The organism is Amycolatopsis sp. NPDC051903, assembly GCF_044452505.1.
Taxonomy (GTDB): Bacteria; Actinomycetota; Actinomycetes; order Mycobacteriales; family Pseudonocardiaceae; genus Amycolatopsis.
Genome location: NZ_JBITBT010000012.1, coordinates 188,845 through 238,581 on the forward strand (window position 1 = coordinate 188,845; position 49,737 = coordinate 238,581).

At 70.9% G+C, this 49,737-nt stretch carries 39 protein-coding genes and 1 pseudogene; 16 read left to right on the forward strand and 24 right to left on the reverse strand.

Annotation, left to right across the window (positions count from 1 at the left end):
* Window positions 1–346: 346 nt before the first annotated feature.
* Window positions 347–865, reverse strand: coding sequence for a hypothetical protein (locus ACIA77_RS25445; RefSeq protein ID WP_395888463.1), 519 nt, complete (start codon window positions 863–865; stop codon window positions 347–349).
* A 165-nt stretch (window positions 866–1,030) separates the two neighbouring features.
* Here ACIA77_RS25445 and ACIA77_RS25450 point away from each other — a divergent pair, with 165 nt between their 5' ends.
* Entirely contained in the window at window positions 1,031–2,533 is a 1,503-nt protein-coding gene (locus ACIA77_RS25450) for a sensor histidine kinase (RefSeq protein WP_395888464.1), read from the forward strand.
* A 115-nt stretch (window positions 2,534–2,648) separates the two neighbouring features.
* Window positions 2,649–3,910: pseudogene (locus tag ACIA77_RS25455) on the forward strand (glycosyltransferase family 39 protein).
* On the opposite strand, the gene ACIA77_RS25460 reads toward ACIA77_RS25455, so the two are convergent.
* Window positions 3,885–4,478, reverse strand: a complete 594-nt coding sequence (locus ACIA77_RS25460; RefSeq protein WP_395888465.1) for a hypothetical protein — start codon at window positions 4,476–4,478, stop codon at window positions 3,885–3,887. The pseudogene ACIA77_RS25455 and the gene ACIA77_RS25460 overlap by 26 nt on opposite strands.
* 371 nt (window positions 4,479–4,849) lie before the next feature.
* Between ACIA77_RS25460 and ACIA77_RS25465 the strand changes: the two genes are divergently transcribed.
* The gene (locus tag ACIA77_RS25465) at window positions 4,850–6,133 is read left to right on the forward strand and encodes a glycosyltransferase (RefSeq protein WP_395888466.1); all 1,284 of its coding nucleotides are present in this window, start codon (window positions 4,850–4,852) and stop codon (window positions 6,131–6,133) included.
* 5 nt (window positions 6,134–6,138) lie between these two features.
* Here the strand turns inward: ACIA77_RS25465 and ACIA77_RS25470 are convergent, their stop codons facing one another.
* Window positions 6,139–7,341: an IS110 family transposase gene (locus tag ACIA77_RS25470; protein WP_395888467.1), complete on the reverse strand. Its 1,203-nt coding sequence runs from the start codon at window positions 7,339–7,341 to the stop codon at window positions 6,139–6,141.
* A gap of 206 nt (window positions 7,342–7,547) precedes the next feature.
* On the opposite strand from ACIA77_RS25470, the gene ACIA77_RS25475 reads away from it, so the two are divergent.
* The gene (locus ACIA77_RS25475; RefSeq protein WP_395888468.1) at window positions 7,548–9,413 is read left to right on the forward strand and encodes a glycosyltransferase family 39 protein; all 1,866 of its coding nucleotides are present in this window, start codon (window positions 7,548–7,550) and stop codon (window positions 9,411–9,413) included.
* A gap of 186 nt (window positions 9,414–9,599) precedes the next feature.
* Window positions 9,600–10,307 carry a PP2C family protein-serine/threonine phosphatase gene (locus ACIA77_RS25480; protein ID WP_395888469.1) on the forward strand — a complete coding sequence of 236 codons (708 nt, stop codon included), beginning with the start codon at window positions 9,600–9,602 and terminating at the stop codon, window positions 10,305–10,307.
* Here ACIA77_RS25480 and ACIA77_RS25485 read toward each other — a convergent pair.
* From ACIA77_RS25485 to ACIA77_RS25495, 3 genes are read right to left on the reverse strand one after another with little or no spacing between them, the layout of a single operon-like run.
* Window positions 10,296–10,847 (reverse strand): DUF2127 domain-containing protein, encoded by a 552-nt coding sequence (locus tag ACIA77_RS25485; protein ID WP_395888470.1) that lies wholly within the window; start codon window positions 10,845–10,847, stop codon window positions 10,296–10,298. The genes ACIA77_RS25480 and ACIA77_RS25485 overlap by 12 nt on opposite strands.
* 48 nt (window positions 10,848–10,895) lie before the next feature.
* Entirely contained in the window at window positions 10,896–11,324 is a 429-nt protein-coding gene (locus ACIA77_RS25490; RefSeq protein WP_395888471.1) for a hypothetical protein, read from the reverse strand.
* On the reverse strand, window positions 11,306–11,500 hold the full coding sequence (locus ACIA77_RS25495) for a zinc finger protein (RefSeq protein ID WP_204094574.1): 195 nt from the start codon (window positions 11,498–11,500) through the stop codon (window positions 11,306–11,308). Before ACIA77_RS25495 ends, ACIA77_RS25490 begins: the two co-directional genes overlap by 19 nt.
* A 104-nt stretch (window positions 11,501–11,604) precedes the next feature.
* Here ACIA77_RS25495 and ACIA77_RS25500 point away from each other — a divergent pair, with 104 nt between their 5' ends.
* Together ACIA77_RS25500 and ACIA77_RS25505 are read left to right on the forward strand one after the other, a co-directional pair.
* Window positions 11,605–12,438, forward strand: coding sequence for a Scr1 family TA system antitoxin-like transcriptional regulator (locus tag ACIA77_RS25500; RefSeq protein ID WP_395888472.1), 834 nt, complete (start codon window positions 11,605–11,607; stop codon window positions 12,436–12,438).
* A 13-nt stretch (window positions 12,439–12,451) separates the two neighbouring features.
* Complete coding sequence (locus ACIA77_RS25505) at window positions 12,452–12,655, forward strand: DUF397 domain-containing protein (RefSeq protein ID WP_395888473.1); 204 nt, start codon at window positions 12,452–12,454, stop codon at window positions 12,653–12,655.
* A 570-nt stretch (window positions 12,656–13,225) separates the two neighbouring features.
* Here the strand turns inward: ACIA77_RS25505 and ACIA77_RS25510 are convergent.
* Together ACIA77_RS25510 and ACIA77_RS25515 are read right to left on the reverse strand one after the other, a co-directional pair.
* The gene (locus tag ACIA77_RS25510; RefSeq protein ID WP_395888474.1) at window positions 13,226–15,592 is read right to left on the reverse strand and encodes a GH92 family glycosyl hydrolase; all 2,367 of its coding nucleotides are present in this window, start codon (window positions 15,590–15,592) and stop codon (window positions 13,226–13,228) included.
* A 159-nt stretch (window positions 15,593–15,751) separates the two neighbouring features.
* Window positions 15,752–16,783: a Gfo/Idh/MocA family oxidoreductase gene (locus tag ACIA77_RS25515; RefSeq protein ID WP_395888475.1), complete on the reverse strand. Its 1,032-nt coding sequence runs from the start codon at window positions 16,781–16,783 to the stop codon at window positions 15,752–15,754.
* A 43-nt stretch (window positions 16,784–16,826) separates the two neighbouring features.
* Here ACIA77_RS25515 and ACIA77_RS25520 point away from each other — a divergent pair, with 43 nt between their 5' ends.
* From ACIA77_RS25520 to ACIA77_RS25530, 3 genes are all read left to right on the forward strand, one after another.
* Window positions 16,827–17,369 carry a phosphoribosyltransferase family protein gene (locus ACIA77_RS25520; protein WP_395888476.1) on the forward strand — a complete coding sequence of 181 codons (543 nt, stop codon included), beginning with the start codon at window positions 16,827–16,829 and terminating at the stop codon, window positions 17,367–17,369.
* A 190-nt stretch (window positions 17,370–17,559) separates the two neighbouring features.
* The gene (locus ACIA77_RS25525; protein WP_395888477.1) at window positions 17,560–18,561 is read left to right on the forward strand and encodes an ornithine cyclodeaminase family protein; all 1,002 of its coding nucleotides are present in this window, start codon (window positions 17,560–17,562) and stop codon (window positions 18,559–18,561) included.
* Window positions 18,562–18,599: 38 nt separating this feature from the next.
* A complete protein-coding gene (locus ACIA77_RS25530; RefSeq protein WP_395888478.1) occupies window positions 18,600–19,952 on the forward strand; it encodes an MFS transporter in 1,353 nt (450 codons plus the stop codon).
* A gap of 34 nt (window positions 19,953–19,986) precedes the next feature.
* Here the strand turns inward: ACIA77_RS25530 and ACIA77_RS25535 are convergent, their stop codons facing one another.
* On the reverse strand, window positions 19,987–20,835 hold the full coding sequence (locus tag ACIA77_RS25535) for a helix-turn-helix domain-containing protein (protein ID WP_395888479.1): 849 nt from the start codon (window positions 20,833–20,835) through the stop codon (window positions 19,987–19,989).
* Between the two features lie 100 nt (window positions 20,836–20,935).
* Between ACIA77_RS25535 and ACIA77_RS25540 the strand changes: the two genes are divergently transcribed.
* A complete protein-coding gene (locus ACIA77_RS25540; protein ID WP_395888480.1) occupies window positions 20,936–21,697 on the forward strand; it encodes an SDR family oxidoreductase in 762 nt (253 codons plus the stop codon).
* A gap of 49 nt (window positions 21,698–21,746) precedes the next feature.
* On the opposite strand, the gene ACIA77_RS25545 is transcribed toward ACIA77_RS25540, so the two are convergent.
* The 3 genes from ACIA77_RS25545 to ACIA77_RS25555 form a co-directional block, all read right to left on the reverse strand.
* Entirely contained in the window at window positions 21,747–22,340 is a 594-nt protein-coding gene (locus ACIA77_RS25545; RefSeq protein ID WP_395888481.1) for a TetR family transcriptional regulator, read from the reverse strand.
* Between the two features lie 42 nt (window positions 22,341–22,382).
* Window positions 22,383–23,138 carry an acetoacetate decarboxylase gene (locus ACIA77_RS25550; protein ID WP_395888482.1) on the reverse strand — a complete coding sequence of 252 codons (756 nt, stop codon included), beginning with the start codon at window positions 23,136–23,138 and terminating at the stop codon, window positions 22,383–22,385.
* 202 nt (window positions 23,139–23,340) lie between these two features.
* A complete protein-coding gene (locus ACIA77_RS25555) occupies window positions 23,341–24,795 on the reverse strand; it encodes an amidohydrolase (protein ID WP_395888483.1) in 1,455 nt (484 codons plus the stop codon).
* A gap of 301 nt (window positions 24,796–25,096) precedes the next feature.
* Between ACIA77_RS25555 and ACIA77_RS25560 the strand changes: the two genes are divergently transcribed.
* Window positions 25,097–28,312, forward strand: a complete 3,216-nt coding sequence (locus ACIA77_RS25560) for a S8 family serine peptidase (RefSeq protein ID WP_395888484.1) — start codon at window positions 25,097–25,099, stop codon at window positions 28,310–28,312.
* A 52-nt stretch (window positions 28,313–28,364) separates the two neighbouring features.
* Here the strand turns inward: ACIA77_RS25560 and ACIA77_RS25565 are convergent, their stop codons facing one another.
* Complete coding sequence (locus ACIA77_RS25565) at window positions 28,365–29,201, reverse strand: MIP/aquaporin family protein (RefSeq protein WP_395888485.1); 837 nt, start codon at window positions 29,199–29,201, stop codon at window positions 28,365–28,367.
* A gap of 72 nt (window positions 29,202–29,273) precedes the next feature.
* A complete protein-coding gene (locus ACIA77_RS25570) occupies window positions 29,274–30,437 on the reverse strand; it encodes an ROK family protein (RefSeq protein WP_395888486.1) in 1,164 nt (387 codons plus the stop codon).
* A gap of 100 nt (window positions 30,438–30,537) precedes the next feature.
* Here ACIA77_RS25570 and xylA point away from each other — a divergent pair, with 100 nt between their 5' ends.
* Complete coding sequence (gene xylA / locus ACIA77_RS25575) at window positions 30,538–31,686, forward strand: xylose isomerase (RefSeq protein ID WP_395888507.1); 1,149 nt, start codon at window positions 30,538–30,540, stop codon at window positions 31,684–31,686.
* Between the two features lie 249 nt (window positions 31,687–31,935).
* Complete coding sequence (locus ACIA77_RS25580) at window positions 31,936–32,526, forward strand: hypothetical protein (protein WP_395888487.1); 591 nt, start codon at window positions 31,936–31,938, stop codon at window positions 32,524–32,526.
* A gap of 45 nt (window positions 32,527–32,571) precedes the next feature.
* Here the strand turns inward: ACIA77_RS25580 and ACIA77_RS25585 are convergent, their stop codons facing one another.
* The 9 genes from ACIA77_RS25585 to ACIA77_RS25625 form a co-directional block, all read right to left on the reverse strand.
* A complete protein-coding gene (locus tag ACIA77_RS25585) occupies window positions 32,572–33,783 on the reverse strand; it encodes a cytochrome P450 (protein WP_395888488.1) in 1,212 nt (403 codons plus the stop codon).
* A 120-nt stretch (window positions 33,784–33,903) separates the two neighbouring features.
* Complete coding sequence (locus ACIA77_RS25590; RefSeq protein WP_395888489.1) at window positions 33,904–34,911, reverse strand: sugar phosphate isomerase/epimerase family protein; 1,008 nt, start codon at window positions 34,909–34,911, stop codon at window positions 33,904–33,906.
* Window positions 34,912–34,931: 20 nt separating this feature from the next.
* Window positions 34,932–36,098, reverse strand: a complete 1,167-nt coding sequence (locus tag ACIA77_RS25595) for a Gfo/Idh/MocA family protein (protein WP_395888490.1) — start codon at window positions 36,096–36,098, stop codon at window positions 34,932–34,934.
* A gap of 13 nt (window positions 36,099–36,111) precedes the next feature.
* Entirely contained in the window at window positions 36,112–37,140 is a 1,029-nt protein-coding gene (locus tag ACIA77_RS25600) for a substrate-binding domain-containing protein (protein ID WP_395888491.1), read from the reverse strand.
* Window positions 37,137–38,147, reverse strand: a complete 1,011-nt coding sequence (locus ACIA77_RS25605; protein ID WP_395888492.1) for an ABC transporter permease — start codon at window positions 38,145–38,147, stop codon at window positions 37,137–37,139. The genes ACIA77_RS25600 and ACIA77_RS25605 overlap by 4 nt, the downstream gene beginning before the upstream one ends.
* Window positions 38,144–39,652, reverse strand: a complete 1,509-nt coding sequence (locus tag ACIA77_RS25610) for a sugar ABC transporter ATP-binding protein (RefSeq protein ID WP_395888493.1) — start codon at window positions 39,650–39,652, stop codon at window positions 38,144–38,146. Before ACIA77_RS25610 ends, ACIA77_RS25605 begins: the two co-directional genes overlap by 4 nt.
* Entirely contained in the window at window positions 39,649–40,914 is a 1,266-nt protein-coding gene (locus ACIA77_RS25615; RefSeq protein WP_395888494.1) for an ROK family protein, read from the reverse strand. The genes ACIA77_RS25610 and ACIA77_RS25615 overlap by 4 nt, the downstream gene beginning before the upstream one ends.
* Window positions 40,915–41,704: 790 nt before the next feature.
* The gene (locus ACIA77_RS25620; RefSeq protein WP_395888495.1) at window positions 41,705–45,286 is read right to left on the reverse strand and encodes a hypothetical protein; all 3,582 of its coding nucleotides are present in this window, start codon (window positions 45,284–45,286) and stop codon (window positions 41,705–41,707) included.
* Window positions 45,283–46,560, reverse strand: a complete 1,278-nt coding sequence (locus ACIA77_RS25625; protein ID WP_395888496.1) for an MFS transporter — start codon at window positions 46,558–46,560, stop codon at window positions 45,283–45,285. Before ACIA77_RS25625 ends, ACIA77_RS25620 begins: the two co-directional genes overlap by 4 nt.
* 454 nt (window positions 46,561–47,014) lie before the next feature.
* Between ACIA77_RS25625 and aspS the strand changes: the two genes are divergently transcribed.
* Entirely contained in the window at window positions 47,015–48,229 is a 1,215-nt protein-coding gene (gene aspS / locus ACIA77_RS25630) for an aspartate--tRNA(Asn) ligase (RefSeq protein WP_395888497.1), read from the forward strand.
* A gap of 51 nt (window positions 48,230–48,280) precedes the next feature.
* On the opposite strand, the gene ACIA77_RS25635 is transcribed toward aspS, so the two are convergent.
* On the reverse strand, window positions 48,281–48,730 hold the full coding sequence (locus ACIA77_RS25635) for a MarR family winged helix-turn-helix transcriptional regulator (RefSeq protein WP_395888498.1): 450 nt from the start codon (window positions 48,728–48,730) through the stop codon (window positions 48,281–48,283).
* A 154-nt stretch (window positions 48,731–48,884) separates the two neighbouring features.
* On the opposite strand from ACIA77_RS25635, the gene ACIA77_RS25640 reads away from it, so the two are divergent.
* A complete protein-coding gene (locus ACIA77_RS25640) occupies window positions 48,885–49,655 on the forward strand; it encodes an SDR family NAD(P)-dependent oxidoreductase (protein WP_395888499.1) in 771 nt (256 codons plus the stop codon).
* The last annotated feature ends 82 nt before the right edge of the window (window positions 49,656–49,737 follow it).

Sequence of the window (49,737 nt, forward strand, 5' to 3'; positions counted from 1 at the left end):
ACGACACCACGGCAGACTGGGTGCACCGGCCCCCGCGACCAACCTCGCGGCCACCATCGTCACGACCCACGCAACCCCATCACCGCCCACGACACCCCCGGACGCGAAACAAGCCCTTGCAGCACGAACCCCTGGTGTGACGACACCACGGCCCGCCGAGCGCACCGGCCCCCGCGGTCAACATAGCGGCGACCGCGCCGTCCGGCACGGTCACGACCGGCCCGGGCGGCCGCCGCTCGCGGCGTCCGCCCGGGCGGCGCAAGCCGTTGCGGCGGCCCGGAACCTGTGGTGACGACGCCGCAGCAGCCCAGGTGCACCGGCAACCGCCGGTGCGGGAGCGCGGACCCTACGGTGACGGTGGCGCGCCGTTCATCCCGCTGCCGGCTTCGGTGACGGACGTGGCGGTGGCCGTGGCGCCCGAAGTGGTGGCGACGATGGTCACCTCTTCGCCGTTCGTGATGCCCGTCGCGGTGGTGGGGTCGATGGTGTAGACCTTCGTGAAACCGTCGTCGCTGCGGGCGGTGATCGAGGTGGCGGACAGGGCGGTGACCTGGCCGGTCTGCCGGAACTTCGCGACGTAGCCGCCGCTGTCGTCGGTGGTCACGAATTCGCCGTGCAGGACCGGGCCGAGCGCGGCGCCGCCGGCGGGGCCAGCGGGGCCAGCGGGGCCGCCCATCGGCCCGGAGCCCGGGACGGCCGCGGAAGCGTCGTCCGACGAGCCGCTCCCGACCCACCCGGCGACGCCGCCGCCGGCGACGATCACCGCGGCGATGCCGCCGGCCAGCCACTTTCGGGCCGGTGCGGGGGAAGGGTTTCCGGGCGCGTGAGTGTCCGGAGTGGACGGCTGAAGCCTGGGCGTGGTCATGGTTTACGCCATCCGAATGGGCCGGTCGGGGGAACCCGCCCCACGGTCTGCGGTGACCCTGGGTGCGCACTGTGGCGAGCATCTGGCCGCGCTGTGATCCACGCCCACAGCGGGCTCACAGGCAGCACACATCTCGCCCACACAGTGCGGTCCCACGCTCGTGTCATGGCCGTCCGCGCGAAGTCCGCCCCGCCCCGCTGGGGGCGGCTGTCGCTGCGCGCGAAGCTGACCGTGTCGATCGTGCTGCTGCTGTCGCTGGTGTGCCTGGTGATCGGAGTGGTGAGCGAATTCGCGCTGCGCGCGTTCCTGGTCGACCAGACCGACGGCCAGCTCTACGCGGCCACCGCCCGCGCCGCGGACTTCGCGACGCACGGCGGGCCGCTCGGCGGCCACAACCCCCTCGACGCGCCCGGCCAGGGCGCCGGCACCGTGAACGCGCACTTCTCCGGCGGCCAGCTCGTCGACGGCGGATCGCTGTCCCAGCACGGCCAGCGCGTGACGCTCACACCCGACCAGCTCGCGGCGCTGCAGAGCCTGCCGGTGGACGGCCGCGCGTACACGCGGACCGTCGGCGACCTCGGCGACTACCGGGTCACGGCGGTGGCCATCCCGGACGGCGTGGTCGTGACCGGGGTGCCGCTGCAACCCGTGCAGCAGACGCTGCTCACGGTCGGCCTGATCCTGTTCGGCGTCGCGGCCGCCGGCGTCACGGGTGCGGCGTTCATCGGCGCGTTCGCGGTGCGGCGCACGCTGCGGCCGCTCGACCGCGTGGCCGCGACCGCCGCGCGCGTCTCCGAGCTGCCGCTCGACCGCGGCTACGTGGACCTGTCGGTGCGCGTGCCCGACGGCGACACCGACCCGCGCACGGAGGTCGGCCAAGTCGGGTCGGCGCTGAACCTCATGCTCGGCCACATCTCGGCCGCCCTCGAAGCAAGGCACGAGAGTGAGCTGCGCGTGCGCCGGTTCGTCGCGGACGCGAGCCACGAGCTGCGCACGCCGCTCGCCGCCATCCGCGGGTACGCCGAGCTCGCGAGCCGCGGCCGCATGCAGGTGCCGCCCGACATCGCGCGGTCCATGACCCGCATCGAGTCCGAGGCCGACCGCATGACGACGCTCGTGGAGGACCTGCTGCTGCTCGCGCGCCTCGACGCGGGCCGGCCGCTCGACGTCGCGGAGGTCGACCTCGCGCGCCTGGTCGCCGACGCCGTCAGCGACGCGCACGTCGCCGGCCCGACCCACCAGTGGCGCCTCGAACTGCCCGATTCCCCGCTGTTCGTCCTCGGCGACGTGCAACGGCTGCACCAGGTGCTGGCGAACCTGCTGACCAACGCCCGCGTGCACACCCCGCCCGGCACGACCGTCGTCACGAGCCTGGCGCGCTCGGCGGACGGCAGCGCGGTCGTGACGGTGACCGACAACGGCCCCGGCATCACCCCGGAACTGCTGCCGGCGGTGTTCGAACGGTTCGCGCGCGGGGATTCGTCGCGCTCCCGCGCCGCCGGCTCGACGGGGCTGGGCATGGCGATCGCGGCGGCCGTGCTGGTGGCGCACCACGGGACGATCGAGGTCCACAGCCGGCCGGGCCGCACGGAGTTCGCGGTGCGGCTGCCGGTGCTCGTGCCCCTGCCGCGGGTACCGCAAGCACCCGTCGCACAGCTCGAAGCCTGACCGGTTCCTCCCGTCGCGGACGGTCGTGTCCGGTGACGCTGTGACGTCGCGTCGCACAGGGCGTACACAGGGTGGGCACATGGGCGGCCCAGGGTGGGCCGACAGGGTGGGGACCATGACCGCAGTCGCGATTCCCGCCGTCTCACCGAAGCGGGCCACCGTGGCCCAGCCGCGCTGGGTGCGGCCCGCGCTGGCCGTCCTCCTGCTGGGGACGGCGGCGCTGTACCTGGTGGACCTGAGCGCTTCGGGGTGGGCCAACGCGTTCTACTCGGCCGCGGCGCAGGCCGGTTCGCAGAGCTGGAAGGCGTGGTTCTTCGGGTCGAGCGACGCGGCCAACGGCATCACCGTGGACAAGACGCCCGCCGCGCTGTGGGTGATGGGGCTTTCGACGCGGCTGTTCGGCGTGAACGCGTGGAGTGTGCTGGTGCCGCAAGCGCTGATGGGCGTCGGGTCGACGTACCTGCTGTACGCGACGGTCCGGCGCACCTCGGGCGCGGCCGCCGGGTTGCTGGCCGGCGCGGTGCTCGCGCTGACGCCGGTCGCGGCGCTGATGTTCCGGTTCAACAACCCCGACGCGTTGCTGGTGCTGCTGCTGATCGCGGCGGCGTACTGCACCGTGCGCGCGGTCGAGAAGACGAGCCCGCGGTGGCTCGCGCTGGCCGGGATGGCGGTCGGGTTCGGGTTCCTGGCGAAGATGCTCCAGGCGTTCCTCGTGCTGCCCGCGCTGGCGCTGGCCTACCTGATCGCCGCGCCGGTGCCGGTGGGCAAACGCTTGCTGCACCTGCTCGGCGGGCTGGCGGCGGTGGTGGTTTCGGCCGGGTGGTACCTCGCCGTGGTGGCGCTGTGGCCGGCCGCGGACCGGCCGTTCATCGGGGGTTCGCAGGACAACAGCCTGCTGGAGCTCACCCTCGGCTACAACGGCTTCGGCCGCATCACCGGCGACGAGACCGGCAGTGTCGGCGGCGGGCGGGGCTGGGGCACGACGGGCCTGTTCCGCTTCTTCGGCAACGAAATGGCGGGCGGGATCGCGTGGCTGCTGCCGGCCGCACTGCTCGCGCTCGTCGCGGGTCTGTGGTTCACGCGGCGGACTCCTGGGCCGCGGCGACGGTCGGTTCCAACAACGCCGCGGGCTACCAGCTCGCGACCGGCCTGCCCGTCCTGGCCGTCGGCGGCTTCAACGGCACCGACCCGTATCCGACGCCGGCTCAGTTCCAGCAGTACGTCCACTCCGGACGCATCCACTACTTCGTCGGCGACGGCCTGATGGTGCGGGGCTCCTTCGGAAGCGACTACGCCCAGCAGATCGCTTCCTGGGTCGCCGAGAACTACCAGGCGACCACAGTGGACGGTGTCACCGTGTACGACCTGACAACCTGAGGTACGCCTCCCCGCGCGGCGAAAGCCGGTACCCGACTTCAAGGGACAACGTGAGGCCCAGGTCCTTGAGCTTGCGGACGGATCGCTTGAACACGAGCAGCTCCTCCCAGCCCAGCTGCTCGGCGAGGGTGCCGGCGCGCAGCCCGGGATTCGCCCGGATGGCTTCCAGGGTCTCCCTCGTCCACGCCCGCTTCGGCCCGGTGGCGTCGAACCGCTGCAACCGCGCGTCGATCGCCGCGACGTCGTCGGCCGTGAGATCGGCGGTGGCCGCCAGCCGGTCCCGCGGATCCCCGTCCGTGACAACGTGGAACCGCACCCGGTACAGCGGCACTTCCTCGCCCCCGCGCAGGTTCGCGATCAGGTCCGCCCGATCCCCGTACCCGGCCGCGACGGCGTCCTCGTCCGTCAGATCCCCCTCGACGATCTCGTCGACCTCCTCCACCTCGATCAGGTCGACGCCCGTCCGGTACCGGTGCCCGGGGATCGCTTTGCTGCGCGCCCACCGGCGCACCATGAGCGTGATGCGCCCTTCGTGGATCCCCTCACGCAACCGCGCTTCGAACAACATCACCCGATCGTACGGTGATAGGCCTGATTACGCCCGAAACGCGCGACAGGAACACCTCCAGTGCCCGTTCCCAGTCCACCGGACGCACCCACCAGCTCCTCCACGCACGAGGTGAACCACCCAAAAGCCCGCCGGACGCCGCCCTGATCAGACAGGCGACGAACGAAACGATCATCACCGACGTGATCAAAACCATGTGCACCAGGTGTTCCCCGTACAACGGATCAGCGGTGCGAACCTCGTAGACCGCCTGTCCGCCGCGCATTTCGCATGAAGTCGCCGAACAAGATCACCCGTTGGGGAAGCGACCCACAGGGCGCGCACAGGAACACCACAAGCTCACCAAAGCCCCACGACCGAACGTGAACCCCATGAACGCCACCGCACCCTCCCGCAGTGAAGCCGGTGCCGTGCCCCGGCCGCGGCCCGGGACCACCCCGGTCGGCCTCAGTGGGCCGCAGCCCGTGCTCGACGTCGTGATTCCGGTGTACAACGAGGAATCCGACCTGGAGCCGTGCATCCGCCGGCTGCACGCGCACCTCGAGGAGCACGCGCGCTACCCGTACCGCATCACCATCGCGGACAACGCGAGCACCGACGAGACCCTGCTCGTCGCCGAGCGGCTGGCCAGAGAGATCAAGCACGTCGAGGTGCGCCACCTCGACGAGAAGGGCCGCGGGCGCGCGCTCAGGCAAGTCTGGTCCACTTCGGACGCCCAGGTCCTCGCCTACATGGACGTCGACCTCTCCACCGACCTCGCCGCGCTCTCGCCGCTCGTCGCGCCGCTGCTGTCGGGTCATTCGGACCTCGCCATCGGCAGCCGGCTCGCCCGGGGCGCGCGGGTCGTGCGCGGGCCCAAACGCGAGTTCATCTCGCGGTGCTACAACCTGATCCTGAAGTCCACCCTGGCCGCCAAGTTCTCCGACGCGCAGTGCGGCTTCAAGGCCATCCGCGCGGACGTCGCGCACCGCCTGCTCCCCCACGTGCAGGACCCGGCCTGGTTCTTCGACACGGAGCTGCTCGTGCTCGCCCAGCGCTCGGGCCTGCGGATCCACGAGGTGCCCGTCGACTGGGTCGACGACCCGGACTCGTCGGTCAACATCGTCGCCACGGCGACGGCCGACCTCAAGGGCATCGTGCGCATCACGCGCGCCACGCTCACCGGCGAGATCCCCGTGCGCCGCCTGCGCGAGCAGCTCGGCCGCGAGCCCATCGGCGTCGACGCGCCCGGCGTGTCGCCCGGCCTCGTGACGCAGCTCGTGCGGTTCGCCGCCGTCGGCGTGGCCAGCACGGCCGCGTACCTGCTGCTGTTCCTGCTCCTGCGCGGCCTCGTCGGTTCGCAGGCGGCGAACTTCACGGCCCTGCTGCTCACGGCCATCGCCAACACGGCAGTCAACCGGCGCGTGACGTTCGGCGTCCGCGGCCGCGGCGGCGCCACCCGCCACCAGTTCGAGGGCTTGCTCGTGTTCGGCCTCGGACTCGCGCTGACGAGCGGCTCGCTGGCCGTGCTGAACCACACGACCCACCCCGGGCTCGTGCTGGAGACCACCGTGCTCGTGCTGGCGAACCTCGCCGCCACGGTGCTCCGCTTCCTGCTGCTGCGCGGCTGGGTGTTCAACCCCCGCCGCCGGCGCCCTGCCGAGGAGTCTCAATGACGTTGTCAAGCGGCTTGTGTGACCGGGATGGCGGGGGTGAAGACCCGGTTGTCACGCAGGAGTGCCCACAGCACGTCGACGCGGCGGCGGGCGAGGGCGATGACGGCCTGGACGTGTTTGAGGCCCTGGCCGCGTTTTTTGAGGTAGAAGTCGCGGTGGGGTCCGTCGCGGATGATGCTGCTCTGCGCGGACAGGTAGAACACGCGGCGCGGGCGTCGGCTGTAGCGTTGGGGGCGGTGCAGGTTGCCGGTGCGGCGGCCGGAATCCCGTGGCACCGGCACCAGTCCGGCGGCCGAGGCCAGATGCCCGGAGTCGGCGTGAGCGGCCAGATCACCGGCAGCGACGACGAGTTCGGCGCCCAGGATCGGTCCGATGCCGGGCAGCGATTCGATGATCTCGGCTTGCGGGTGGCCGCGGAAGGTGTCGCGGATCTGGTCCTCGATCTTCTTGAGCCTCTCGTCCACGCCGAGGAGCTGGCGGGCCGGCTCGGCCACGATGGCGGCGGCCACTCGCTCTGCGGGCAGGGTGGTGTGCTGGGCTTGGGCGGCGTTCAGCGCGGTGGCGGCGACCGCCTCGGCACCACGCACCTTGCGGTTGGCCAGCCAGGCGGTCAGCCGGGTCCGGCCCAGCCGGCGGATCGCGGCCGGGGTCTGGTAGCCGCTCAGCAACACCAGCGCACCCTTGTGGGCGGAGTAGTCGAACGCCTGCTCCAACGCGGGGCTGATGCCCGTGAGCACATCGCGCACCCGGTTGATCATCCGGACCCGGTCAGCGACCAGATCAGCGCGATGCCCGGTGAGCAGGGCCAGGTCCGCGGCCAGCTGGACAGGCACGTCGATGGCACGGAAGTCGTTGCGGACGCGGGAAGTCTCCGCGATGACGTAGGCGTCGCGGGCGCCGGTCTTGGCCTCGCCCCGGTAGGCGCCGGACATCCGGTTGACTGTCCGCCCGGGCACATAGACAGCCTGCTGGCCATGGGCGGCCGGCAGCGCCAGCAGCAACGCCGAGGCGGTGCCGGAGATGTCCACTGCCCACGACACCCGCTCAGCCAGGCCGACGATCTCGCCCAGCGCATCCAAGATCGCCGTCTCGTCATTGGCGATCTTCCTGGACCACACCGTCGCGCCGGTGTCATCGACCACCGCCGCCCAGTGGTGGGCCTTGCCCGCGTCAACCCCTGCCCAGACACGGGTCCGCTGCTTACTCAAGCACGTCTCCTCGACCTCGACGATCGTCCGTTGGCCCGAGGAACACCCCGCCGTCATCTCCGTAAACAGCGACCAGCACGCGCATCTCAACCAGCAGCCAGGGCGCCCCGAAGAGCCGGACGGCCACTCCTCGGGCGCCACCACGGGCAAGACCTCATCAGCCACATCCGGCCCTCCCGGGCCACCTAACAACTTACGGAGACCCCATGACCGCCGCCCTCGCCGTCCCCGTCGCGAAAACCCCGCAGCACCGCAACGAACACTCACCCCCGTGGGTCCGCCCGGCCGCGTTCGGCCTCCTGGCCCTGACGGCCGTGCTCTACTTCTGGGACCTCACCGCCTCGGGCTTCGGCAACTCCTTCTACGCCGCCGCCGTGCAATCCGGCACGCAGAACGCCGAAGCCTGGCTCTTCGGCAGCCTCGACTCCGGCAACGTGCTCACGGTCGACAAACCGCCCGCCGCCCTCTGGGTCGGCACGGCCTTCGCCCGGCTCTTCGGTTTCTCCAGCTTCACGGTCCTGGCCCCGCAAGCGCTCATGGGCGTCGCGTCGGCCGGCCTGCTGTACCTGACGGTCCGCCGCGTCTCCGGCCCGATCCCCGGCCTCCTCGCCGGCGCCGGCCTCGCGCTGACGCCGGTGGCCGCGTTGATGTTCCGCTTCAACAACCCCGACGCACTGCTCGTGCTCCTGCTCGTCGCCGCGGCCTACTGCACCGTGCGGGCACTGGAGGAGGCGAGCCCGAAGTGGCTCGTGTTCGCCGGGATCGCCGTCGGGTTCGGCTTCCTGACGAAGATGATGCAGGCCTTCCTCGTGCTGCCGGCGTTCGCGCTCGCGTACTTGATCGCCGCGCCGACGTCGCTCGGGAAGCGCTTGCTGCACCTGCTCGCCGCGGCGGCGGGGGTCGTCGTGTCGGCGGGCTGGTTCGTCGCGCTCGTCGAGGTCTGGCCGGCGTCGTCGCGGCCCTACATCGGCGGCTCCACCGGCGACAGCCTGCTGGAGCTCGCCCTCGGCTACAACGGCCTCGGCCGCATCTTCGGCGGCGAAGGCAACATGGGCGGCGGCGGGTTCGGGGGCCCAGCCGGCGGCAACACGATGTTCGGCGGCAGCTCCGGCCTCGGCCGCATGTTCGGCGCGAGTTTCGGCACGGAGGTGTCGTGGCTGCTGCCGGCCGCGATCATCGGGCTCGTCGCGGGCCTGTGGTTCACGCGCCGCGCCGCCCGCACCGACCGCACGCGCGCCGCGCTGATCGTCTGGGGTGGCTGGCTGTTGGTCACCGGGCTCGTGTTCAGCCTGATGGGCGGGACGGTCCACCCGTACTACGCCGTGCAGCTCGCCCCCGCGATCGCCGCACTGGTCGCGATCTCCGGCCACGCGTTGTGGCGCGGCCGCGCCACCACCGGCCCGCGCGCGACGCTCGGCGCGATGATCGCTGTCACGGCCGTGTGGGACTTCATCCTCCTCGACCGCACGCCCGACTGGTTCCCCGTGCTGCGCTGGCTCATCGTGGTGCTCGGGTTGCTGGTCGCGACGGTGGTGGTGGTCGGGGTGCCACCTCTGCGCAAAGCGCTCGCCGTCGTCGCCACGGCCTGTGTGCTGACGCTCGGCCTCGGCACCGCCGCATACGCCGTCGAGACGGCCGCCGTGCCGCACAGCGGCTCGATCCCCACGTCGGGGCCGGCGACCAGTGGCTTCGGCGGCGGCCAGGGTGGCGGTCCCGGTGGTGGGTTCGGCGGTGGTTTCGGAGACGAACAAACCGGGAGCGAAATCGGACAACTGCTGGCGAAAACCACCACCAAGTGGGCGGCCGCCACCACGGGTTCCCAGTCGGCCGCGAGTCTCGAACTCGCGAGCGGCAAGGCGGTGATCGGTATCGGCGGCTGGAGCGGCAGCGACCCCGCGCCGACGCTGGCGGAGTTCCAGCGTTACGTCGCCGACGGCCAGATCTCCTACTACGTCGACGGCGGCCGTGGCGGTGGTCCCGGCGGCGGCTCCAGCGAGATCACGGAGTGGGTCGCGGCGAACTTCACCGCGACGACCGTCGGCGGGCAGACCGTCTACGACCTCACTCAGTGAGAGCCCGAAGGCCACCCCGCGGCGCGGCGGGGTGGCCTTCGCCGTGCTGCGGGGTGACCGAAGCGCTCGGGTGGACAAGTGGTGTAGGCCATCAGGGGAAAAACAGGCACGTCTCAGCACCTTCCCAGGAAACGGGCGCATTCTGGGAAGGGCAGGGGGAAAGTCGCGAACACCCGGGAGGTCCCGATGGCCGGATACCCCCGCTGGCACACCGCCAGCGCGCAGGGCCCGCGCGAGCGCAATGCCGACGCCGTCAGCGCGTACGCCCTCGCCGGCGCCCCCGGGATCACCTTCGCGCTCGCCGACGGCGTCGGCGACGACCCCGGTGCCGGCCGCGCCGCCCAGACCGCCGCCGCGGCGGCCGCGCGCACGCCGGTGCAGAGCGGGCCGGTCGCGGCGATCCTCAACGCCCAGCAGGCCCTGCGGAACCTCGGCGGTACCGGCGATGCCGTGCTCGTGGTCGCCATGCCCTTCGCCGGTGGCTACCGCATCGCGTGGGTTGGCGACGCCCGCGCGTACGCCTGGGACGGCACCATGACCCGCAAGCTCACCACCGACCACACGATGGCCGAATACTTCCGGGCGCGGCACCAGCCGTATTCGCCGCGGATGGAGCACCTGGTGACGACCAGCGTACGCACCACCAAACCCGACGAGATCGGCACCGCGGAGCTGGTCGGCGGCGGGCTGCTGCTCACCAGCGACGGCGTGCACAAGGTGCTCCCGCCCGCCACCCTCGACGAGATCCTCGCCGACCCCGAGCGCGGCGCCGCGGGCCTCGTCGAGACGGCCATCAGCCTCGGCGGCACGGACAACGCGACCGCGCTGTTCGTCGAGCAGCCGGAGGTGGACGTCACGGCGATCGTGACGGAGCGGTTTCCCTCAGCTGCCTGAGCCCTCCGCCGAGCCGCCCGGTGAGCCGCCGGCCGAGCCGCCTCGGTCGCGCTGACTCGCACGTTCGCGGCGAAGCTGCCGGTACTCGCGGTAGACGAGCACGATGATCAGCGCGTCGAGCGCCGCGAAGAACGGCAACGCGATCGAATGCGTCTCGATCGCCCGGTACACCTCGTAAACCACGAACGCGCCCAGCACCACCATCGCCACCGGGTACGCGCGCAGCCACTTGCGCGCGAGCGCCCACACGAGTGCGAGTTTGACGACACCGTGCGCGAGTAGATACACAACAGCGAACGTTTTGGTGCCACCGTTCACGAAGTTCTCGGTGGCCAGCTCGAGGTGCCGCGCGAGGGTGCCCGACGGGTCGCCCAGCAGGTCACGCGTGATCACGGCGTGGGCGAACCCCGTGACGACCGAAGACGGGATGAACACCAGGATCAGCGCGCCGATCACCTGGATCGCGCCGTCGAGTCCCTTGAGCGTGATCGCGATCTTGAACAGCCGGTCGGTGTTCGTGACCTGTTTGTTCTCCGCCATCGTCCCAGCCAACACGAAAACTCGCCGGTCCGCGCGGGTGCACACCCGTCAGGAGGAGCCACCCAGCCGGGCTTGGCACGCTTCGCACCTTTCGTGGCGGGCCGAGCGGTTGGTGGCGTCGCGCCCGTAGAACGGGTAGCAGGCCGCCCCGCACAACGCGAGGAACACCGGGCCGCACCGCAACGGCCGCGACCCCACCTGGTGCGCGACCCCCATCGCGTGGCGGCGCGCGCCGGCCTCGGGCAGCCAGCCGTGCGGCGGCAGGGTGGCCAGCAGCGCGTCGTTCAGCTCGTCGGACCTGGTCACCAGCGCGCCGCCCAGGTCGAGGAGCCGTTCACCCAGGTCGCGCAGCGCGTCGGGGCGGGGTGCGTCTTCTTCGATCGTGCGCGTGAGGAAGGCGAGGTCGGTGGCGAGTGAGGCCTGCAGATCCCGGATCCGCGCGAGCAGGATCGCATCGGTCACGTCCGGCTCAGCCACGTCGTCGAACACCGCACGCAGGTCGGGTCGAACCAATTCCCGCCGAGCTCCGGAACGTCCGTGACCGTGACGGTCACCTCCACCCCGCACAACGCGACGAACGATTCCTCCGGCCGCGGCGCGAAAGGCCCCTCCAGCGCGTGACGTTTTCCCTCGGCCTGCTGCCATCTCAACACGACGGTCTCCCCTATTCAGCAACGTGCCGGAACATTCGGCCTGTGCCCAGCTGCAAACACAAGCCTCGCCATGGGTGATCGCCCGGTTACGTATCATCACCACCATGACGAAGCCTTCCGGCACCCCGCGCGCCGTGGCACTGGGTGCGGCGCTGCGCGAAGTGCGCGAAGCGAATAAGTTCGGCCTTCGCGAACTGTCCCGGGCACTCGACCTCCCGGCCAGTCTCGTCGTGCACTGGGAAGCCGGGACCCGCACGCCCTCCACCGACGACGTGGCCAACATGCTGGGTTTCTTCCGCGTGATCGGGGAGCCGAAGAAGCGGATCATGGACCTCGCGCGGCACGTGCGGGAGCCGAACTGGATGGCCAACGGTGCCGCAGAACTCACACCGGAACTGACCACCTTGTTGCAATACGAACAAGGTGCGAAATCCATCACCGATTGGGCACTTAACGTCATCCCCGGACTGCTACAAACACCGGATTATGCCCGCGCGATCTTCGAAGCCTCCGGTCTCACAGTTCCGCAGATCGATGCTCGGATTCGAGTACGCCTCGACCGGCAGAAAATTCTCGCCCGCCGCAACCCGATTATCTATTCCGCGATCATCGGCCATCACGCCATCGATGAGCCGGTCGCACCAAGCTGGATCATGTCCGACCAGGTGGACCGCCTGCTGGAGATGTCGGAGCGACCGAACATCAGCCTCCGAGTGCTTCCACGGCAACCAAATTACCATCCTGGCATGAATGGCTCGTTCGTGATCTACCAATACGACCACCGCGATCCGATTGTGCTGCTGGAGCAGCACAGCACCACTTCGTTCCTCAGCAGCGATAAGGATTGGGTCCTCTATCGGCAGCTTGCTAGGCTTCTGGCTGGAGAGACGTTGAGCGAGGAAGCCAGCCGCGCGATGATCGCGGAGGCGGCGAGTTAGGCGGAGGCCAGACATGCAGAGTGCCCGGTGGTGGACGTCGTCCTACAGCACGGCGAATTCCAACTGCGTCGAGGTGGCAGTCGCACACGAGGTCGGCGTCCGGGACACCAAGAATCGCGAAGCGGGACAAATCACCGTCTCGCGTGAGGCGTGGCGGGGTGTACTCGACATGTTGCAGGCGCCCTCGGCAACCCGTCCCACCAGCCCAACCCCCTGATCCGGCGAACCTGCCGAGCTTCGGTCGACCGTGCTGGTCGATTCCGCACAGCTCTCACACCTCGTAACACACTCGGCCCAGGGCACCGTCCCCACTGGTGGAACTCGCACACTCACTGACACGGCAAGGGTTCTGAGCATCTCCCCGTGGTGGAACTCGGACAACCCACGGTCGGAAGCACCCACGACTCCCACCCACCGACGGAATCCACACACCAGTGGGTCGCGAAACCCACGGTGCGCATCACCGCGGTGGGATTCGGACAACCCGCGGTGCGCGTCAGCGCGGTGGGATTCGGACAACTCTCGTTCGGCAGAGCCCAGGGCGTTGACCCTGGTGATCGGATCGGCACAACCCCTGACATGACGAAGCTCGGGGTGCGGATCCTGGTGGTGGAATCCGCACCCCGAGCTGTCCATCGTTCACCGCTTCAGCACATCAGGCTTGCCGAGCCGTCGGGCTGCCAGGCCGTCGAGCTACCGGGCGGTCGAGCCGGTCGGCAGTCGAATAGCCCGGCCGTCCCAGCGGTCCGGCGGTCCGGCGGCAGTCCGGCCGTCGAGCTTCGGGCTGTCAAGCGCGGGTCGCGCCCATGGCGGGCGGGCCGGCGTTGACGCCGAAGTTCGTCGGCTGGTCGGAGAGCGTGATGTGGATCGTGCCGGCCTTCAGCAGGTCGGCGTGGGAGAGCCAGCTCTGGCGCAGCTTGCCCTTGTTCGTGTCCGCGGAGGACACGTACTGGAGCTTCGAGGCGTCGGCGCCGGGCGCTTCGATGTCGATCGTGCGGCCGTGTTCCGGGTGGATCTGCACCTTTTCGAACATGGGCGACGTGAGCACGTACTTGGCCGAACCCGGCTGGGCCTCGAAGATGCCCGCCATGGCGAAGACGAGCAGCGACGAGGTGGCGCCGAGGTCGTCGTTGCCGGGCATGCCGTAGACGTTGTCGGTGAACAGCGTCCGCATGGCGCGGAGCACGGCCGACGTCTTCCACGGCGAGTTCGTCCACGTGTACATGTACGGCGCGTGGAAGTCGGGTTCGTTGTTGGGGTTGAAGGCGAAGTTGTTGTGGTAGTCGTACGCGCCGGTCACCCACGAGTCCGAAGCGGCCTTGGCCGGGTCGGTGAGCACGGTCGGCATGTCGAAGAACTTGTCCAGCCGCTGCTCGGCACCGGCCGGGCCGCCCATGAGCCCGAAAAGGGTGCCCGGGTCCTGCTGGGCGAGCCACTGGTACTGCCACGCGGTGCCTTCGTGGAAGGCGTTGGTCTGCGTCGGGTCGGGGTTGCCGACCACGGAACCGTCCGCGTTGCGCGGGACCGGGAACCCGCTGAAGCCCTGTGACGCGACGCTCGGGTCCCAGAGCTTGGTGAAGTTGTCACAGCGGGACGCGAGAGTCTTGGCCTTGTCCTGGTAACCCAGCCCCGCCGCCATGGTGGAAAGCGAACAGTCGGCGAGCGAGTACTCGAGGGTGGCCGAGCCCGCCTGGCGGCTGTCGCCGTACTTGTAGCCGGGGAGGTTCTGGTAGGCGACCCAGCCGTTCTGGACGTAACTCGGGTTGCCGTCGCGGCCGCGGAAGATCGACTGGTCCGCCGGGACCTCGTTGACGTTCTTCCAGAGCGCGTCGAAGAGCTGGCGCGAGGTGCGGTTGTCCAGCAGGCCGCGGTTGTAGATGTCGACGAGGAACGGGGTGATCGGGTCGCCGCTCATCACGTTCGTCTCGCTGTTGCCGAGCGCCCAGCGAGGTAGCCAGCCGCCGTCCTGGTAGATGTGCAACACCGACTTGGCCATGTCCGCGGCCTTGTCCGGGTGCAGCAACGCCACCAGCTGGTTCTGCGAACGGTAGGTGTCCCAGAGCGAGAACATCTGGTAGTACGTCGAATCCGCGCGGTGCACCTGGTCATCGAAGCCGCGGTAGCGGTTGTCCACATCGGACCCGACCGATGGGTGCAGCAGCGAGTGGTAGAGCGCGGTGTAGTACGTGCGCTGATCGGCGGTGCTGCCACCGGCGACGCGCATGCGGTTGAGCTCGTCCTGCCAAGTGCTGTGCGCTTGCGCACGCGCCTTGTCGAACGAGGAGGGCTGCTCGGCCTTGCGGTTGAGGCGCGCGCCGTCGACCGAGGTGTAGGACAGGCCCACGGAGATGCCGACCTGGTTCTTCTGCGCCGGGTCGAACGTCACCCACGCGCCCGCGCGCTGGGTGCCGCGCGACGCGTCGCGCTGACCGGGCGTGAGGGTGCCGTCGGTCCAGGTGCCGAACGACGAGAAGGCGTGGTCGAACTTTGCGCTGAAGAAGATCCGGTAGCGCTCCTTACCGGTCTCCCCGCAGAAGTTGCCGCCCTGCAGCCAGCCTTCGACGGTGTCGTTGCCGACCACGTGGACGTCGCCGGCGTAGGTGGAACCGTTGCTCTGGCCGACCTCGATGAGCACGTTCTCGGGGCCCGAGCCGGCCGGGTAGGTGTAGCGGTGCTGGCCGGTCCGCTGCGTTGCGGTCAGCTCGGCCTGGATGCCGTTGTCGAACTTCACGCCGTAGTAGCCCGGCGCGCGGGTTTCGTTGTCGTGGCTGAACTTCGCGCCGTAGGCCGCCGGGTCGGACGAGGTGACGGCGCCGGTGGTCGGCATGAAGCGGAAGTTGCCCATCGTCTGGCAGCCGACGCCCGAGAGGTGCGTGTGGCTGAAGCCGAGGATGGTGTTCTGCTTGTAGTCGTACGAGGCGTACTGGTTCAGCTGCGTGTCGGGGCTCAGCTGAACCATGCCGAACGGCACGGAGGCGCCGGGGAAGGTCGTCCCGTCGCCGTTGTTGCCGATGCTCGTGTCGACCAGCGTGGTGGGGTCACTGGCGAACTTCGGTCCCTTGTCGGGCTGCGCCGTGGCGGCCGTTCCGCTCGCGGCCGTGGCGAGGGCGGTGGCCAGCACGAAGGCGGCGAACACGCGTTTCCGCGCTCTCATCGCGTTCCTTTCGGTGTGACAACGTTGTCAATTCGGGGCGTCTTAGATCCTTGCCGCTCGGGTGTGGTTCCGTCAATCCACCGCGTGTACCAGTGGCCGATTTACCACGGGCTGAATCGTTCCGGTGGTGTGGACCACTGCCACCGTTGTCAACACCGGTCAGTGCCAGGGTTCCGCGCCGGTGCGGATCGTCGTGTCGCGGTCGGCGGCTTCTTCGATGGCCAGGGCGATGCGGTGGTCCTCCAGACCGTCGGCCAGCGGGTACGGGGCCGGGCCCTCGTCGCGCGCCCACGCGGCGGTGTCGGCGAGGAGGGTGGCGATGGCGATCTCCTCGTCGTTCCAGCGGCGGCCCTGGAAGGCGTTGCGGTAGAGGACGTCGGAGCCGAAGGTGATGTGGTCGGTGTCGTAGCCGTCGAGGTCGAGGTCGTAGCCGGTCTGGCGGCGGACGAGCGGCGTGCGGACGATGGTGCGCTCTTCCGTGAGCCGCAGCGCTTCGTGGTCGGCCAGCTCGCCGTGGGTGCCGCGGACCAGCAAGCGGCGGGCCAGGAGCTGGTTGTGCCACTGGTTGTCGGTGAAGTCGTAGACGCCCAGGCCCTCCGGGAAAACGACGGTGGCCACGGTCGTGGTCGCCGTTTTGGTCTCGACGACCGGCGCCCAGCCGGCGCGGGAAAGGGGGTCGGCGAGCGGCGCCGTGGTCCGCGTGGCGCGGACCTCGACCGGGCCGAGGCCGGCGCCCAGGAACGTCCGGATCAGCGACACGGCGTGGTACTGGTGCGTCGAAGACACGTCGACCCGGGTGATCGGGCCCAGCGCACCCGAACGGGCCAGCGCCAGGCGCGCCGCGTGGGCCGGCACTCGGGTGTACTGCTCGGCCACCTGGACCAGACCACTGCTGCCGACGTCGCGCCACAGCGCGCGCAGCCCGTCGAGATCCGGCGCGGGCGGGGTTTCCGCGAGCACCCGCACGCCGCGGGCCACCAGGTCCACGATCAGCGACGGCGTGACGGCCCACGGCACGGCCGTGACCACGAAGTCCGGCTTCTCCGCCAGGCACGAGTCCAGCGACGTGAACACCGGCACCGGCAAGTCCTTGGGGCTGCGGGAAACCACGCCGACGCACTCCAGCTCGCCGGCGAGGCGCCAGAAGTACTCCGCGCGCCAGCCCGACCCCACGATCGCGTATTTGGTCACGCGCTCAACGTATCTCGGTTGCCCCCGCTGCGACCATGGAGACATGACCACCGTGGCGGCCCGGATCCGTGAGGCCACCGTCGTGTTGGGGGATCGCAGCGACGACGCGCGCTACCCCGACCCGGCGGCGTGGTGGCGCGCGCCCGGGCTGCTGCGCGACCTCGGCCCGGCGCTCGCGGGCCTGTTCGCCGACGCCGAGCCGACGGTGGTGCTCGGGCCGGAATCGCGCGGCTGCCTGCTCGGGCCGCTGGTCGCGCTGGCGCTGGGGGTCGGGTTCGTGGAGGTGCGCAAGGACCGCGGGCCGGTGTTCGACTCCGACGCCTGGCGCACCCGCACGTCCGCACCGGACTACCGCGACCGGCACCTGACGCTCGGGTTCCGCCGCCGGCTCGTCGGCGCGGGCGATCGCGTGCTGCTGGTCGACGACTGGATCGAGACGGGCGGGCAGGCGCGCTGCGTGCAGGGCCTCGTCGCAGACGCGGAGGCGACGTGGCTGGGCGTCGCGGTGATCGTGGACGGCTTGCGCCGCAACGAAGAACGCCGGCGGCTCACCGTGCGGTCGCTGGTGAACGTCCGGGAGCTCTGACGCGCCGCGGCGGGCCGAGCGCTCGCGTGAGCAGGCCACCTGCGCGACCCGCGCACCCGCCGGGCCGGCGCGCCGAGATCAAGTCTGGAATCCCAGACTGAAACGCGGCGCGATCTCTTTTCCGGCTTATCCGTGACGGGGAGAGTCTGCACTCGTTCGCGGCGCCGGCCGCGACAGCGACGGAGGACAGATGGCTCCCCTCTACTTCACCTTCCTCAACGGCAAAGACATCGCCGAACTGGCTGTCTCGAACGCGGAGATCCTCGACGCCGTCGAAGCGGGGCTCAGGGCACAGGGCGACGGAGAGACGGTGGTCGAGCCGCGGGTCCACCTCGAGCCCGGTGAACAGTTCAACGGCCACTTCAACGTCCTGCGCGGCTACGTCGGCCCGCTGAACCTGGCCGGGGTCAAGGTGGTCGGCGACTTCGTCGACAACTACCGCGTGGGCCTGCCCTCGGAAATGGCGTTGCTCACCCTGTTCGACCCCGCGACCGGAACTCCCGTGGCCATTCTCGACGCGACCGCGATCACGGAGATGCGCACCGGTGCCGTCACCGCGCTCGGCGCCCGGCACCTGGCCCGCAAGGACGCGAAGGTCCTCGCCAACATCGGCGCGCGCGGGACGTCGTATTGGAACGTGCGCCTGATCGCGGAGGCGTTCGACCTCGAGCAGATCCGCGTGCACTCCCGGCGCGCGGAAAGCCGCAACGCCTTCGCCGAAAGGCTGCGGCGCGACCTCGACGTCGACGTGGTCGTCACCGACGACTGGGAGTCCTGTGTGCGCGACGCGGACATCGTGGTCGAAGCGTCGCGCCTGCCGCAGCCCCAGCCGCTGCTCAAGACCGAGTGGATCAAGCCCGGCGCCCTCGTGGTCCCCTACGGGACGATGAGCGCGGTCGAGCTCTCCCTCACCGGGATCATGGACAAGATCGTGGTCGACGACTGGGGCCAGTGCCGCACGGGCAAGTTCGGGTCGCTGCGCGAACACGTCAACCGCGGGCTGCTCACCGAAGAAACCCTGCACGGTGAGTTGTGCGAGCTCGTGGTCGGGAGCAAACCGAGCCGGGAGCACGACTCGGAGACGAACTTGTTCTGGCACCGCGGCCTGTCCCTTTCGGACATCGCTCTGGGCCACGCACTGCTGCACCTCGCCGCCGAGCACGGCGTGGGAACCCGCTTGCGCTTCGCCTAGCCACAGCAAACGAGGGGGCCCTGCGTCGAGGAGTGAACATGTTCGGAAACAGCGGGCGACCGGCGACGGCCGCCACCGTGCACACCGTTCGTGACCCGTCGGGCGGCGTGGACACCGCGGCGATCCGGCGCCGCGGCTGGGCGGTCACGGCGCTGCTGCTGGCTTTCATGGTCGTGAACTACGCGGACAAAGCAGCGGTCGGCCTCGCCGGGGTGGACATCAAGGCGGACCTCGGGCTGTCCAACGAGCAGTTCGGCCTGGTGCAGAGCAGCTTCTACTGGCTGTTCGCCGTCGGGGCCCTCGTGTTCACGGGGCTGTCGGACAAGATCGGAGCCCGCTGGCTGGTCGGCGGGTTGGGCGCGCTGTGGTGCGTGAGCATGGTCCCGCTGGCCGGCTCGGCCGGGTTCACCCTGCTCATCGCCTCCCGGGTCGTGCTGGGCTTCGCGGAAGGCCCGGCTTCGGCCGTCGCCGCCCACGTGGTGCACACGTGGTTCACGCCCCGACGCCGAGCACTGCCCAGCTCGCTGATCTTCACCGGGGTCGCGATCGGCCCGCTGCTCGCCGCGCCGATCTTGACGTGGGTGATCACGACGTTCGACTGGCACCACGCCTTTCTGGTGCTGATCGTGGCCGGGGCTCTCGTCGTCGCCGCGTGGCTGGTCGTGGGCAAGGCGGGGCCGGTGTCGAGCGCGACGACCCGCGAAAGCGACACCGCCACGGGTGCGGTGCTGCCGGACCGGATCGCGTGGTCGCGACTGCTTCGTCGGCCGACGCTGTGGGGTATCGCCCTTCTGCTGTTCTGCGGCTACTGGAGCGTGTCGCTCAAAGTGACCTGGCTGCCGCTGTACCTTCGCGAGGGCATCGGCTACTCCGCGGACGAATCCGGCTGGCTGGTGACACTCCCCTACGCCTCGGGTGCGGTCCTCTCCGTGCTCTGTGGCTGGCTGTCGGGGCGGATGACGACCCGCGGGATCAGCTGTACGTTCACGCGGGGTGTGGTGCCGAGCGTGTTGTTCTGCGCCACGGGTCTGGCGATGATCGGCTTCACCGTGGTGCCCCGCGGGTGGGGCCAGATGATCCTGATCACCCTGGCGTTCTCCCTGACCACGGCGGTGTGGGGCGTCGCCATGGCCGGGCTCTCCGACGTGGTCCCCGGCAAGCAACGCGGGACCGTGCTGGGTGCCGTGGTCGCCGTCCACAGCCTCGGCGGCGTGATCGCACCGGTCGTGCTCGGCAGCTTCGTCGACTCCGGCGACACCCTCGCGGCGGGCTACGGACGGGGTTTCCTGGCCGCCGGCGTCGTCATCGTCGTCGGCTCGGCGATCGCGGCCTTCCTGATCAAGCCGGACCGGGATGCCCGCGTCGTCGCCCAGGTGGCGGCGGCCGGATGACCCCACCGCCCCGGCCAAGTCCGCTTGGCGAGCTCTACCGCGCCGCGGCGGGAAACCGCTCCGCCCCGAGGACTCCGAGGAGCTCGATCTTCTGCGCGGCTTCGCTGCGGGGCGCCGCGGTGAGCACCAGCAGCGCCTGCGACTGGTCTTCGGTGAACAGCGCCTGGCAGTCGACCTCGATTTCGCCCAGCTGGGGGTGGATCAGGGTCTTGTGGTCCTCGAAGCGGCGCGCCACCTCGTGCAGCTCCCACAGCTCGGCGAACTCCGCGCTCTCCTTCTTCAGCGCGCGCACGAGTTCGCCGGCGCGGGAGTGCGGGCCCATCGAGCCGTACGCGGCGCGCAGGCCCGCGACCTGGGCGCGGCTCTGCCGATCGCGGTCCTGCTCGGGGTAGACGAGGCGTTCGGCGGGATCGGTGAACCAGCGGTAGGTCTCGCTGCGGGCCAGTCCCGTCAGGTGCGAGCGGTCGCCGTACAGCGCGAGCGCCAGGTCGTTCTGCACGAGGATCTCGCCGAGGCTGGAGAGGATCAGCGCGGGCGTGTCGCCGAGGCGGTCGAGCACACGCAGCAGCGCGGGCGACACGTGCGTCGCGGCCGCGGCCGGCGAAGGCGCGTTGCGGCCGGAGATCTGGAAGAGGTAGTCGCGTTCGCCGTCGGTGAGGCGCAGTGCGCGGGCGAGCGCGGCGAGCATCTGCTCGCTCGGCTGCGGGCCGCGTTGCTGTTCCAGGCGCGTGTAGTAGTCCGTGGACATCGCGGCGAGCGACGCGACCTCCTCGCGCCGCAGCCCCTGGGCGCGCCGCCGCGGGCCCGCGGGCAGCCCGACGTCCTCGGGGTGCAGCTCCTCCCTGCGGCGGCGCAGGAACTCCGCCAAAGCCAGTCGGTCCATACGGCCAGTATCCGCGTGCCGCGAAGGGCCAACCAGGGACCGCCGATCCCCCGATGAGCGGTCTCTGCACGTCACGGCGCCGGACCGCGAAGGTCGGGGCATGGACATCTCCGGAAACACCATCTTCATCCCCGGCTCCACCAGCGGCATCGGCCTGGCCCTCGCGCTGGAGCTGAAGGCGCGCGGCAACACCGTGATCATCGGCGGGCGGCGCACCGAACTGCTGCGCTCCCTCGCCGAGGCGCACCCGGGGCTCGGCACCGTGCGGGTCGACACCACCGACCCGGCGAGCATCGACGCCGCGGCCAAGGAGGTGCTGGCCGGCTACCCCGAGCTCAACGTGCTGGTCACCATGTCGGGCATCATGCGCGTCGAGGACTGGCGGGACCCCTCGTTCCTGCCCACCGCCGAGGAGACCGTGACGACCAACGTGCTCGGCCCGATCCGCCTCATCGCCGCCTTCGTCGAGCACCTGCAGACCCGCCCGTCGGCGACGATCATCACGGTTTCGTCCGGCCTCGCGTTCACCCCACTGCGCGTCACGCCCTCCTACAACGCGTCGAAGGCCGCCATCCACATGCTCAGCGAATCCCTGCGGCTGCAGCTCGCGCGCACTTCGGTGCGCGTCGTGGAGCTCGAACCGCCGTCGGTGCAGACCGATCTCATGCCCGGCCAGGCCGACAACGACCACGCCCAGCCGCTCGCCGAGTACGTCGCCGAAGTCATGCACCTGCTGGAAACCCAGCCGGACGCGCGCGAGATCCAGGTGGAACGCGTGAAGTTCCTCCGCTACGGCGAAGCCCGCGGCGACTACGACCAGGTCGTGGCGGCGCTCAACGCGGAAGATCCGCACGGGGATTGAGTTCCCGGGAAACCCGGGCGCGGGTGCACCCGCGCCCGGCGGCCGGGGTTCACCTCGCCGGGATCGACTCCGGATCGGCGCTGTGCGCCCGCAGGAGGCCGAGCGCTCCCTGGACGGCCCGGTCGAACGGTTCGCACGACTGCTCCGCCCGCGCAAGCACGTACCCGCCCTGCAGCACGGCCGAGAGCGTCGCGGCCAAATCGGACGGACGCAGCGCCGCGTCCAGCTCGCCGTCCTGTTGCGCTTGCTCGATCACCTCGGCCAGCAGGACGCGGACCTGGTCGAGCGCGTCGCGGACCGGCTGCCGGAGCTCTTCCCGCTCGATGATCTCGGGGTCCCCCGCCAGCCGTCCCACCGCACAGCCGCGCAGCACCTCCCGATCGAGCAGGAGGTATCCCGCGATCCGCTCGAGAGCGGTTCCCGGTCCCTTCAGCACCCCTTCGGACTGCGCCTTCATGATCTCGGCGCTGCGCTGCTCAGCGGCCAGCGCCAGATCCGGCTTGCCCTGGAAGTGGTGGTACATGCTGCCCTGACCGACCCCGGAGCGGCGCAGGATCGCGGTCGGGCTGGTACCCAGATAACCGCGGTCCCACAACAGCTCTCGAGTACCTTCGATCAGCCGTTCCCGCGCACTTGCGTCCATGCCACCCACAATACATACCAGTATGTATTGTGACCACCGGGCTCAGCTCGCCAGGTAGTCGTGGAGGACGGCGCCGGGCAGGAGTTCCATGTCGTACACCGTGTGACTCGAGCCGACGATCTCGTGGACCGGCAGGTCGGCCAGCGGCGCGAGCGCGTGCGGGTTCAGCTCGAGCGCGGTCGGGCCGGTCCAAGCGCTCTTGACGGTGATGCCCGAGTACTGCAGGCGGACGAGTTCGAGGATGCGCGGCGAACCGTCGACGTCGGGGATGATCTTCAGCGCGGCGCCCGGCGTGGCCAGCGCCTCGCGGGCTTCCTCGACGCTGCCTTCCTCGTAGCGGTAGCCCATGGTCGCGCGGGCCACGAGCACGTCGTCGAAGTGCAGGGTGCCGGTGAGGGTCGCGTTGTTCACGGCGAGGCCGATCCGGCCGTACTTCTTCGGCAGCCCCCAGATCTCACGTCCCTGCAGGATCGCCGGCACGGTGTCGCAGAACATGATCGGGCGGAAGCCGACCGGTTCGCCGTCGTAGCTCGCGGAGATCGTCTGAGCCAGTTCGGCGTACTTGCCCAGACCGGGGATCTCCATGGTCAGCAACGTCAGGGTCACGATCGGATCGAGCACTTCCAGCGGCTCCGGAACGAGCCGGCGCGCCTGGTCGAGGTCCGTCCGGTAGCTGACCGAGAGCGATTCGCGGTCGACGATCCGCAGCGGGAGCTTCGCCCCGTAGGACGGCGAGCCGAACGGGATGGCGTACGCGTTCTTCCGCACTTCATCGGCGGTCAGAGGAAAAGCCGGCATGGCTGATGCCCTTCTGGTGTCTCCGGGTGGTCTCGTCGCGCGCGCCGCGAGCTGCCGCGTGATCGCGGCTTCCCCACGAACATACATACATGTATGTATGGTGGTCAAGGCAGGCCGGGGCACAGCAGGGGTGAAGGTGAACGCGGACCGGGTGATCAGGTCACCGTTGCCGTTGCGCGGGGCGGGTTTCCGGCGCGCTCCGTCACGCCAGGTGCGTCGGCTTCCCCGCGAGGATCGTTGCGCTGACGGGCATGTCCCGCAGTTCCGCCGGGGACAGCCGCGACGGGTCGGCCGCGGTGATCATCAGGTCGGCCACGTCGCCGACCGCGATGCCGTGGCGGCCGCCCGAAGCCGCGGCCAGCGCGGCCGTCAACGGGATCGCCTGCTCGGGGTGCCAGGCAGGCCGGTCGTCGTCCGTGCGGCCGACGGCGGCGGCGATGCCGTCCCACGGGTCAAGGGGCGCGACGGGCGCGTCGGAACCGATTTCGAGGCGGGCGCCGGAGTCCAGCAGCGCGCGGTAGGGGTACGCGCGATCAGTGCGGCCGTACCAGTGGCGGTCGGCGACGTCGCGGTCGTCGGGCTGGTGCGCGGGCTGCACGCTCGCCACCAAGCCCAAAGCGGCGAAGCGCGCGACGTCTTCGAGCGCGAGCAGCTGCGCGTGCTCGATGCGGCCCGCGCAGCCCAGCTCGGAGAACGCGTCGAGGGCGATGGTGTTGGCCTTGTCGCCGATGGCGTGCACGGCCGGCACCAGCCCGTGCTCCGCCGCGCGGCGCATGAGGGGCACCAGCTCGGCGGGCGGCAACTCCAGCAGTCCCGCGGAATTCGACTCCGGGTAGGGGTCGTGGCAGTAAGCGGTGCGGGTGTTGAGCGAACCGTCCACGAACAACTTGAACGGCCCCACCGTGAGCAAACCGCCGCCGGCGGGGAGGACGTCGCCGGTGCGGTGGCCGCGGTCGATGGTGAGGTCCAGCAACGGACGGGAGATCACGCACGAAACCCGCGTTTCCGGCGAAACCGCGGCGGTGCGACGGGTCCAGTCCGCCACCGTGTCGGCGTACTCGTAGTCCACGATCCCCGTCACCCCACGGGAAGCCGCCGCCGACAGCGCGTCCGCGACCCACCGGTCCGCCACGTCCGGCGGCGCCGACGGGAGCGCGGCGGTGGCGGTCATGCAGTCGTTCTCCAGCAGCACGCCCGTCGGGTGGTCGCGGCCGATCAGCTTCAGCGCCGCCGGACTGAGCCACAGCGTGTGCAGGTCCGCGCTGAACAACGCCACCGCCCGCCCCGGCAACGCGCGCTGCAGCATCTCCTTGTGCGGCTCGTCCGGCCACAACCCGTCGCGGAAACCCGCGCCCACCACGAGGTCACCACTGGGAGCGGACAACAACCGGTGCAGCAGCAATTCCACCGCTTCGGCGGCCGAACGCGCGTCGCCGAGCGGGATGCGGCGGCGGAACCCGGCCCACTGGACGACGTGCACGTGGGCGTCGACGAGACCCGGCAGCAGCGTGCCGCCGTGGCCGTCGAGCACGCGCGCGGCGAAACCCGAGCCGGCGCCCGGTTCCTCGATGGCGGCGACGCGGCCGTCGTTCACGCGCACGTCGGCCAGCACGCCGTCGAGCCCGACCCGCACCCGGCGGAGGAGGAGATCGTCCATCCGCCCAGCCTGCCAGGCCGGTGCGGGAGAAGGGAATCTTCACCGAACGGGTGAGTCAGGTGCAAACCGGGGAATGCTGGGTATTCCCCTGGTGTTGCAACACACGCAAGGCAGCCGTCGCCCGCCGAAGGGTCAGGGCCGGTTCAGGAGCGCCGCCTTCACAAGCCGCGCAGGGTTCGACTCCCTCGGTTGCCACCTCACCACAGCGCCCGCGTGCCGTCCGGAACGCGGTCGTTAGGCCGTTCGTCCCACGCCGAATTGCGGTATTGATGCGGTTCATCCCGGCCTGTGTACTGCTGCGATGACACAGCAGAGATCACGCTGGAGACGGCGGGCCGGGATCACCCTCCTCGCCACCGCCCTCGGCGTCGCCCCCGTCGGGGTGCCTGCTGCGCTCGCCGCGCAGCCCTCCTCGAGCCCCGCCCCGAGCGAGAAGACGCTCGACGACCACGACCGCGCGCTCGTCGCGCAAGCCCAGCGCTCGGGCAAGCGCGCCGTGACGCTGCTGGTCGCCGCCGAACGCGGCCGGGCGAACTCCGCGGTGACCGAACTCAAGGCCCTCGGCGGCGTGGTCGAGTCCACGGACGCGAAGCTGGACTACGTCAAGGTCTCCGTCCCCGTCGCGAACGCCGAGAAGGCCGCGAAGCTCACCTCGGTGAAGGCGGTCGACGTCGACGGCCTCATCCACCGCGACGACCCGAAGCCCGAAGGCGCGGCCGACCCGATCCCGCAGCAGGCTCCGGGCAAGGACACCCCGCGCGTGAACCCGTACCTGCCCACCGGCGACACGTACGCCGCGCAGTTCGGCCAGACCTTCGGCGGCTGGGACGGCAAGGGCACCACCGTCGCCGTCCTCGACTCCGGGGTGGACCTCGACACCCCCGCGCTGGCCACGACCAGCCACGGCGAACGCAAGATCGTCGACTGGTACAACGCCAACGCCACCAACTCCGGCGACGGCACGTGGGTGCCGCTGTCGGCCCAGACGTACACCGGCTCGTTCACCGCCGGCAGCCGCACCTGGACGGCGCCGGCGACCGGCGGCCCGTACACCTTCGGCCAGTTCAAGGAGATCGCGGGCGACCTCGGCGGCGCCGGCAGCGAAACCGGCGGCGACCTCAACCGCGACGGCGACCGCGCCGACTCGTGGGGCGTGCTGCTCGACACCGCCACCAAGCAGGTGCGGGTGGACCTCAACGGCAACGGCGACTTCACCGACGAGAAGCCGATGTCCGACTACGCCAAGCACTTCGACGTCGGTTACTTCGGCACCGACAACCCGGCCACCGACCGCGCCGAGCGCATGGCGTTCGTGGTCCAGACCGACGAGCCGGGCTTCGTGAACATCGGCCTCGCCGGCGCCGAGCACGGTTCGCACGTCGCGGGCATCGCCGCGGGCAACGACCTGTTCGGCGGCAAGATGGACGGCGCCGCACCGGGCGCGAAGCTCATGGCCGTGAAGGTCTGCCTGACCACCGACTCGTGCACCGCGAGCGGCCTCGTCGACGGCGTGGTCTACGCCGCGAGCCACGGCGCCGACGTCATCAACATCTCCATCGGCGGCCTGCCGGCGCTCAACGACGGCAACAACGCGCGCGCCGAGCTCTACAACCGCACCATCGCCGAGTACAACGTGCAGATCTTCATCTCCGCGGGCAACTCCGGCGCGGGCGCGAACTCGGTCGGCGACCCGTCGGTGGCCACGGACGCGATCAGCGTCGGCTCGTACATCACCCGCGAGACGTGGCTGTCGAACTACGGCTCGAAGGTGCAGGCGGCCGAGGCGCTGCACCCGTTCTCCTCGCGCGGCCCGCGGGAAGACGGCGGGTTCAAGCCGGACATCATCGCGCCCGGCGCGGCGATCTCCACCGTGCCGCGGTGGGAAGCGCCGGGTCCGGTCGCGGGCACGTACTCGCTGCCCGCGGGCTACGCGATGCTGCAAGGCACGTCGATGGCCTCGCCCGAGGCCACGGGTGCCGCGGCTTTGCTGGTGAGCGCGTACAAGGCGACGCACCACGGCCAGCGGCCGCCGGTGGCCGCGCTGCGCTCGGCGATCAAGTCCACGGCGCGGTTCGTGCCGGGGATCGGCGCGTACGAGCAGGGCGCCGGGCTGTTCAACGTGCCGGCCGCGTGGGTCGCGCTTTCGCTCAACCCCAAGCCGGACGCGGTGACCACGTCGGTCGACGTGCACACCGTGCAGGCGAACCTGCTGAAGCCGAAGCCCGGGGTCGGCGTCGGCATCCACGACCGCGAAGGTGTGACCGTCGGACAGGCCTACACCCGCACGTACACGATCACGCGTACCACGGGCTCGGCGCGCCCGGTTGTCTACTTCGCGCGGTGGGTGGGCAACGACGGGACGTTCTCGTCGGGCTCGTTGCTCTCGCTGCCACTGAACAAGCCGGTTTCCTTCCAGGTCAAGGTGAATCCGAAGAAGGCGGGCGTGCACTCGGCGCTGCTGAACCTGGACAACCCTCTGACGATCGGTGTCGACGGGCAGACCATGAACACGGTCTTCGCGCCGGCGGAGTTCGCGGCGTCCGGCACGTTCGAGGCGTCGGGCACGGTGGCGCGCAACCAGTCCGTGAGCTACTTCCTGCGCGTGCCGCAGGGCGCGAGCTCACTGCAGGTGGACCTGACCGGCGGCGGTGACCCGGGCAAGGGCCAGGTGCGGTTCCTGCGCTACGACCCGACCGGCGTGCCCGTCGACAGCAACACCTCCACCAACTGCTACAACCCCGACGCGGGCGCGGGCTGCATCGGCGGCACGCCGACGAGCCGCACGCTGAACAACCCGCTGCCGGGCGTCTGGGAGATCACGGTGGAGGCGCGGCGGACGTCCGATGTGGACGTTGCCCCGTACAAGCTGACGGCTTCCGCGCTGGGCACGGCGATCTCGCCGAACCCGGACGACCTCGCGTCGGCGCCGCTGGGCACCGGCGTGGCGCGCACGTACACGGTGAAGAACACGCTCAAGGCGTTCACCGGGCACGTCGTCGGAGGCACGTTCGGCAGCGCGGCGATCACCCGGCCGTCGATCAAGCAGGACGAATCGGCCCAGACGCCGATCGTCGTGCCGGCCGGTTCGTCGTCGTTGACGGTGACCATCGGCAACCCCGCCGACGCCGGCGCCGACCTGGACCTCACGGTCTACAACTGCACGAGCGGTTCGTGCGTGCAGGCGGGCCAGAGCGCCGACGGGGACGCCGAGGAGTCGGTGACGCTGCAGAACCCCGCGGCGGGCAACTGGCTCGCGGTCGTGGACGGGTACTCCGTGCCGGCCGGGACCACCGCGTACGACTACCTGGACGTGTTCGTGAACCCGGCCTTCGGCGGGGTCGCGGTGACGGACCCGGTGGCCGCGCACGCGTCCGGTTCCACGTGGACGGTGCCGGGGGTCGTCACGGCTTCGCAGGCTCCGGGCGCGGGCCGCGTGCTGCGCGGCCTGCTGTCCGTGGTGGACGACGCGGGCAAGACCGTCGGCAGCGGCACGGTGCTGGTGCACGCGGTGAGCTAGCGGAGGTGCGCTACGGGCCGGGTTCCTGCGCTGGGAACCCGGCCCGGTTCGTTCACGGCTCCCTGAGCGCGCCCTGCGCCGCGCGCGTCCCGCTGGTCCCGCCGCCGCGGCCCCGCAGGACGTACGCGATGCCGACGGCCAGCGCGGCACCCGCGAGGGGACCGACGAGGTAGGCCCACCACGCCGTCCAATCGGCGAGGACCAGCGCGGGGCCGAGCGAACGCGCGGGGTTCATCGACGCGCCGCTGACCGGCGCACCCCACAACCCGGCGAGGGCGATGTAGCTGCCCACGGCGATCGCGGCGAGCGGACCGACCTGCTGGGCGCCCGAGGCGCTGCCGAGGATGACGCTCACGAGTCCCGTGGTGAGCACGAGTTCCCAGATCATCGCCGTGACCGTCGAAACGCCGGGGCCGGGCAGGGTGAGTCCCGCGTCGCCCTGTTTGCCGAGCAGTGCCCACAGCAGCAGCGTGGCGAGCGCCGCGCCGACGAACTGGGCGACGATGTAGGCCGGCACGCGCTTCCACGGGAAGTCACCGCGCGCGGCGAACGCGAGGCTGACCGCCGGGTTGAGGTGGGCACCCGAAACCGTGCCCATGAACAGGATGATCGCCGCCACCATCAGCGCCGGAGCCACGACCCGCGCGCCGGCGGGTACCGCGTCGCCACCGAACTTGACGTTGACCATGCCGCCGCCCACGGCGACGAGCACCAGGAAGAAAGTTCCCAGCACCTCGGCGAAGAGGCGGCGACCCTCGTAACGGTCGTTCCAGAAGTCGAACTGGCCCACCACCGAATTGGGCTGGCCCATGGACCGCAGGGCGACATCGGCGTGCCGCGCCACCTGCTGCCGGTCGGACAGGGTCCGTTCGCTCGGGTTGCCGGTCATGGCGCACCTCGTTTCCCGGCTCGGTGAACCTCGCCATGGTGGCGGCGGTGCCGCGACCTCACCTCACCCGGATCAGGTGGCTTCGGCGCGGCTCAGGAACGGGCCGGGGTCGGCGAGGACGTGGTGGATCGTGCTCCCGGCCGCGCCGAGCGTGGCCGCGTCACCGCCCACAGTGGACGGTGCGAGCGCCGGGACGGAACCCCGCAGCCGGCCCAGGCGCGCGGCGAGCACGCGTTCCGCGGCGGGCGCGAGCCACGGGAAGAGCGCGGCGAAGACGCCGCCGAGTACCAAGTGGTCGAGGTCGAGCAGGTTGACGGCGGAGGCGAGCGCGAGGCCGAGTGCTTGACCGGCGGCAGTGGTGGCTTTCGTCGCCGTGGGGTCGGCGTTGCCGAGGGCGGTGACCAACGCGGCGACAGTCGGCACGCCGGCGGCTTCGAGCAGCGCTTCCTGGCCGGCGTAGGTTTCGAGGCAGCCGGTGGCGCCGCAGCGGCACCGCGGACCCGCCGGGGAGACGACGACGTGCCCGAGTTCGCCGGCCAGCCCGTGGGCGCCGCGGAACAGCGCGGAGCCGACGACGAGCCCGGCGCCGATGCCGACTTCGCCGGAGACGAAGAGGAAGTTCTCGGGGCCGTCGCCGAACCAGAGTTCACCGAGGGCGCCGAGGTTGGCCTCGTTGTCGAGGGTGACGGGCACGGGCAGGCTCAGCAGGTCGGCGGCGCGGACGTCGCGCCAGCCGAGGTTGGGGGCGCTGAAGACCACGCCGTCGCCGACCGGGCCCGAGACGGCGAGGACGGCGCCGGCGACGGTGAGTTTCGCACCGGCCGCTTCGCCGAGCGCGAGCTGCGCGAGTTTTTGAAGCTCCCCCAGCACTTCCGCCGGTTCGGAGGCGCGGTTGTCGCGTTCGCGGCGTTCGGCGAAGCGGACGGTGCGGGTGAGGTCGAGCAGGCAGACGGCCAGGTAGTCGACGTTCACCTCCAGGCCCAGCGACGCCACGCGGCCGCCGGACAGGGCCACTTCGACACCGGGGCGGCCGCGTTCACCGGCGCGCGCGGGACCCGTTTCGGCGAGGAACCCGGCGTCGAGGAGGTCGCCGACGAGCTTGGACACCGTGGACTTGGTGAGGCCGGTGAGCTCCGCGAGCGCGGCGCGGGTGAGCGGGCCCCGCCGGGCGACCTCGCCGAGCACCACCTCGAGGTTGCGCGCGCGCATCGAATCGTGCCGCACCGCCTGCGTCATCCCCTCGCCTCCTCCGCGCACTGTACCGGCGGCCCTTGACGGGCAGGGCCACCGCGGCGCATATTTAGTCTACAACGTGAACTAAATGAAAGGGACCGTCATGAACGACTTCGCGCCCACTCCGGACGACAAGTTCTCGTTCGGTCTGTGGACCGTGGGCTGGCCGGCCGCCGACCCGTTCGGGGTGGCGACGCGGCCGGCGCTCGACCCGGTGGAGAGCGTCCACCGCCTGGCGGAGCTGGGCGCGTACGGCGTGACGTTCCACGACGACGACCTCCTCGCCACGGAGCCCGACCGCGACGCGGCGATCAAGAAGTTCAAGGCGGCGCTCGAGGCCACGGGCCTGAAGGTGCCGATGGCGACCACGAACCTGTTCACGCACCCGGTGTTCAAGGACGGCGCGCTCACCAGCAACGACCGCGACGTCCGCCGGTACGCGCTCACGAAGGTGCGGCGCAACCTCGACCTGGCCGTCGAGCTGGGCGCTCAGACGTACGTGCTGTGGGGCGGCCGCGAAGGCGCCGAATCCGACGCGGCGAAAGACGTGCGCGCGGCGCTGGACCGCTACAAGGAGGGCCTGGACCTCCTGGCCGACTACGCCGTGGCCCAGGGTTACGACATCCGCTTCGCGCTGGAGCCCAAGCCCAACGAACCCCGCGGCGACATCCTCCTGCCGACGATCGGCCACGCGCTCGGCTTCATCTCGCGGCTCGAGCGTTCGGAGCTGTTCGGGCTCAACCCGGAGGTCGGCCACGAGCAGATGGCCGGGTTGAACTTCGTGCACGGCATCTCCCAGGCGCTGTGGCAGGGCAAGCTGTTCCACATCGACCTCAACGGCCAGCACGGGCCCAAGTACGACCAGGACCTCATCTTCGGGCACGGGGACCTCAAGAGCGCCTTCTTCCTCGTCGACCTGCTCGAAAACGGCGGCTACGAGGGCCCGCGCCACTTCGACTACAAGCCGATGCGCACCGAGGACCCCGCCGACGTCTGGGTTTCCGCCGCGGCCAACATGCGGACGTACCTGATCCTCAAGGCCAAGGCGGCGGCGTTCCGCGCGGACCCGGAGGTGGCCGAGGCGCTGGAGGCTTCGCGGGTGCCGGAGCTGTCCGTGCCGACCGTGGCGCCCGGGGAGACGCTCGACGATCTGGCGGCGGAGGAGTTCGACGTCGAGGCGGCCGGGAAGCGGGGGTATCACTTCACGCGGTTGAACCAGCTGGCTTTGGAGCACCTGCTCGGGACTCGGTGACGGCCGACCGGTGGTTTCGCCGGTGACGGTTGGGGCACCCCGATCTTTGATTGTTTCCACGGTTCTGGGCGCGGGGATCGAAGTGCAGGGCGAGGGCTGGGTGCCGGGTCGCGGTTCGCAGGTCGGGTTGCGCGGGCGAGGTGGTCGCGGCTCCGAATGAGCGGGGTTGGGCGTTCGGTGGTCGTGTGGTGGTTGGGGCCACTATGTTGATGTCCGCCAACGCGGTCCCCGCCTTTGAGGAGTCCCCACATGACCGACGGTCCGCAGCAGAGCCCGGGCGCGCCGGAGTCCCCCGCTGAGCCGGGGGTTTCCCTGCCGCCGATGCCGGAGGGACCCGTGCTGCGGTACACGCCCGGGCAGGAGGGTGCGGCCGAGTCGGGGCGGTTGAGCGGTGGCACGCAGCAGGCCTGGACCACACCCGGCGGCGCGGGCACGCAGCCGGCGGCCGGGCCGGGTGCGGTGCCGCAGCAGCCCGTGGCCGGAGTCGGAGCGCAGCAGCAGGGGGCGGCGCAGCCGGGGATGCAGCAGCACTGGGCCGGGCAACCGGGGATGCACCCAGGGCCGGAGAAGAGCGTGGCACCGGCGGTGCTGGCGTTCGCGCTCGGGATCGTCGCGCTGGTGGTGCCGTTCCTGCCGATCGCGATGGACGAGCGGGTGGGCGGCGGGCTCGACGTGCGGTCGTGGATCGCGTTGCCGTTCGCGCTGCCCGCGCTGGCGCTGGGGATCGTCGCGTGCCTCGGGCGGCGGCGGATGAAGGCGCTGGCCGTGATCGGCATCGTGTTCGCCGCGCTGGCGGCGGTGGTCGCGCTGATCATGATCGCCAACCGCGTGGCCCACTAGGCACTCCGGTGGTCGCCTCGACCCCCATCGAGGCGACCACCGGAACTACCAGGTGATCGGCAGCTCGTGGACGCCGTAGATGTTCATGTCGGTCCGCAGGGGCACGTCGGCGGCCGGGACGGCGAGCTTCAGGCCCGGGAAGCGGCGCAGCAGCCCGGCGAACCCGGCGCGCATCTCGATGCGGGCCAGCTGCTGGCCGAGGCACTGGTGGATGCCGTGCCCGAACGCCATCTGGCCGCGGGCCTTGCGGTGGATGTCGAGGGTGTCGGGGTTCTCGAAGCGCTTCGGGTCGTGGTTGGCGGCCAGCAGGGAGACGACGACGGTCGAGCCCTTCGGGATGGTTTCGCCACCGAGCTCGATGTCCTCGGTCGCGTAGCGGTAGTTGATGTCGACCACGGACAGGTAGCGCATGAGCTCCTCGACGGCGTCGGGCAGCAGGTCCAGGTCGGCGCGCAGCTCGGCCAGCTGCTCGGGGTGCTCCAGGAGCGCGAAGGTGCCCAGCGCCAGCATGTTCGCGGTGGTCTCGTGGCCGGCGAGCAGCAGCAGGAACGCGGCGCCGGTCAGCTCCTCGATGGTGAGGTCCTCGTGGCGGGCCAGGTCGGACAGGATGTCGTCACCGGGCTCGGCGCGCTTGCGCGTGACCAGCTCGCCGAGGTAGCCCATCAGGGCGCCCAGCGCGCCCATCTTCTCCTGCAGCGACTGGTCCTTGACCAGGAACTGCTGCGAGTTGGCCTGGAAGTTCGCCCGGTCCTCGTAGGGGACGCCGAGCAGCTCGCAGATCACCAGCGACGGCACCGGGAGCGCGAATTCCTTCACCAGGTCGACCGGCGGCGTGAGCTTCGCCAGCTCGTCGAGCTGCCGCTCGGAGATCTCGATGATCTGCTCCTCGAGCAGCTTCATCCGCTTGACCGTGAACGCGCCGGTGAGCTTGCGCCGCAGCCGCGTGTGGTCCGGCGGGTCCATGGCGATGAACACCCCCGGCATCTGCGGCGACGGCTCGGTCTGCACAGGCATCCCGGGCGTCTCGAACGGCACGTGGGTGACGTCGAGGTCCTGGCGGGAGCTGAACCGCGTGTCGGCCATCAGCTGGCGCACGGCGTCGTAGCCGGTGACCAGCCAGCCCTCGTGCCCGTCGGGGAACGCCAGCGGGCTGACCGGCCGGACGTCGCGCAGCGCCGTGATCTCCCGCGGCGGGTCGAAGGGCCCCGCGGTGCGCTCCATGGGCAGACCCTGCGGGACGGGAACCGTCTGAGTCATCGGTTTTCCTCTCGTGGTGGCTTCTGCACCCACCCTCGCGGACGCCCCTGACACCCGGCTGACACGGCACTGACACCCGGCCGCCCCCCTCGGGCGGCCGGGTGTCCGCGCGGGTCCGCCCTACTCCGGCTTCGACGAGAACGCCGCGTCGAACGCCGCCGTCGGTGGCGTGAAGTTGAGGTTGCGCACGAAGGCCAGCGCTTCGGGCGCCCCGGTGAGGCGGTCCATGCCGGCGTCCTCCCATTCGATCGAGACGGGGCCGTCGTAGGCGATGGCGTTGAGCATGCGGAAGACGTCTTCCCAGGGGACGTGGCCGTGGCCCGTCGACACGAAGTCCCAGCCGCGGCGGGGATCGGCCCACGGGAGGTGGGAGCCGAGGCGGCCGTTGCGGCCGTTGAGCTGCTTGCGGGCCTCCTTGCAGTCCACGTGGTAGATGCGGTCCTTGAAGTCCCACAGGAAACCGACGGGGTCGAGGTCCTGCCAGACGAAGTGCGAGGGGTCGAAGTTGAGCCCGAACGCCGGGCGGTGACCGATCGCCTCAAGCGTCCGCACGGTCGTCCAGTAGTCGTACGCGATCTCGCTCGGGTGGACCTCGTGGGCGAAGCGGACGCCGACCTCGTCGAACACGTCGAGGATCGGGTTCCAGCGGTCGGCGAAGTCCTCGTAGCCGCGGTCGATCATCGACTGCGGCACGGGCGGGAACATCGCCACGGTGTGCCAGATGGACGAGCCCGTGAACCCGACCACAGTGGACACTCCCAGCGCGGCGGCCGCCCGCGCGGTGTCCTTCAGCTCCGCGGCGGCCCGCTGCCGCACGCCCTCGGGCGAGCCGTCGCCCCAGATCCGGGCCGGCAGGATGGCCTCGTGGCGTTCGTCGATGGGGTGGTCGCACACGGCCTGGCCCACGAGGTGGTTGGAGATGGCCCACACGCGCAGGTCGTACTTCGCCAGTGTGTCCAGTTTGGACCGCACGTAGCCCTCGTCCGAAAGCGCTTTGTCGACTTCGAAGTGGTCGCCCCAGCAGGCGATCTCCAGGCCCTCGTACCCCCAGCCGCTCGCGAGCCGGCAGACCTCCTCGAACGGCAGGTCGGCCCACTGTCCGGTGAACAGGGTCAGCGGTCGTGCCATCACACAGCTCCTCACAACAGTCAGCGAACAGGGGTCCAGACACTGGCGGCGGCCGCGCTGCGCTCCACCGCGTCGAGCACTCGCTGCACCTGCAGCCCGTCGGCGAACGACGGCGCCGGGTCGCTGCCCTCGCCCAGCGCGACGAGGAAATCGCGGATCTCGTGGGTGAACGAGTGCTCGTAGCCGAGCCCGTGCCCCGGCGGCCACCACGCGCCGACGTACGGGTGACCGGGCTCGGTGACCAGGATCCGGCGGAACCCGGCGAGCTCGGGATCCGCCGTGTGGTCGTGGAAGTGCAGCTCGTTCATGGCCTCGAAGTCGAACGCGAGGCTGCCCGCGGACCCGTTCAGCTCGATCCGCATCGCGTTCTTGCGCCCGGCCGCGAACCGCGTCGCCTCGAAGCTGCCGATCGCACCGGAGTCGAAGCGCGCGGTGAACAGCGCCGCGTCGTCCACCGTCACCTCACCCCGCGCCGGACCCGACGACGCGACCAGCCCCGACGACGACACCACCAGCGGCCGTTCCTTCACGAACGTCTCGGTCAGCGCGCTCACGCCCGTGATCCGCGCGCCGGTCAGGAACTGCGCCAGATCCACGATGTGCGCGCCGATGTCCCCGAGCGCCCCGGACCCGGCCTTGTCCTTCTGCAGCCGCCACACCAGCGGGAACGCCGGGTCGACGATCCAGTCCTGCAGGTACTGCGCCCGCACGTGCCGCAGCTCCCCCAGCCGGCCGTCGGCCACCAGTGAGCGGGCGAACGCGAGCGCCGGCACCCGCCGGTAGTTGAACGCGACCATCGACCGCACGCCCCGCGCGGCGGCCGCCGAAGCCGCCGCGGCCATCGCCTCCGCCTCGGCGACGGTGTTGGCCAGCGGTTTCTCGCACAGCACGTGCTTGCCCGCCTCGAGCGCGGCCAGCGCGATCTCCGCGTGCGTGTCGCCGGGCGTGCAGATGTCGAGCAGCTGCACGTCCTCGTCGTCGACGAGCCGCTTCCAATCCGTCTCGAACGCCGCCCAGCCCAGCTTGGCGGCGGCGGCCTCCGCGGCCGTGGCGTCGCGCCCGCACAGCACCGCCATCCGCGGCGTCAGCGGTACGTCGAAGGCGTGGTGCACGGTGCGCCACGCCTGGGAGTGGGCCGCGCCCATGAAGGCGTAGCCCACCATGCCGACGCCGATCTGCCCAGCCATGCGGGAAGTCCCTTCACTCGAACGAAACGGGGAGGTACTTGTCCACGTTCTCCTTCGTCACGACCGCCGAGAACGTGGTCACCGAAGCCGGGATCTCCTGCTCCGCGAGATCCGTGAGCCCCTTCGACTGTCCGAGCAGCCGGGCCAGCCGCACGGCCGACGCGGCCATCGTGGGCGGGTAGAGCACCGTGGCCTTGAGCACCGAATCGTCGGCCTTGATCTGCTCCATCGCGGCCTTCGAGCCCGCGCCGCCGACCATCAGGAAGTCGGTCCGGCCGGCCTGCCGCACGGCCTGCAGCGCGCCGACACCCTGGTCGTCGTCGTGGTTCCAGACCGCGTTGAACTGCGGGTGCGCCTGCAACAGCTCCGCCATGCGCGCCTGCCCGGTCGGCACGGTGAACTCGGCGGCCGCCCGGCCGATCTTGCGGATCCCCGGGTAGTTGGCCAGCGCGTCGTCGAAGCCCTGCGTGCGCTGGCGGGTCAGCTCGAGCGTGTCGATGCCGGCGAGTTCGAGCACGGTGCCCTGGCCGCCCAGGCGCTGGCCGATGTAGTTGCCCGCGTTCACGCCCATGCGGTAGTTGTCGCCGCCCACCCACGTGCGGTAGGCCTGCGGCGAGTCGAAGATGCGGTCGAGGTTGATCACCGGGATGCCCGCGTCCATCGCCTTCCGGCCGGCCGGGGTGAGCTGCTTGCCGTCGGCGGGCAGCACCACGAGCACGTCGACCTTGCGGTTGATCAGCGCGTCGATCTGCGCCGACTGCGTGGCGGCGTCGTTCGACCCCTCGGCGACGACGAGGTCCACGTCGGGGTGGCGCTGCGCTTCGGCCCGGGCGTTGACCGTGATCGCGTTGAGCCAGCCGTGGTCCGCCTGCGGTCCGGCGAACCCGACGGTGACCTTCTTGCCCGGGGCGTCCTGGGCGCCCGCCGGCGCGTTCTGCGCGGCCGCCGGCGGCTCCTCGTTGCTCGTGCACGCGGCGAGCGCCCCCACGCCCGCGAGGGTGGCCCCGGTCAGGAACGCGCGGCGGCGGATGTCAGTGTTCATCGGGAGTTCCTCTCACTCGAATAGAGGGAAGCCCGCCGCTGCACGAGCACGGCGAGGACGATGATCACGCCCTTGGCCAGCTGCTGCACGGCCGTGGGCAGGTTGTTGAGGGTGAACAGCACGCTGATCGTGGTGAACACCAGCACGCCCAGCACGGACCCGACGAGAGTGCCGCGCCCGCCCGAGAGCAGGGTGCCGCCGATGATCACCGCGGCGATGGCGTCGAGCTCGTAGAGGTTGCCGTTGCCCGAAGTGCCGCTGGAGGTGAGGATGATCAGCATCACGCTGGCGATGCCGCAGCACAGTCCGGAAAGGACGTACAGCAGGCAGGTGTGCAGCTTCACGTTGAGGCCCGCGAGCCGCGCGGCCTCCAGGTTGCCGCCGATCGCGTAGGTGCGGCGGCCGAACGTGGTGCGGTTGAGCACGAGCCAGCCGACGATCGCCACGGCAGCGAAGATCAGCACCAGCGGCGGGATGCCGAGCACGTAGCTGTCCTGGTAACCGAGGTCGACGAGCGCCTGGTTGCTCGTGGTCACCGTCTGCGTGCGGCCCTGCGAGAGCTGGATCGCCAGGCCGCGCGCCGACGCGAGCATCGCCAGCGTGCCGATGAACGCGACCAACCGCCCGTAGGCGATGAGCAGCCCGCTCACGAGACCGCAGCCGACGCCGACGGCCACGGCGGTGAACACGATGCCGCCGATGCCGAACGACTGCGTGGACCGCGTCGTCGCCCACACCGTCGCGAGCGCCACCACCGCGCCGACCGACAGGTCGATGCCGCCGCCGATGATCACGAACGTCATGCCGACCGTGATCACGCCGATCACCGACGCCTGCGTGAGCACCAGCACCAGCGTGCCGGTGGTGAGGAACTGCCCGGGCTGGCTCAGCGCGCCGATCAGCACCAGCACCGCGAGCACCCCGACCAGGCCGAGGTTGCGCGCTTCCCGCAGCCGCACCGAGAACCGGCGCGGGGAATCGGTGGCCACCGCCTGTTCAGCGTTCATTCCGCACGCTCCTGCTCCTCGAGGATGAGATCGAGCACGGCCGGTTCGTCGAGGTCGCGGGCCAGTGCTTCGGTGAGCACGCGGCCCTCCCGCAGCACGAGCACCCGGTCGGCCAGCCCCAGCACTTCCGGCAGCTCGCTGGACACCAGCACGATCGCGACGCCGGAATCGGCCAGCTCGCGGATCACGCGGTACAGCTCGGCGCGGGCGCCGACGTCGACCCCGCGCGTCGGCTCGTCGAGCAGCAGCACGCGGCAGCCCTTGAGCAGCCAGCGCGCGAGCACGGCCTTCTGCTGGTTGCCGCCCGAGAGCTTGCCGGCGGGCCGGCGGATGTCCGGCGGCCGCAGGTCGAGGGCCTGGGTGTGCCGGCGGACGGCCGTAACTTCGGCCTTCGCGTTGAACCAGCCGAACCGCGCGTAGCGCCGCAGCGAGGCGAGGGAAACGTTGCGCGCCACGGATTCCTGCAGCAACAAGGCCTGGCTCTTGCGTTCCTCGGGGGCGAGCCCGAGGCCGTTGCGGACGGCCGCGGTCACGCCACCGGGCAACGGTTTCCCGGCCAGCTTCACGCGCCCGCTGGTCGGTTTCCGGGCGCCGTAGACCGTTTCGAGGACCTCCGACCGGCCCGAGCCGACGAGCCCGGCCAGCCCGACGATCTCGCCTTCGCGCACGGTGAACGACACCCCGGCGAACGAGCCGGCCACGCCCAGGTCCTCGACCTCGAGCAGCGCCTCGCGGCCGGCGAACGCGTCCTCGTCCGGGCGCGCCGGGAACAGGTACTCCACGCGGCGGCCGGTCATCAGCGACACCAGCTCCGTGGTCGGCGTCGTGCGCGCCGGCAGGCCGGTCGCGACGGTGTGGCCGTCCTTGAGCACCGTGACGCGGTCGCCGATCTCGCGGATCTCCTCCAGCCGGTGGGAGATGTAGACGACGGCGACGCCGCGCTCGGTCAGGCCGCGGATCACGCGGAACAGGTTCGCCACCTCGTCGGTGGCGAGCACGGCCGACGGCTCGTCGAGCACGATCAAGCGCGCGTCGAGCGAGAGCGCCCGCGCGAGGCTCACGATCTGCTTGCCCGCGGCCGACAGCGTGCCGACCTCCCGCTCCACGCGGATCTCCCGGTGCCCCAGGCGGTCGAGCAACGCGCGGGCCTCGGCCCGCATCGTCGTGCGCCGCACCCAGCCGGCGCTCGCCTGCTCGTGGCCGAGGAAGATGTTCTCCGCCACGGAAAGCCCGTCGACGAGATCGAGTTCCTGGTACAGCGTCGCGATGCCGCACTTGATGGCGGCGGTCGGGTTCGGCAGCTCGACGGGTTCACCCGCCACGCGGATCTCCCCCGCGTCGGGCCGGTGGGCGCCGGCGAGCACCTTGATCAAAGTGGACTTGCCCGCCCCGTTCTGGCCGAGCAGGCAGTGGACTTCGCCCGCTTCCACGTGCAGCTCGACGTCGTCGAGCGCGCGCACCCCGGGGAACCCCTTGCCGATCCCGGACATCTCCAGCAGCGTCATCCGCTGTCCCTCTCCCCCGCTCCGGCGGCCACGAGCGCCGGGTCGTCGAACACCGCTTCCAGCGCCACGTGCGCGCCCCCGCGGGACGCGGCCGAGAACCCCAGCCACGACAGCTCCACGCGGCAGCCGCCGATGTCCGGCGCGACCACGCGGGCCTTGAGTTCGGCCATCATCGGGCCCAGCAGGTACGGGCCGAGCTGCGCGAAGTACCCGCCGAGCAGCACCACGCGCGGGTTGAAGACGTTCACCAGCACCGCCGCGCCGACGCCGAGCCCGGTGCCGACCTCGGCGAGCGCGTCGAGCGTGCGACGGTCCTTCAGCTCGGCGCGCCGGCGCAGCATGTCGAGGCGCTGTTCCAGGTCCAGCGACGGGTCGTGCACCGGATCGCTGGGCTCCGCCGCGAGCCGCAGCATCCCGGCGAGGCCCACGATCGTCTCCCAGCACCCGCGGCGCCCGCAGCCGCAGCGGCGGCCGTTCGGGTCGAGCTGGATGTGCCCGATCTCGCCGGAAAAGCCTTCCGCGCCACCGAGGAGGCGCCCGCCGGAGATCACGCCGCCGCCCACCCCGATCTCACCGGTGAGGTACACGAGGTCCGCGGTGCCGGCGACGCTGCCCATCGCGTATTCGCCGAGCGCGCCGAGGTTCGCGTCGTTGGCCATGCGGACCGGGAAGGCGAGGCGGCCGAGGCGCTGCGTGAGCCGTTCGGTCAGCCCCTCGACCACCGGTTCGTTGGTCCAGTGCAGGTTCGGCGCGAACGCGACGGTGCCGGCGGTGACGTCGACCAGCGCCGGGATCGCGAGGGTGAGCCCCACGGGCGCGACTTTCAGCCGGCGGCATTCCCGGAGCGCGCGGGCGGCCAGCTCGGCGGTGGCGTCGAGGACCTTCGCCGGAGTAAGCGCTTGCACGTCGAACGCCACGCGCTGTTCGAAGAGGACGGTTCCGGTGAGATCCAGCGCCAGCGCGGTGAGGTAGTCGACGTTGATCTCGACCCCGACGCCGCCCACCCCGCGCCCGTCGAGCTCCACGATCGTGCCCGGCCGCCCGACAGCCCCCGCGCGTTCCCGCTCCCCCTCCCGCGCCAGCCCCCGCTCCACCAACTCCGCGACGAGGCTCGACACCGTGGCCTTGTTCAACCCCGTCTCGGCCGCGATCCCCGCCCGCGACCGCGGCCCGGTGTCCCGCAGGTGCCGCAGCACCAACGCCAGGTTGCTGCGCCGCACCCCGGCCTGGTCCGCCGGGCCGACGCGTCTCAGAGGGTCCACGCTGACACCGCCCAGTTCGTCTGGTGGGCCAACAAATTAGGTCAGCGCGAACGAAGGGGTCAACGATATAGGGACGGTAACGATCCCGGCAAAACCCCCTAATTTCCCCGACGACCTGCGAAAACGCCGCGGCGGCCCGGCTTCCGCGGTCCTACGGATGGAGCAGGGGTTCGGTTCGCGGCTGTCCGAACCACTCCCCCGTTCGGAATCCCTTGCGCGCCTGGGGAACCACCTCGCCACCCGGCCGGGATTGCTCCGCCCGGGTGACGGGGAACGGCTCGTTTCCCAGGTAATTCGTTGGAAACGGGCCGTTTATCACCGTTAGGGATGAGAAGTGGAAAGTCCTGCACCTGGGTCGTGCGTGGACAACCGGCTATTGCCTGGTGCTGATCGTGAAGAAGAGTGCAGTAGTGGCCTGATCCTCACCGGACAAGCCCCCGCCCTCCCAAGGGGGGCGTCCCACGTCCAGTGTATCGGCCACCCCCGACAAAAAACGTGGCGAAGCCGCCGGGAGGCCGAGCAGTCCACAACTCGGTCACGGTGTGGACAACTCGGCCTGCGGGCTGTCCTCTCGGTGGCGGCGGTGCTATCTCGCCCAGCCGGCGGTGACCCATCCTCGGCTGCAGTGCCGCTACGGCGCCCAGCAGCGGTGAGCCATCCTCGGTGGCACTGCGGCTACGGCACCCGGCCAGCAGGCGAACCATCCTCTCGATGGCGCTGCTGCCGCCGGCGCAGGCCGGCGCCCAACCGAGCCGGCGGGTCGGCCGTCCGCACCCGCGAGCCCCCAGCGTCACCAGTCATCCGCTTCGCAGGCCACCAACCGGACCGGGCCGAAGAGGCCGGTACGCACCTGGCCGGCCGCGACCGCCGTGGTGGGCGAGGCGTCGTCGAGGTAACCGGCGAGGGTGCCACGCACCACGAGTTCCAGGGTGTTCTCCCCGGGGCGCAGGGAGTCCGTGATCTCGGTGCGCCACGGACCCCACACGAGCCGGTCGACGAGGTCGCCGTTCACGAGGACGTCGGCGGTGCCGCGGACCGAGCCGAGGTCGAGGACCACGCGGCCGGGCGGGGCGGTGATCGTGGTGCGGTAGCGGACGAGGCCGCCGAGGGCGCGCAGCCCCAGGTCTTCCCACGGGGCCAGCGATGTTTCCGTCTCGGCGACCTCGACTTGCACGGCGGCGTCGAGCAGGGCGCCGCCGCGGCGGCCGTCGGTGGCGGTGAACGTGAGGCGGATCGGGGTGCCCGCCGCCAGGGGCGCGGGCAGCAAAACCCGGCCGTCGACGGGTTTGTACTCGGCGTCGGCCACGGAAACGCGGACGTCGAGCGTGGTCGGGATCGTCAGGGCTGTCGTGCCGAGCGGGGCGGGGAACGTGAGGTGTTCCGTGCGGTCACCGCCGGGCGCGAAGTCCGGGACCACACCGAGCACGACTTGCCCTTGTGCCGCACCGGGTTCCAGCCAGTGCGCGCCCGGCAGCGGGTGCGGGCGCGGGCCGGCGCACACGAACCGCGGGTCGCGCGGGTGGTCGCGGCGCAGGCCGGCCGAACGCCACGTGGGGCCGCTCAGCAACCCCAGCCCCGGGGCGTCGAGGGTGGCCGCGGCGTCGGCCGTCAGCGCGAGCCGCAGCGTGTTCTCGCCGGCGCGCAGGTGTGAGCGCACGTCGTAGGGGTGCACGCGGATCTCGCGGTGGCCCGGGTACGGGTTGAAGTCGCCCTGTTTGCCGACCTCCTTGTCGTTCACGAACACGCGGCACGCGCCTTCGCTGGCGACGTGGACCACGGTGTCGGCGGGGATCTCGGCGAGCGTGAAGGTGCGCACGAGCTCCTCACCCACGAGCCACTCCGGCCGCCGGTACGCGTCCGGATCGGCGACGAGGGCGAACGACGCGCGCACCACCCCGTCGCGGGCCGCCGTGAACTCGATCTCGACAGCCACCGTGCGGCCCGCCGTCCCAGCCGGCAAGGGACTGAACGACTGGTAGCCGGGTTCCGGCGCGGGCAACTCGGCGCCGTCGACCACCACGCGCCGCGCGGCGCCCGAACCGACGGCGAGGAACAGCCCCGTCCGGTCCGGGATCGCCAGGTGCATGCGGACGGCGACCCGGCCACCGGCCGGCACGTGGCGCCAGTCGAGGAACTCCTCAGGCACGTAACCCTTGGGCCCCAACGTGTCGTTGTGCAACGGGTCCTTGCGGATGCCGCGGGAGAGCGACCACTCGGCCGGCCGCCACTGCCCGCCGGGGTCCCGGACTTCGGCGAACGGGCCGTACGTGGCCAGCACCGGGCCCGTCTCGTGCTCGAACCGCCAGACCTCGATCGGCAACGTCCCGGTGCGCGCGGCCGCGGCGAGGTCGCCGTCGGAGTTGTCCAGAGTGGACTCCGCGAGCGCGCGCCACGGCCCGTCGACCTCGACGACCGACGTAACCGCACCGAGCGGCCGGTCATCAGCGGGCGGGAGGTCCTCGCCGAACACCACGAGCGTCATGGGCCCGTCGAACGGAACCGTGAACGCACCGTCCGAACCGGACAGTTCGCGGCGGCGGCCGGTCCGCGGATCCCAGCGCTGGGCCCGCGAAGGCAGCCCCGTCGTCTGCACGTGCGCGACGCGGTCGCCCGGCGGCACGAAGTCGTACCCGTCCTCGCGGAGCCGGCGCCAGTACTCCTCCCACGGGAACCCCTGGGCCGCCCAGTTGTCGTCCGGCAGCCGCATGATCGGCGCGGCCGTGCCGGTGGTGTCGTCGTGAGCGGTCAGCAGCAGGACGTACACGTCACCGCACCGGCGGAGCAGGAACGGCGCGTCGGCCCGCACCGCGCCTTCGCCCAGTACCCCGGGGACTTCGGCCGCCGAGCCGACGACCGTGGTCCCCGGCAGCGGCGCGTTCCCCACGCTGACCACTCGACCACCGGCGGCGACGAACTCGGCGAGCTTCGCCGCGGCGTCCGGGTGCAGCACGGTGACGTCCGGCAGCACCACCGTCCGGTAGGTCTCCCGGCCGATCCGCAGCCCGGCACCGACCACCGAACCGCCCGCGATCGTGGCTTCGTCGAGCACGTCGTGGTCGATTCCTGTTTGTTCCAGCACACCGCGTTGTTCGGCGAACCACGCGCTCACACCGTTGAGCTCGTGGTAACACGCGGCGGCGCGTTCGGCGGGCGGCAGCGGACCGTCGAGCGTGAGGTAGGCCTGGGCCGTCGAGGTCGGCGACAGCAGGATCGTGTCGCACACGTGGTCGCCGGCGGTGAGCACCGAGCACAACCGCGAGACGGCCGTCGAGAACTGGTGGTAGGCGGGCCAGTACGGCTGCCGCCAGCACGTCGACGGCGGCGCCCACTCCCACCAGCCGCCCGCGGTCGAGTAGTACACGGCGTGCGGGTCGTACAGGTTGGCGCCGCGGCGCAGGAACGGCGCGAGCCAGTCGTAGGTCTCCTCCAGCGTGCCGCCCCAGCCCGAGGAGTGGAACGCCTCGATCCACGTGCGGGGGCCACCGTGGGCGTGGGCCAGGGAGCTGTGGACCTTCGCGTCGCCCCAGTGATCGCTGCCTGGGGCGCCGAAGCCCGAATGCGTGCCGAGGTAGTCGCCGTAGACCTGCACGCCACCGATCGGGTCGCCTTCGCGCGCGGGGCTGGCCTGGTCGAAACCGCACAGGAGACCGCGCTCCGCGAACCACCGGTCGAGCGGGTCGAAGAACGCCCGGCGGGCCAGGCGCGCGCGGTGGTCGTGGTAGTCGCGGCGGTGGCGGGCGGACTCCGCGTGTTCGCCTTCGAACAACGACTGCAAGGGAAGTTCGTAACCGTGGTGTTCGGCGAACGTCGCGGCGAAGTCGTGCCCCCACGTGGGCATCGCGGGCAGCTCGTCCTGGAAGAAGCCCGGGATCACCGAACCGAACCAGCGCCCGACGTGCCGCTTCAGCGTGCCGTGCACCTGCTCCAGCAGGGCGGCGCAGGCTTCGACGCCGAAGTAGTCGAAGCCGCTGACCTCCGCGTGGATGCCGGTGGCGTCGCGGTTGAGCGCGAGCCCCGCGTACTCCGGGTGCTCGGCGGTGAGCCGGCCCTGGAAGTTGGCGCCGGAGAAGCCGATCTGGTCGTACATCCAAAGGTGGAACCCGAGCTCCGCGGCGTCGGCGCAGGCCGCGTCGAGGAGTTCGAGCCACTGTGGACTGAGGAACGGCGGATCGTCGGCGACCGAGCCGAACATCGGCCCGGTCGGGGCGAGGCACATCACCACCGCCTGCCGCACGCCCTGCTCCACGAGCCGTTCCAGCTGGCGGCGCAGGCGCTCGCGGGTCACGGGTGCGCCGCTCCACCACCAGATCGGCAGCGGGCTGTACTCGGGACCGGGCGCGTGGAACCGCCGCAGCAGCTCGTCGGAGCTCATGCGCGCTCCGCTTCGATCTGCTCCAGGGACTTGCCCGACGTGTCGGGCATGAAGAAGAACCCGACGGCGCCGCTGATCACCAGGCAGGCCACGAGCAGCGCGGCGATGATGCCGATCCCGGCGCCCGCGAGCATCGGCACGAAGAAGCTCCACACACCGAGCACGGTGCGCGCAACGCCGAAGGTGAAGCCCTGCGCGGTGCCGCGCAGCAGCGTCGGGAACAGCTCCTGGCTGAAGATCTTGTACACGGCTTCACCCGCGATCGCCGCGCCGATGCCGAACAACACGATGTTCACGATGATCACCGGCACGCTGAACGGCAGGAACAAGAACACGGCGTAGCTGGCCACCTGCATGATCGACCCGGCGCCCCAGAGGACGCGACGGGTGCGGTAGCCGCGGTCGATGTAGCGCATGAACGGGATCGTGGCGAGGATGCCGATCACGAACCCGGCGCACGACAGCGCGACGCCTGCGGCCTGCCCGCCCGCGTGCAGCGTCTGCACGATGTACGGCGTGAACAGGCCGGCCGTGCCGGCGGCGAGACCCCAGAAGACGTAGACGGTGGCGGTCCAGGCCAGTGCGCGCAGGTTGTTGCCGCGGAAGATCGCCTTGAACGCGGCGGTGCCCTGCGACTTCGCCGACTGCCAGCGTGCGGATTCGGACAGCCCGCGGCGCAACGCCCACGTGACGAGTGCGACCACCACCAGGTGCAGGAACACGATCCGGATGCCCAGCAGGTCCAAACCGGACAGTGCCAGCGCCAGCAGCAGCACCACGACCGGGCCCGCGTTCCACGCGATCTGCGTGAAGCTGAGCAGCTTCCCGCGGTGCTTCGACGGCGAGAACTCCCCGACGAGCGCCAGGGACGTCGGCACGTCGGCCCCCACCGCGACGCCGACCACGAACGTGCCGATGAACAACATCGGCGCGTTCACCGCGAGCGCGATGCACAACACGCCGAGCGCGTAGACGAGCAGGTCGTACTTGTAGATGCGCTTGCGGCCCAGCCGGTCACCCAGTCGCCCGCCGACGAACGCGCCGAGCGCGCAGCCGATCGCGTTCGGCCCGATCGCCGCCAGCACGCCGACGGCGCCACTGCTCAGGCCCAGGTACGCCTGGAACAACGCGAGGCCGGACCCGAGCGCGACGATCGATCCCGCGTCGAGGTAGGACGCCATCCCGGCCAGCACCGACCACTTCCACTGCTGTCGTGTGACGGTGTTGTCGTCACCCGTGGCCGTGGCGGCCCCCACCGCTTCCGGAGCTGTCATGTGCACTCTCCTCGTCTTCGTTGACGGGGTTGAAACGTATTAACGGAGGAGAGTAACGGCGGTCACATGTCTGCACAACCACCGGTTTGTCTCTAACAGCCGTCATGAATCGTTTCATTGCCACTCGGCCGCGTTCGGTGTCCACCAGATCACTGCGCGTTAATTCACGCGACAGCGGTCCCACGGCGGTTCTACGTTGGGCGCAACGCGCTGACGGAGACGAGTAGCGCGGGGATCCGCGACCCCAGCGAGCCGCCGACGGTGCGAGGGCGGCGCCGCGGCCCCGCCGCGAAGACCCTCCCGAGTGCGGGGAGGAAATGCCCCGCCGGCCGCCCCCCGTCACCGGGCTCTTCGAGGCCGCCGGCCCGCGCCGGCGGCGAAGGTGCGGTGGTACCGCGAGTTCCCTTCTCGCCCGCACTCCCAAGGGGTCGCCGAGTTCGCTCGAGGAGAGCCGATGTTTTCTCGCACCCTGGCTGCCGACCTGCCCGCGCACGTCGGCACCACCGTCCGCCTCGCCGGCTGGGTCCACCGCCGGCGGGCACTGAAGTCCGTGACGTTCCTGGTGATCAGGGACCGGTCCGGATCGGCCCAGGTGGTGGTTGCCACCACCCCACCACTCACCGAAGAGACCGTCATCGAAGTCACCGGCCAAGTCGTGGCGAATCCGCAGGCGCCGCAAGGCGTTGAGGTCATCAACCCGGAGATCCGCGTCCTCTCCGAACCGACCCGGCGGCCGCCGTTCGACCTCTACCGGCCCACCATCCCGGCCACGCTCCCGACGGTGCTCGACAACGCGGCCGTCGCGCTGAGGCACCCGGAACTCAAGCGGCGCCACGAAATCGCGGCGGCCAGCGTGAAGGCCTTCCGCTCCGCGCTCGACACGCGGGGCTTCACCGAGGTGCACACGCCGAAGATCGTCGCCACCAGCACCGAATCGGGGGCGAACGTGTTCGAGCTCGACTACTTCGGCAAACCCGCCTACCTCGCGCAATCACCGCAGCTGTTCAAGCAGATCCTGGTCGGCGTGTTCGAGCGCGTGTACGAAGTCGGGCCGGTGTTCCGCGCCGAGCCGCACGACACGGCGCGACATTTGGCGCAGTACACGAGCCTCGACGCGGAGCTGGGGTTCATCACCGACCACCGGGACGTGATGGCCGTGCTGCGCGACGTCGTCGCCGAGATGGCGCAAGCGGTCGGGCTGCGGGTCCCCGAGGAAATCCCCAGCATCGACTTCGCGGAGGCACAAGCGATGCTGCACAAGGACGAACCCGACCTCGCGCCCGAGGACGAACGCCGGCTCGGCGAGTGGGCCAAGACCACCCACGGCTCCGAATTCCTCTTCGTCACCGGCTACCCGATGGCCAAGCGCCCCTTCTACACCCACCCCGCCCCGGACGACCCCGCGAAGTCCAACAGCTTCGACCTCCTCTTCCGCGGCCTCGAGCTCGTCACGGGCGGCCAACGCCTCCACCACCACGCCGACTACCTTGCAGCACTCCGCGATGAAGCCCCGGACTACCGCGACTACCTCGCCGCGTTCGCCCACGGCATGCCGCCCCACGGCGGGTTCGCCATCGGACTCGAGCGGTGGGTCGCGCGTGTGCTCGAAGTGCCCAACGTCCGCGGCACGACGCTGTTCCCGCGCGACCTCCACCGGCTCACGCCCTGACCGGCCTCAGTGGACGGTGTCGCCTCCGGGGGAAGGTGACACCGTCCCGGGCTACTTGGCGAAGGCGAGCGACCCCAGCGCACCGACGAGCGGAGCAAGCTCGGGAAGCTCCTCCGCCTCGGCGAGCGCGGCCGACAGTGCCGCGTCGTGCGTCGGGCGGGCTTCGTCGAGCAGCGCGCGCCCGCCGACGGTCACCTCGGTGTAGATGCCGCGACGGTCGGTCGGGCAGAGGTAGCGGGCCAGCAGGCCGCGGTCCTCGAGGCGGGTCACCAGCCGCGTGGTCGCCGACTGGCTGAGCACCACGGCGTTGGCGAGCTGGTTCATCCGCAGGTGGAAGCCGTCCTGGCGGGCGAGCACGTCGAGCACCGTGTACTCGCTCACGGACAGCTCGTGGTCGCGCTCCAGTTCGCGCTGCAGCCGGTCTTCGATGCGCGCGTGCAACGCGGCCAGAGTGCGCCAGCCCTGAGCGCGGGCCTCCACGGCGTCGTCAGCCAGTGACACTGTTCACCCCTTCTCGCGACCGCTCGCGGTTGCGAGTGGTTCTTCCGTCAGGCAATATCGAGCGTGTGCAAATAACCGCGCGTGCAAGTATTGCCGACGCTCGTAACCGTCTGATGACACTGTACTCGCGAAAGCAGGAAGGGGTGTCGTCCCGATGAAGATCGACTTGAGCGGGCGTATCGCCCTGATCACCGGTTCGACCGCGGGCATCGGCGAGGCGACGGCGGCCGCGCTGGCCGCCGCGGGCGCCGACGTGGTCGTGAACGGCCGCAACGCCGACCGCGTCGACGAGGTCGCCAAGCGGCTCGGCGCGCGCGGGATCGCCGCCGACGTCGGCACCGCCGAAGGCGTCGCCGAACTGGTGGCGCAGGTGCCGGACGTCGACGTGCTCGTGAACAACACCGGCATCTTCGCCGCGACGCCCGTGTTCGAGATCCCGGACGAGGAGTGGCTGCGCATCTACCAGGTCAACGTCCTCTCGGGCGTGCGCCTGGCGCGGCACTACACGCCGCGGATGACGCGGCGCGGGTGGGGCCGGGTGATCTTCGTGAGCAGCGAGTCCGCGATCCAGACGCCGACCGAGATGGTCCACTACGGTATGACGAAGACGGCTCAGCTGGCCCTTTCGCGCGGCATGGCGCAGGAGGTGGCCGGCACCGGCGTCACCGTGAACAGCGTGCTGCCCGGACCCACGCTGACGGAAGGCGTGCGCGAGTTCGTGCGAAGCCTGTACCCGGACCTCGACTTCGCCGAGGCGGAGCGGAGGTTCATGGCCAACGACCGGCCGACCTCGCTGCTGGGCCGGCTGATCCGCCCGGAGGAGGTGGCGAACCTCATCACCTACGTCGCCTCCGACCAGGCCGCGGCGACCACCGGCGGCGCCCTGCGCGTCGACGGCGGGGTCGCGAATTCGATCGTTCCGTGAGTTTTTCGTTCGGACAGAAGGGTTTGTGAGTTGACCAGCGTTCCCGTACTGAAGTTGAACAACGGTGTCGAGATGCCGCAGC

What these genes read in the sequence shown, in the direction of transcription:
- ACIA77_RS25445 (WP_395888463.1), bottom strand. Translation starts at nt 865, where the DNA reads ATGACCACGCCCAGGCTTCAGCCGTCCACTCCGGACACTCACGCGCCC.
- ACIA77_RS25450 (WP_395888464.1), top strand. Translation starts at nt 1,031, where the DNA reads ATGGCCGTCCGCGCGAAGTCCGCCCCGCCCCGCTGGGGGCGGCTGTCG.
- ACIA77_RS25460 (WP_395888465.1), bottom strand. Translation starts at nt 4,478, where the DNA reads ATGTTGTTCGAAGCGCGGTTGCGTGAGGGGATCCACGAAGGGCGCATC.
- ACIA77_RS25465 (WP_395888466.1), top strand. Translation starts at nt 4,850, where the DNA reads ATGAACGCCACCGCACCCTCCCGCAGTGAAGCCGGTGCCGTGCCCCGG.
- ACIA77_RS25475 (WP_395888468.1), top strand. Translation starts at nt 7,548, where the DNA reads ATGACCGCCGCCCTCGCCGTCCCCGTCGCGAAAACCCCGCAGCACCGC.
- ACIA77_RS25480 (WP_395888469.1), top strand. Translation starts at nt 9,600, where the DNA reads ATGGCCGGATACCCCCGCTGGCACACCGCCAGCGCGCAGGGCCCGCGC.
- ACIA77_RS25485 (WP_395888470.1), bottom strand. Translation starts at nt 10,847, where the DNA reads ATGGCGGAGAACAAACAGGTCACGAACACCGACCGGCTGTTCAAGATC.
- ACIA77_RS25500 (WP_395888472.1), top strand. Translation starts at nt 11,605, where the DNA reads ATGACGAAGCCTTCCGGCACCCCGCGCGCCGTGGCACTGGGTGCGGCG.
- ACIA77_RS25505 (WP_395888473.1), top strand. Translation starts at nt 12,452, where the DNA reads ATGCAGAGTGCCCGGTGGTGGACGTCGTCCTACAGCACGGCGAATTCC.
- ACIA77_RS25510 (WP_395888474.1), bottom strand. Translation starts at nt 15,592, where the DNA reads ATGAGAGCGCGGAAACGCGTGTTCGCCGCCTTCGTGCTGGCCACCGCC.
- ACIA77_RS25520 (WP_395888476.1), top strand. Translation starts at nt 16,827, where the DNA reads ATGACCACCGTGGCGGCCCGGATCCGTGAGGCCACCGTCGTGTTGGGG.
- ACIA77_RS25525 (WP_395888477.1), top strand. Translation starts at nt 17,560, where the DNA reads ATGGCTCCCCTCTACTTCACCTTCCTCAACGGCAAAGACATCGCCGAA.
- ACIA77_RS25530 (WP_395888478.1), top strand. Translation starts at nt 18,600, where the DNA reads ATGTTCGGAAACAGCGGGCGACCGGCGACGGCCGCCACCGTGCACACC.
- ACIA77_RS25535 (WP_395888479.1), bottom strand. Translation starts at nt 20,835, where the DNA reads ATGGACCGACTGGCTTTGGCGGAGTTCCTGCGCCGCCGCAGGGAGGAG.
- ACIA77_RS25540 (WP_395888480.1), top strand. Translation starts at nt 20,936, where the DNA reads ATGGACATCTCCGGAAACACCATCTTCATCCCCGGCTCCACCAGCGGC.
- ACIA77_RS25545 (WP_395888481.1), bottom strand. Translation starts at nt 22,340, where the DNA reads ATGGACGCAAGTGCGCGGGAACGGCTGATCGAAGGTACTCGAGAGCTG.
- ACIA77_RS25550 (WP_395888482.1), bottom strand. Translation starts at nt 23,138, where the DNA reads ATGCCGGCTTTTCCTCTGACCGCCGATGAAGTGCGGAAGAACGCGTAC.
- ACIA77_RS25555 (WP_395888483.1), bottom strand. Translation starts at nt 24,795, where the DNA reads ATGGACGATCTCCTCCTCCGCCGGGTGCGGGTCGGGCTCGACGGCGTG.
- ACIA77_RS25560 (WP_395888484.1), top strand. Translation starts at nt 25,097, where the DNA reads ATGACACAGCAGAGATCACGCTGGAGACGGCGGGCCGGGATCACCCTC.
- ACIA77_RS25565 (WP_395888485.1), bottom strand. Translation starts at nt 29,201, where the DNA reads ATGACCGGCAACCCGAGCGAACGGACCCTGTCCGACCGGCAGCAGGTG.
- ACIA77_RS25570 (WP_395888486.1), bottom strand. Translation starts at nt 30,437, where the DNA reads ATGACGCAGGCGGTGCGGCACGATTCGATGCGCGCGCGCAACCTCGAG.
- xylA (WP_395888507.1), top strand. Translation starts at nt 30,538, where the DNA reads ATGAACGACTTCGCGCCCACTCCGGACGACAAGTTCTCGTTCGGTCTG.
- ACIA77_RS25580 (WP_395888487.1), top strand. Translation starts at nt 31,936, where the DNA reads ATGACCGACGGTCCGCAGCAGAGCCCGGGCGCGCCGGAGTCCCCCGCT.
- ACIA77_RS25585 (WP_395888488.1), bottom strand. Translation starts at nt 33,783, where the DNA reads ATGACTCAGACGGTTCCCGTCCCGCAGGGTCTGCCCATGGAGCGCACC.
- ACIA77_RS25590 (WP_395888489.1), bottom strand. Translation starts at nt 34,911, where the DNA reads ATGGCACGACCGCTGACCCTGTTCACCGGACAGTGGGCCGACCTGCCG.
- ACIA77_RS25595 (WP_395888490.1), bottom strand. Translation starts at nt 36,098, where the DNA reads ATGGCTGGGCAGATCGGCGTCGGCATGGTGGGCTACGCCTTCATGGGC.
- ACIA77_RS25600 (WP_395888491.1), bottom strand. Translation starts at nt 37,140, where the DNA reads ATGAACACTGACATCCGCCGCCGCGCGTTCCTGACCGGGGCCACCCTC.
- ACIA77_RS25605 (WP_395888492.1), bottom strand. Translation starts at nt 38,147, where the DNA reads ATGAACGCTGAACAGGCGGTGGCCACCGATTCCCCGCGCCGGTTCTCG.
- ACIA77_RS25610 (WP_395888493.1), bottom strand. Translation starts at nt 39,652, where the DNA reads ATGACGCTGCTGGAGATGTCCGGGATCGGCAAGGGGTTCCCCGGGGTG.
- ACIA77_RS25620 (WP_395888495.1), bottom strand. Translation starts at nt 45,286, where the DNA reads ATGAGCTCCGACGAGCTGCTGCGGCGGTTCCACGCGCCCGGTCCCGAG.
- ACIA77_RS25625 (WP_395888496.1), bottom strand. Translation starts at nt 46,560, where the DNA reads ATGACAGCTCCGGAAGCGGTGGGGGCCGCCACGGCCACGGGTGACGAC.
- aspS (WP_395888497.1), top strand. Translation starts at nt 47,015, where the DNA reads ATGTTTTCTCGCACCCTGGCTGCCGACCTGCCCGCGCACGTCGGCACC.
- ACIA77_RS25640 (WP_395888499.1), top strand. Translation starts at nt 48,885, where the DNA reads ATGAAGATCGACTTGAGCGGGCGTATCGCCCTGATCACCGGTTCGACC.